At 70.5% G+C, this 56,598-nt stretch carries 49 protein-coding genes and 1 pseudogene (1 of these 50 running past the window's edge); 20 read left to right on the forward strand and 30 right to left on the reverse strand.

Translation table 11 applies throughout. The annotated features are described in order from the left end of the window. The first annotated feature begins 89 nt into the window (after positions 1 to 89). Complete coding sequence (locus tag ACLZOT_RS02550) at positions 90 to 3,080, forward strand: bifunctional [glutamine synthetase] adenylyltransferase/[glutamine synthetase]-adenylyl-L-tyrosine phosphorylase (RefSeq protein ID WP_416967018.1); 2,991 nt, start codon at positions 90 to 92, stop codon at positions 3,078 to 3,080. On the opposite strand, the pseudogene ACLZOT_RS02555 reads toward ACLZOT_RS02550, so the two are convergent. Continuing rightward, positions 2,962 to 3,888, reverse strand: a pseudogene (locus ACLZOT_RS02555) (DMT family transporter); the annotation flags it as partial. The gene ACLZOT_RS02550 and the pseudogene ACLZOT_RS02555 sit on opposite strands and share 119 nt — an antisense overlap. 87 nt (positions 3,889 to 3,975) lie before the next feature. Here ACLZOT_RS02555 and ACLZOT_RS02560 point away from each other — a divergent pair. Continuing rightward, complete coding sequence (locus ACLZOT_RS02560; protein WP_416967019.1) at positions 3,976 to 4,872, forward strand: LysR family transcriptional regulator; 897 nt, start codon at positions 3,976 to 3,978, stop codon at positions 4,870 to 4,872. 366 nt (positions 4,873 to 5,238) lie between these two features. Here ACLZOT_RS02560 and ACLZOT_RS02565 read toward each other — a convergent pair whose 3' ends face one another. Both ACLZOT_RS02565 and ACLZOT_RS02570 read right to left on the reverse strand, forming a co-directional pair. Next, positions 5,239 to 6,360, reverse strand: a complete 1,122-nt coding sequence (locus ACLZOT_RS02565) for a phosphatase PAP2 family protein (RefSeq protein WP_416967020.1) — start codon at positions 6,358 to 6,360, stop codon at positions 5,239 to 5,241. A 98-nt stretch (positions 6,361 to 6,458) separates the two neighbouring features. Continuing rightward, a complete protein-coding gene (locus ACLZOT_RS02570) occupies positions 6,459 to 7,496 on the reverse strand; it encodes a LacI family DNA-binding transcriptional regulator (RefSeq protein ID WP_416967021.1) in 1,038 nt (345 codons plus the stop codon). 322 nt (positions 7,497 to 7,818) lie between these two features. On the opposite strand from ACLZOT_RS02570, the gene ACLZOT_RS02575 reads away from it, so the two are divergent. From ACLZOT_RS02575 to ACLZOT_RS02590, 4 genes are all read left to right on the forward strand, one after another. Further along, positions 7,819 to 9,087, forward strand: coding sequence for an extracellular solute-binding protein (locus tag ACLZOT_RS02575; protein ID WP_416967022.1), 1,269 nt, complete (start codon positions 7,819 to 7,821; stop codon positions 9,085 to 9,087). 122 nt (positions 9,088 to 9,209) lie between these two features. Continuing rightward, on the forward strand, positions 9,210 to 10,217 hold the full coding sequence (locus ACLZOT_RS02580; protein WP_416967023.1) for a carbohydrate ABC transporter permease: 1,008 nt from the start codon (positions 9,210 to 9,212) through the stop codon (positions 10,215 to 10,217). A gap of 16 nt (positions 10,218 to 10,233) precedes the next feature. Then, positions 10,234 to 11,097, forward strand: coding sequence for a sugar ABC transporter permease (locus ACLZOT_RS02585; RefSeq protein ID WP_416967024.1), 864 nt, complete (start codon positions 10,234 to 10,236; stop codon positions 11,095 to 11,097). 172 nt (positions 11,098 to 11,269) lie between these two features. Continuing rightward, positions 11,270 to 12,925, forward strand: coding sequence for a glycoside hydrolase family 13 protein (locus tag ACLZOT_RS02590; protein ID WP_416967025.1), 1,656 nt, complete (start codon positions 11,270 to 11,272; stop codon positions 12,923 to 12,925). Positions 12,926 to 12,982: 57 nt separating this feature from the next. On the opposite strand, the gene ACLZOT_RS02595 is transcribed toward ACLZOT_RS02590, so the two are convergent. Next, positions 12,983 to 15,058: a carbohydrate-binding module family 20 domain-containing protein gene (locus ACLZOT_RS02595; protein WP_416967026.1), complete on the reverse strand. Its 2,076-nt coding sequence runs from the start codon at positions 15,056 to 15,058 to the stop codon at positions 12,983 to 12,985. 197 nt (positions 15,059 to 15,255) lie between these two features. Between ACLZOT_RS02595 and pulA the strand changes: the two genes are divergently transcribed. The 3 genes from pulA to ACLZOT_RS02610 all read left to right on the forward strand — a co-directional run bounded on the left by pulA (position 15,256) and on the right by ACLZOT_RS02610 (position 22,726). After that, positions 15,256 to 20,619 carry a pullulanase-type alpha-1,6-glucosidase gene (gene pulA, locus ACLZOT_RS02600; protein ID WP_416967027.1) on the forward strand — a complete coding sequence of 1,788 codons (5,364 nt, stop codon included), beginning with the start codon at positions 15,256 to 15,258 and terminating at the stop codon, positions 20,617 to 20,619. Positions 20,620 to 20,774: 155 nt separating this feature from the next. Beyond that, positions 20,775 to 22,319, forward strand: coding sequence for a SpoIIE family protein phosphatase (locus ACLZOT_RS02605; RefSeq protein ID WP_416967420.1), 1,545 nt, complete (start codon positions 20,775 to 20,777; stop codon positions 22,317 to 22,319). A gap of 56 nt (positions 22,320 to 22,375) precedes the next feature. Next, positions 22,376 to 22,726 (forward strand): 5-carboxymethyl-2-hydroxymuconate Delta-isomerase, encoded by a 351-nt coding sequence (locus ACLZOT_RS02610; RefSeq protein ID WP_416967028.1) that lies wholly within the window; start codon positions 22,376 to 22,378, stop codon positions 22,724 to 22,726. Positions 22,727 to 22,754: 28 nt separating this feature from the next. Here ACLZOT_RS02610 and ACLZOT_RS02615 read toward each other — a convergent pair whose 3' ends face one another. The 5 genes from ACLZOT_RS02615 to ACLZOT_RS02635 form a co-directional block, all read right to left on the reverse strand. Beyond that, positions 22,755 to 23,444, reverse strand: coding sequence for a TetR/AcrR family transcriptional regulator (locus ACLZOT_RS02615; RefSeq protein WP_416967029.1), 690 nt, complete (start codon positions 23,442 to 23,444; stop codon positions 22,755 to 22,757). A gap of 56 nt (positions 23,445 to 23,500) precedes the next feature. Beyond that, positions 23,501 to 24,535 carry a PDR/VanB family oxidoreductase gene (locus ACLZOT_RS02620; RefSeq protein ID WP_416967030.1) on the reverse strand — a complete coding sequence of 345 codons (1,035 nt, stop codon included), beginning with the start codon at positions 24,533 to 24,535 and terminating at the stop codon, positions 23,501 to 23,503. After that, entirely contained in the window at positions 24,535 to 25,434 is a 900-nt protein-coding gene (locus ACLZOT_RS02625; RefSeq protein ID WP_416967031.1) for a metal-dependent hydrolase, read from the reverse strand. Before ACLZOT_RS02625 ends, ACLZOT_RS02620 begins: the two co-directional genes overlap by 1 nt. Before the next feature lie 66 nt (positions 25,435 to 25,500). Then, positions 25,501 to 27,459, reverse strand: coding sequence for a hypothetical protein (locus tag ACLZOT_RS02630; protein ID WP_416967032.1), 1,959 nt, complete (start codon positions 27,457 to 27,459; stop codon positions 25,501 to 25,503). 110 nt (positions 27,460 to 27,569) lie between these two features. Beyond that, the gene (locus tag ACLZOT_RS02635) at positions 27,570 to 28,070 is read right to left on the reverse strand and encodes a tetratricopeptide repeat protein (protein WP_416967033.1); all 501 of its coding nucleotides are present in this window, start codon (positions 28,068 to 28,070) and stop codon (positions 27,570 to 27,572) included. A 116-nt stretch (positions 28,071 to 28,186) separates the two neighbouring features. On the opposite strand from ACLZOT_RS02635, the gene ACLZOT_RS02640 reads away from it, so the two are divergent. Further along, positions 28,187 to 28,627 (forward strand): hypothetical protein, encoded by a 441-nt coding sequence (locus ACLZOT_RS02640; protein WP_416967034.1) that lies wholly within the window; start codon positions 28,187 to 28,189, stop codon positions 28,625 to 28,627. A 66-nt stretch (positions 28,628 to 28,693) separates the two neighbouring features. On the opposite strand, the gene ACLZOT_RS02645 is transcribed toward ACLZOT_RS02640, so the two are convergent. The 7 genes from ACLZOT_RS02645 to ACLZOT_RS02675 form a co-directional block, all read right to left on the reverse strand. After that, the gene (locus ACLZOT_RS02645; RefSeq protein ID WP_416967035.1) at positions 28,694 to 30,337 is read right to left on the reverse strand and encodes a DUF1996 domain-containing protein; all 1,644 of its coding nucleotides are present in this window, start codon (positions 30,335 to 30,337) and stop codon (positions 28,694 to 28,696) included. Between the two features lie 179 nt (positions 30,338 to 30,516). Then, positions 30,517 to 31,167 (reverse strand): LuxR C-terminal-related transcriptional regulator, encoded by a 651-nt coding sequence (locus ACLZOT_RS02650; RefSeq protein WP_416967036.1) that lies wholly within the window; start codon positions 31,165 to 31,167, stop codon positions 30,517 to 30,519. Next, entirely contained in the window at positions 31,152 to 32,402 is a 1,251-nt protein-coding gene (locus tag ACLZOT_RS02655) for a sensor histidine kinase (protein ID WP_416967037.1), read from the reverse strand. The genes ACLZOT_RS02650 and ACLZOT_RS02655 overlap by 16 nt, the downstream gene beginning before the upstream one ends. A gap of 184 nt (positions 32,403 to 32,586) precedes the next feature. Next, positions 32,587 to 33,573 (reverse strand): NAD-dependent epimerase/dehydratase family protein, encoded by a 987-nt coding sequence (locus tag ACLZOT_RS02660; protein ID WP_416967038.1) that lies wholly within the window; start codon positions 33,571 to 33,573, stop codon positions 32,587 to 32,589. Positions 33,574 to 33,749: 176 nt separating this feature from the next. Next, positions 33,750 to 34,319, reverse strand: a complete 570-nt coding sequence (locus ACLZOT_RS02665) for a winged helix-turn-helix domain-containing protein (RefSeq protein WP_416967039.1) — start codon at positions 34,317 to 34,319, stop codon at positions 33,750 to 33,752. A 350-nt stretch (positions 34,320 to 34,669) separates the two neighbouring features. Next, complete coding sequence (glnII, locus tag ACLZOT_RS02670; protein WP_416967040.1) at positions 34,670 to 35,701, reverse strand: glutamine synthetase; 1,032 nt, start codon at positions 35,699 to 35,701, stop codon at positions 34,670 to 34,672. 193 nt (positions 35,702 to 35,894) lie between these two features. Further along, entirely contained in the window at positions 35,895 to 36,128 is a 234-nt protein-coding gene (locus ACLZOT_RS02675; protein ID WP_416967041.1) for a hypothetical protein, read from the reverse strand. A 60-nt stretch (positions 36,129 to 36,188) separates the two neighbouring features. On the opposite strand from ACLZOT_RS02675, the gene ACLZOT_RS02680 reads away from it, so the two are divergent. Beyond that, positions 36,189 to 37,799, forward strand: a complete 1,611-nt coding sequence (locus tag ACLZOT_RS02680; RefSeq protein WP_416967042.1) for a phosphotransferase — start codon at positions 36,189 to 36,191, stop codon at positions 37,797 to 37,799. A 41-nt stretch (positions 37,800 to 37,840) separates the two neighbouring features. On the opposite strand, the gene ACLZOT_RS02685 is transcribed toward ACLZOT_RS02680, so the two are convergent. Continuing rightward, entirely contained in the window at positions 37,841 to 38,104 is a 264-nt protein-coding gene (locus ACLZOT_RS02685) for a hypothetical protein (RefSeq protein ID WP_416967043.1), read from the reverse strand. Between the two features lie 163 nt (positions 38,105 to 38,267). On the opposite strand from ACLZOT_RS02685, the gene ACLZOT_RS02690 reads away from it, so the two are divergent. Then, on the forward strand, positions 38,268 to 38,627 hold the full coding sequence (locus tag ACLZOT_RS02690) for an arsenate reductase family protein (protein WP_416967044.1): 360 nt from the start codon (positions 38,268 to 38,270) through the stop codon (positions 38,625 to 38,627). Between the two features lie 109 nt (positions 38,628 to 38,736). Here the strand turns inward: ACLZOT_RS02690 and pspAB are convergent, their stop codons facing one another. From pspAB to glnA, 4 genes are all read right to left on the reverse strand, one after another. Next, positions 38,737 to 39,318, reverse strand: a complete 582-nt coding sequence (gene pspAB / locus ACLZOT_RS02695) for a PspA-associated protein PspAB (protein WP_416967045.1) — start codon at positions 39,316 to 39,318, stop codon at positions 38,737 to 38,739. Continuing rightward, positions 39,318 to 40,235 (reverse strand): zinc metalloprotease HtpX, encoded by a 918-nt coding sequence (gene htpX, locus ACLZOT_RS02700; RefSeq protein WP_416967046.1) that lies wholly within the window; start codon positions 40,233 to 40,235, stop codon positions 39,318 to 39,320. The genes pspAB and htpX overlap by 1 nt, the downstream gene beginning before the upstream one ends. A gap of 108 nt (positions 40,236 to 40,343) precedes the next feature. Further along, positions 40,344 to 40,610, reverse strand: coding sequence for a hypothetical protein (locus tag ACLZOT_RS02705; RefSeq protein WP_416967047.1), 267 nt, complete (start codon positions 40,608 to 40,610; stop codon positions 40,344 to 40,346). Between the two features lie 77 nt (positions 40,611 to 40,687). Beyond that, on the reverse strand, positions 40,688 to 42,097 hold the full coding sequence (gene glnA, locus ACLZOT_RS02710; protein ID WP_416967048.1) for a type I glutamate--ammonia ligase: 1,410 nt from the start codon (positions 42,095 to 42,097) through the stop codon (positions 40,688 to 40,690). Positions 42,098 to 42,347: 250 nt separating this feature from the next. Between glnA and ACLZOT_RS02715 the strand changes: the two genes are divergently transcribed. Further along, complete coding sequence (locus ACLZOT_RS02715) at positions 42,348 to 42,815, forward strand: RDD family protein (RefSeq protein WP_416967049.1); 468 nt, start codon at positions 42,348 to 42,350, stop codon at positions 42,813 to 42,815. An 84-nt stretch (positions 42,816 to 42,899) separates the two neighbouring features. Here the strand turns inward: ACLZOT_RS02715 and ACLZOT_RS02720 are convergent, their stop codons facing one another. The 4 genes from ACLZOT_RS02720 to lipB form a co-directional block, all read right to left on the reverse strand. Beyond that, positions 42,900 to 43,601: a DUF4191 domain-containing protein gene (locus ACLZOT_RS02720; RefSeq protein WP_416967050.1), complete on the reverse strand. Its 702-nt coding sequence runs from the start codon at positions 43,599 to 43,601 to the stop codon at positions 42,900 to 42,902. A 37-nt stretch (positions 43,602 to 43,638) separates the two neighbouring features. Further along, positions 43,639 to 43,839: a hypothetical protein gene (locus ACLZOT_RS02725; protein ID WP_416967051.1), complete on the reverse strand. Its 201-nt coding sequence runs from the start codon at positions 43,837 to 43,839 to the stop codon at positions 43,639 to 43,641. Positions 43,840 to 44,115: 276 nt separating this feature from the next. Then, the gene (gene lipA, locus ACLZOT_RS02730) at positions 44,116 to 45,081 is read right to left on the reverse strand and encodes a lipoyl synthase (RefSeq protein ID WP_416967052.1); all 966 of its coding nucleotides are present in this window, start codon (positions 45,079 to 45,081) and stop codon (positions 44,116 to 44,118) included. Between the two features lie 206 nt (positions 45,082 to 45,287). After that, the gene (gene lipB, locus ACLZOT_RS02735; RefSeq protein ID WP_416967053.1) at positions 45,288 to 46,085 is read right to left on the reverse strand and encodes a lipoyl(octanoyl) transferase LipB; all 798 of its coding nucleotides are present in this window, start codon (positions 46,083 to 46,085) and stop codon (positions 45,288 to 45,290) included. Positions 46,086 to 46,331: 246 nt separating this feature from the next. Here lipB and ACLZOT_RS02740 point away from each other — a divergent pair, with 246 nt between their 5' ends. Beyond that, positions 46,332 to 47,777 carry a regulator gene (locus ACLZOT_RS02740; protein ID WP_416967054.1) on the forward strand — a complete coding sequence of 482 codons (1,446 nt, stop codon included), beginning with the start codon at positions 46,332 to 46,334 and terminating at the stop codon, positions 47,775 to 47,777. A 43-nt stretch (positions 47,778 to 47,820) separates the two neighbouring features. On the opposite strand, the gene ACLZOT_RS02745 is transcribed toward ACLZOT_RS02740, so the two are convergent. Further along, positions 47,821 to 49,005 carry a hypothetical protein gene (locus tag ACLZOT_RS02745; protein ID WP_416967055.1) on the reverse strand — a complete coding sequence of 395 codons (1,185 nt, stop codon included), beginning with the start codon at positions 49,003 to 49,005 and terminating at the stop codon, positions 47,821 to 47,823. Between the two features lie 216 nt (positions 49,006 to 49,221). On the opposite strand from ACLZOT_RS02745, the gene ACLZOT_RS02750 reads away from it, so the two are divergent. Together ACLZOT_RS02750 and ACLZOT_RS02755 are read left to right on the forward strand one after the other, a co-directional pair. Then, positions 49,222 to 49,596, forward strand: coding sequence for a hypothetical protein (locus ACLZOT_RS02750; protein WP_416967056.1), 375 nt, complete (start codon positions 49,222 to 49,224; stop codon positions 49,594 to 49,596). Between the two features lie 3 nt (positions 49,597 to 49,599). Next, complete coding sequence (locus ACLZOT_RS02755) at positions 49,600 to 50,142, forward strand: hypothetical protein (RefSeq protein ID WP_416967057.1); 543 nt, start codon at positions 49,600 to 49,602, stop codon at positions 50,140 to 50,142. A 6-nt stretch (positions 50,143 to 50,148) separates the two neighbouring features. Here ACLZOT_RS02755 and ACLZOT_RS02760 read toward each other — a convergent pair whose 3' ends face one another. Next, entirely contained in the window at positions 50,149 to 51,759 is a 1,611-nt protein-coding gene (locus ACLZOT_RS02760; protein ID WP_416967058.1) for an NAD(P)/FAD-dependent oxidoreductase, read from the reverse strand. A 150-nt stretch (positions 51,760 to 51,909) separates the two neighbouring features. Further along, complete coding sequence (locus ACLZOT_RS02765; protein WP_416967059.1) at positions 51,910 to 52,803, reverse strand: TIGR01777 family oxidoreductase; 894 nt, start codon at positions 52,801 to 52,803, stop codon at positions 51,910 to 51,912. Positions 52,804 to 52,887: 84 nt separating this feature from the next. Here ACLZOT_RS02765 and ACLZOT_RS02770 point away from each other — a divergent pair, with 84 nt between their 5' ends. Next, positions 52,888 to 53,367, forward strand: a complete 480-nt coding sequence (locus ACLZOT_RS02770; protein WP_416967060.1) for a GNAT family N-acetyltransferase — start codon at positions 52,888 to 52,890, stop codon at positions 53,365 to 53,367. 7 nt (positions 53,368 to 53,374) lie between these two features. Here ACLZOT_RS02770 and ACLZOT_RS02775 read toward each other — a convergent pair whose 3' ends face one another. Further along, entirely contained in the window at positions 53,375 to 53,797 is a 423-nt protein-coding gene (locus ACLZOT_RS02775) for an ATP-binding protein (RefSeq protein WP_416967061.1), read from the reverse strand. A 170-nt stretch (positions 53,798 to 53,967) separates the two neighbouring features. Here ACLZOT_RS02775 and ACLZOT_RS02780 point away from each other — a divergent pair, with 170 nt between their 5' ends. Both ACLZOT_RS02780 and ACLZOT_RS02785 read left to right on the forward strand, forming a co-directional pair. After that, positions 53,968 to 54,834: a helix-turn-helix domain-containing protein gene (locus ACLZOT_RS02780; RefSeq protein ID WP_416967062.1), complete on the forward strand. Its 867-nt coding sequence runs from the start codon at positions 53,968 to 53,970 to the stop codon at positions 54,832 to 54,834. Positions 54,835 to 54,842: 8 nt separating this feature from the next. Then, positions 54,843 to 55,040 carry a DUF397 domain-containing protein gene (locus ACLZOT_RS02785; protein WP_416967063.1) on the forward strand — a complete coding sequence of 66 codons (198 nt, stop codon included), beginning with the start codon at positions 54,843 to 54,845 and terminating at the stop codon, positions 55,038 to 55,040. On the opposite strand, the gene ACLZOT_RS02790 is transcribed toward ACLZOT_RS02785, so the two are convergent. Beyond that, complete coding sequence (locus ACLZOT_RS02790) at positions 55,037 to 55,621, reverse strand: hypothetical protein (RefSeq protein WP_416967064.1); 585 nt, start codon at positions 55,619 to 55,621, stop codon at positions 55,037 to 55,039. The genes ACLZOT_RS02785 and ACLZOT_RS02790 overlap by 4 nt on opposite strands. A 43-nt stretch (positions 55,622 to 55,664) precedes the next feature. Between ACLZOT_RS02790 and ACLZOT_RS02795 the strand changes: the two genes are divergently transcribed. Further along, a protein-coding gene (locus ACLZOT_RS02795; protein ID WP_416967065.1) for a helix-turn-helix transcriptional regulator crosses the window boundary here: on the forward strand, positions 55,665 to 56,598 show its 5' portion. The gene runs 32 nt beyond the window's last position; the window shows 934 of its 966 coding nt (coding positions 1–934); it begins with the start codon at positions 55,665 to 55,667; the stop codon falls past the right edge of the window.

Here is a 56,598-nt window from a genome sequence, read left to right on the forward strand (position 1 = left end):
GACGCGGCCGCCGGACCGGGGCTTGTCTCCACCCCGGGAGTTAGTCTCGAAGTCTCGTACGACCTTGATCAGACCGAAGGAGGCCGGGGATGACGGCGCCGGGGCGCAGAAGCAGTACCTTCTCCCGTCTGCTGCGGCACGGGTTCACCGACCCCTCCGCCGCCGAACGCCTCCTGGACGGCGCCGAGCTGGCCGCCGTCCGCAACGACCCGGTCCTCCTCGAAGCCCTCGGCGCCACCGCCGACCCCGACCTCGCCCTGCACGGCCTCGTCCGCCTGCTGGAGGCGCAGCCCACCCCCACCGCCCGCCGGGAACTGCTGGACACGGTGATAGCGGCCAAGCCCCTGCGCGACCGCCTCCTCGGCGTGCTCGGCGCCTCCGAGGCCCTCGCCGACCACCTCGCCCGCCACCCCCGCGACTGGGAGGCCCTGGTCACGTACGAACCCCGGGATCTCCACCCCGGGGTGGAGGAGTTCGAGCGGGGTCTCGCGGAGGCCACCGACCCCGTCTCCCTGCGCGTCGCCTACCGCCGCTGCCTCCTGTCGATCGCCGCCCGCGACGTCTGCGGCACGACCGACATCACCGAGACCGCCGCCGAACTCGCCGACCTGGCGACAGCGACCCTGCGCGCGGCCCTCGCCCTCGCCTGCGCCGCCGCCCCCGGGGACGCCGCCGCCTGCCGGCTCGCGGTCATCGCGATGGGCAAGTGCGGTGGCCACGAGCTGAATTACGTCTCGGACGTCGACGTCATCTTCGTCGGCGAGGCCGCCGACGGGGCGGACGAGGGCAAGGCCCTCAGGTCCGCGACCAAGCTCGCCTCGCACATGATGCGGATCTGCTCCGAGACCACCGTCGAGGGCACGATCTGGCCGGTCGACGCCAACCTCCGCCCCGAGGGTCGCAACGGCCCCCTCGTCCGCACCCTCAGCAGCCACCTCGCCTACTACCAGCGCTGGGCGAAGACCTGGGAGTTCCAGGCCCTCCTGAAGGCCCGCCCGGTCGCCGGCGACCTCGACCTCGGCCGGAGTTACGTCGAGGCGCTCGCCCCGATGGTGTGGCAGGCGTCCGAGCGCGACAACTTCGTCACCGACGTCCAGAAGATGCGCCGCCGCGTCGTCGAGAACATCCCCGCCGCCGAGGTCGAACGCGAACTGAAACTCGGCCCCGGCGGCCTCCGGGACGTCGAATTCGCCGTCCAGATGCTCCAGTTGGTGCACGGCAGGGCGGACGCCTCCCTGCGCAGCGGCACCACCCTGGACGCGCTGCGGGCGCTCGCCGAGGGCGGCTACGTCGGCCGCGCGGACGCCGTACAGCTCGACGAGGCGTACCGCTTCCTGCGCTCCATGGAGCACCGCATCCAGCTCTACCGGCTGCGCCGCACCCACCTCGTCCCCGAAGGCGAGGAGGACCAGAGGCGGTTGGGGCGCTCGCTCGGGATGCGGTCCGAGCCGGTCACCGAGCTGAACCAGGAGTGGAAGCGCCACTCCGGGGTGGTCCGGCGGCTGCACGAGAAGCTGTTCTACCGGCCGTTGCTCGACGCGTACGCCGGGCTCGGCCCCGGCGAGTCCCGGTTGAGCCCCGAGGCGGCCCGCGAGCGGATGGTCGCCCTCGGCTACGCCGACCCGGCGGCGGCCCTGCGGCACCTGGAGGCGCTGGCGTCCGGCGTCTCCCGCAAGGCGTCCATCCAACGGACGCTGCTGCCCGTCCTGTTGGGCTGGTTCGCCGACTCCGCCGACCCGGACGCCGGCCTCCTCAACTTCCGCAAGGTCTCCGACGCGCTCGGCAAGACCCCTTGGTATCTACGCCTGTTGAGGGACGAGGGCGCCGCCGCCGAGAACCTGGCCCGCGTCCTGTCCGCCGGCCGCCTCGCCCCCGACCTCCTCATGCGGGCCCCCGAAGCGGTCGCCCTGCTCGGCGACGGCGACGACCTGGAACCGCGCGGGCGCGGCCAGTTGGAGCAGGAGGTGCTGGCCGCCGTCGGCCGCGCCGAGAGCGGCGAGGCCGGGGTGCGTGCCGCGCGCGGCGTCCGGCGCCGCGAACTCTTCCGGACGGCCGCCGCCGACATCGTCGACTCCTACGGCACCGAGACCAAGCCCGCCGAGGCCGACCAGGGCGCCCTGGTCGACCGGGTCGGCGCCGCCGTCTCCGACCTCACCGCCGCCACCCTCGCCGGCACCCTGCGCTCCGTCGTCCGGGACGGCTGGGGCGACACCCTGCCGACCAGGTTCGCCGTCATCGGCATGGGCCGGTTCGGCGGCCACGAGCTGAGCTACGGCTCCGACGCCGACGTCGTCTTCGTCCACGAAGCCCGCGAGGGCGTCGACGAGCGGGAAGCCTCCGAGGCCGCGAACCGGGTCGTCTCCGAGATGCGCCGCCTCCTCCAAGTGCCCAGCGCCGACCCGCCGTTGCTCATCGACGCCGACCTGCGCCCGGAGGGCAGGTCGGGGCCGCTGGTCCGTACGCTCAAGTCGTACGAGGCGTACTACCGGCGCTGGTCGCTGGTCTGGGAGTCGCAGGCCCTGCTGCGGGCCGAACCCGTCGCCGGGGACGAGGAGTTGGGGCGCAGGTTCATCGACCTCATCGACCCCCTGCGCTACCCCGCCGAGGGCCTCGGCGACGACGCCGTCCGCGAGATCCGGCGGCTCAAGGCACGTATGGAGTCCGAGCGGCTGCCGCGCGGCGCCGACCCCAAGCTGCACGCCAAGCTCGGGCCCGGTGGGCTGTCCGACGTCGAGTGGACCGTGCAGTTGCTCCAGATGCGGTACGGCTGGGCCGAGCCCGGCCTCAGGACGACCCGCACCCGCGAGGCCCTCGCCGCCGCCCGCTCCGCCGGGCTGCTCGGCACGGAGGAGGCCGAAATCCTGGACGAGGCATGGGTGTTGGCGTCCCGGGTGCGCAACGCGGTGATGCTGGTGCGGGGGCGGGCCGGGGACACGTTCCCCACGGAGGCTAGGGAACTCGCCGCTGTGGGGCGGTACTTGGGGTACGCGGCCGGTCATGTGGGGGACATGCTGGACGCCTACCGGCGAACCACGCGGCGGGCGAGGGGAGTTGTCGAGGAGCTGTTCTACGGCGGGTGAGGGCCACTCCGGCGAGGATGACGGCCATCCCCGCCAACACCCTTGGCGTCAGAGGCTCGTTCAGCAGCAGCGCGCCCAGCGTCACCGACACCACCGGAAGCAGATAGCCGACCGTCGCCGCGCTCGTCGGCCCCTCGTCGGCGATCATCCGGTAGTTGAGATAGAAGGTCACGCCCGTCGCCAGCACGCCCAGTGCCAGCAGCGCCAACAGCCCGGTCACGTCGGCCTTCACGGGCCCCGCGAAGGGCACGGCCAGCGAGCTCCAGGCGGTCGCCGTGAGGAGCTGGGCCGCCGAGACGGCGAGCGGGGCGTCGTTGGGGGTGAGCGTGCGGGCCATGTACGTGAACGCGGCCGCGTAACTCGCCCCCGCTCCCAGCAGGAACAGCGCGTTTCCGCTCAGCAGCGTTCCGCTCTGCCAGGGCGCGAAGACCAGCAGCACCCCGCCGAAGCCCAGCACCAGCCCCGACACGCGGCGGTTCTCCGCACTGCCAAGGAGCAGGCCGATCACCAGTGACCACAAGGGAGTTGTCGCGTTCAGCACCCCCGCCGTGCCCGAGTCCACCGTGCGCTGACCGAGGCTGAACAGGGCGAACGGCACCGCGTTGCACAGCAGCGCGGCGACCACGAGATGCCCCCACGTCCGGCGCGAGCGCGGCAGCCGCTGGCCCGCCCGCCACGCCAGCGCCAGCAGCACCGCCGCGCCCAGCGCGCAGCGGCCGATGGTGATCTGCGCCGGGGTGAGCCCGTGGTCCAGGGCGAGCTTGATCCAGAGGAAGGCCGAACCCCACAGCAGAGCCAGGGCCGCCATACGGAAAGTAGGCATGCCCTCAACGGTCGCCGCCCCGACCCGTCAGGACAAGTGAAAGATTACGGAGCTACCTTTAAGCTGGACTGCATGATGGATGTCCGGCGCCTCCAGGTCCTCCGAGCCGTCGTGCACAGCGGCTCCGTCACCGCCGCCGCGCGCGCCCTCGACTACACGCCCTCCGCCGTCAGCCAGCAGATCGCCGCGCTGGAGAAGGAGGCCGGTACGGCCCTGCTGGAGCGTGTCGGACGCGGTGTACGGCCCACCGCCGCAGGCGTGTTGCTCAGCGAGCACGCCGAACTCGTCGCCCGCCAGCTCGACTTGGCCGAGACAGCCCTCGCGGACCTCCTCGCCGGCCGCACGGGACGCCTCGCGGTGCACTACTTCGCGACCGCCGGCGCCTTCCTCGTCGCCCCCGCCGTCGCCCACGTCCGCCGTGAACACCCCGGCGTCCGCGTCGAGTTGAAGCTCGCCGACGACGCGCAGAACCTCGCGGCGGTCCGCGACGGCCACGCCGACGCCGTCCTCGTCGTGGGGGAGGAGCAGTGCGCGGGCGTACGGGTGACGCCCCTCCTGGACGACCCGTACACCGTCGTCCTCCACCCGGACCACCCGGCGGCCCGCCTGGACACCGTTGACCTGGCCTCCCTCGCCGACGAACCCTGGGTCGGCAGCGAATGGCCGGGCCCCTGCCTCGACGCCCAGCTGGCCGCCTTCACCAACGCCGGATTCCGGCCCCACTTCGTGGTGGACAGCGAGGACTACGTCACCGCCCAGGGCTTCGTCGCCGCCGGCCTGGGCGTCGCCCTGATCCCCCGCCTGGGCCTCGGCGGAGCCCGCGACGACATCGCCGTACGCCCCCTGGCAGCCCCCTCGTCCGCCCGCCGGATCTGCGTCGGCGTACGCGAGAACACGGAGCTGACGCCGGCACTGCGAACGTTCGTGGAGGCACTCGGGAGGGCCGCTGCCCCTCGACGGGAGCGGTAGGCGGCTGACCGTGGGCGATGCGGGGTTCTTGGCGGGCGTGGCGGCGGGACGCCGGCCCTGACCGGCCTGCTGAGCTGCGGCGGGAGCGGTAGGCACGCGCCCGGGGCAGCCGCGCGGGAGTTCTCGGCGGAGGCAGAGGCCGAGCGCCGCTCCCGGCCGGACGGCCACCGAGCCTCATCGAGGCCGGGGCGTCGCCGTGTCCTGGGCTCGGAGTCCCCGGCCCTGTCGCCTCGCGCCTCTCCTGGGCTTTCGGGCTGGGCTCTGCCGACGCTCCCGCTTCGCCCGGGACGCTGTGGAATCCGAGCCTGAGACCGGACCCGGACCCGGACCCGGACCCGGAGCCCGGGACTGGGGTGCCGTCGTCCCTCAGAGCCGGGCCGCCGCCGACCCCTCGCCCCGGGCCTCGGCCGAATCGGCGCCCTGCGTCTTGCTCCGGACCGCAGCCAAGCCGTTGCCCTGGGCTGCGGTGGATGGGCCGTCGCCCCCGCCTGCCGTGGGCGAGTCGCCGGTCCGGCCGCTGTCCCGGCCCCCGGCCCTGTCGAGCCCCGGCTCCTCGGCGGCCTCCGGTGGTACCCCTGGAGCGGTTCCCGTTGTTGTTCCGCCGGATGCCTTCCGGGTACCGCGCTTTCCCGGGATCCTCGCCAGCATCCCCCGCACCACCTCCAGCGCCGGAGCGCCCGCCGCGACCGTCTGGGGCAGGCGGTACGGGGACGTCCCGTACACCGCCCACGCCACGAAGAAGCCGAAGGTCAGACAGAGGATTCCGCCCACCGCGTCGAGCCAGAAGTGGTTGGCCGTGGAGACGATGACGATCAAGGTGGCCGTCGGGTAGAGGAGGCCCAGGACGCGGACCCAGGGCAGGCGGGCCAGGAAGAAGATCGTCAGACCGCACCAGAGGGACCAGCCGATGTGCATGGACGGCATCGCGGCGTACTGGTTGGACATGTTCTTGAGGTCGCCGGAGGCCATGGAGCCCCAGGTCTCGTGGACGACGACCGTGTCGATGAAGTCGCCGCCGGTCATGAGGCGGGGCGGGGCGAGGGGGTAGAAGTAGTACCCCACGAGAGCTACGGCGGTGGTGGCGAAGAGGACCAGCCGGGTGGCCGCGTACCGCCCGGGATGGCTGCGGTAGAGCCAGACCAGCACCCCGAGCGTGACGACGAAGTGCAGGGTCGCGTAGTAGTAGTTCATGCCGACGATGAGCCAAGTCACCGAGTTCACGGCGTGGTTGACGGACTCCTCGACCGCGATCCCGAGATGGTGCTCCATCCGCCAGATCCAGTCGGCGTTGCGCAGCGCCTGCGACTTCTGCTCCGGAACCGCGTTGCGGATCAGCGAGTACGTCCAGTAACTCACCGCGATCAGCAGGATCTCGAACCACAGACGCGGCCGCCGGGGCCTGCGCACGCGCCGTCGGGACTTGGCCGTGACGGAGGAGGGAACGGCCGTTTCCCGGCCTTCCGAAGATGTCACGGTTACGTCACCCATAGACATGAAGTCTGCCAGAAAAGCGCTGTCCCCCGATCATCCCCTGGGCCGGTTCGACCCGCACGTTCTACGGCGCGTGTACGGGTCCGGCCTCCACCTCAGGGACGAGCCGTACGGTCCCCTGGTACCGATGCGGTAGACCCGCGTACGACGAGCTCCGGCATGAACACGAACTCGCTGTGCGGCGCGGGCGTACCCCCGATCTCCTCCAGCAGCGTACGCACCGCGGCCTGCCCCATCGCCGGCACCGGCTTGCGGATCGTGGTGAGCGGCGGATCGGTGAACGCGATGAGCACGGAGTCGTCGAACCCGACCACGGACACGTCACCGGGGACGGTCAGCCCGAGCTGCCGGGCCGCGCGGATCGCACCGAGCGCCATCATGTCGCTGGCGCAGACCACGGCCGTACAGGACCGCTCGATGAGCGCGGTGGCCGCCGCCTGCCCGCCCTCCAGGGTGTACAGGGAGTGCTGGACGAGGTCGGCCTCGACGGTCTGCGCGGGTAGTCCCAAGGTCTCATGCATCGCCCGCACGAACCCCTCGATCTTCCGCTGCACCGGCACGAACCGCTTGGGCCCGAGCGCGAGCCCGATCCGGGTGTGCCCCAGCGAGGTGAGGTGGCTGACGGCGAGGCTCATCGCGGCCCGGTCGTCCGGCGAGATGAACGGCGCCTGCACCTTGGGCGAGAACCCGTCCACGAGCACGAACGGCACGCCCTGCGCCCGGAGTTGCTCGTAGCGCTGCATGTCGGCGGTGGTGTCCGCGTGCAGTCCGGAGACGTAGATGATGCCGGCCACGCCCCGGTCGACGAGCATCTCGGTGAGCTCGTCCTCGGTGGAGCCGCCCGGCGTCTGGGTCGCGAGGACGGGGGTGTACCCCTGGCGGGTGAGGGCCTGGCCGATGACCTGGGCCAGCGCCGGGAAGATCGGGTTCTCCAGCTCGGGAGTGATGAGGCCGACGAGGCCCGCGCTGCGCTGCCGCAGCCGTACCGGACGCTCGTACCCCAGGACGTCGAGCGCGGCGAGGACGGACTCGCGGGTGGTGGCGGCGACGCCCGGCTTTCCGTTGAGGACCCGGCTGACCGTCGCTTCGCTCACCCCCGCCTGCGCGGCGATGTCGGCCAGCCGTGTGGTCACAGGGGTGGACTGTACCGGCCAGGTGTCCCCTTGTGCACCGCTCGGACGACGGGGACGGCCTACGGGCCGCCCGCGTCCCGCTTGCTGTGTCATCGGGCCCCCTCGGGAAAGTGTCAGCAAGAGCTTGCAGAGTCTTTCATACCGCGGAAGAACCCGCTCGACCCCTGGAAACAAGGGTCTCACAGAGATCCTCCCCAGGTCACGCGCCGATAACATCGCGGGTTTCTTGCATTTTTTTGCTGCAAGGACTTTCGCAACGCTTGCGGCCTTGTTACGTTCCCTGACGCCCGGCAGGCACGGGCTTCGACCCAAGGAGAGACTCATGCGGCGTGGCATAGCGGCCACCGCGCTGGTGGCGTCCGTCGCCCTGACGGCGACGGCGTGCGGCGGGGACGACAGCGGCAGCGACAATTCCGGCCCGACCACCATCACCTGGTGGGACACCTCCAACGCCACCAACGAGGCGCCCACGTACCAGGCCCTCATCAAGGAGTTCGAGGCCGCCAACAAGGACGTCAAGGTCAAGTACGTCAACGTCCCCTTCGACCAGGCGCAGAACAAGTTCGACACCGCCGCCGGTGCCTCCGGCGCCCCGGACGTCCTGCGCTCCGAGGTCGGCTGGACCCCCGCGTTCGCCAAGAAGGGCTACTTCCTGCCGCTCGACGGCACCGAAGCCCTCGCGGACCAGGCCAAGTTCAAGCCCAACCTGCTCGAACAGGCCAAGTACGACGGCAAGACGTACGGCGTCCCCCTGGTCACCGACACCCTCGCCCTCGTCTACAACAAGGCCCTCTTCGCCAAGGCCGGCGTCGCCGCCCCGAAGACCTGGGACGAGCTGAAGACCGCCGCGTCAACCATCAAGGACAAGACGGGCGTCGACGGCTACTGGGGCTCCACCCAGGCGTACTACGCCCAGACCTTCCTGTACGGCGAGGGCACCGACACCGTCGACGCCACCGCCAAGAAGGTCACCGTCGACTCGGCGCCCGCGAAGAAGGCGTACGGCACCTGGCTCTCCCTCTTCGACGGCAAGGGCCTGCACAAGGCCGACACCACCGTCGACGCGTACGCCCACATCCAGGACGCCTTCGTCAACGGCAAGGTCGCCGCGATCATCCAGGGCCCGTGGGAGATCACCAACTTCTACAAGGGCAGCGCCTTCAAGGACAAGGCCAACCTCGGCATCGCCACCGTCCCGGCCGGCTCCACCGGCAAGGCGGGCGCCCCGACCGGCGGCCACAACCTCTCCGTGTACGCCGGCTCGGACAAGGCCCACCAGAGCGCCGCCCTGAAGTTCGTGAACTTCATGACCTCCGCCAAGTCCCAGTCCACCATCGCCCTGAAGAACTCGACGCTGCCCACGCGCGACGACGCGTACACCGCCGAGGTCAAGACCGACCCGGGCATCGCCGGCTACCAGACGGTCCTGGCCGCCGCCCAGCCCCGGCCCGCGCTCCCCGAGTACAGCTCCCTGTGGGGCCCCCTCGACACCGAACTGCCCAAGATCGCGGGCGGCAAGGAGTCCCTCGACAAGGGCCTGTCCACCGCCGAGACCGCCATCGCCAAGCTGGTCCCCGACTTCGGCAAGTGAGCTCCGCGTGGCCGCCGGATTCCCGTACCCCGGGGGAGGGATCCGGCGGTCACCGGTCTGCCGTAACGCTCCGGTCGTAACTCTTTGGTCGTAGTACCCCTGAACCGTCAGAAGGTGTCGCAATGACAGTCGCCATCGACCGAGCCACCGGCCGTAAGAGGCCCGGCGAACCGGCGCCACGGCCCGGCCTGGGCCGGCGTCTGAAACGGAGCTACGACCGGTACTGGTACGCGTACGCCATGATCGCCCCCGTCGCGATCGTCCTCGGCGTCCTCGTCGTCTACCCCCTGGTGTACGGCTTCTACCTCACCCTCACCGACGCCGACAGCCTCAACACCGCCCGCACCATCGGCGCCAACCACATCGACGCCACCTACAAGTTCATCGGCCTCGACAACTACGCCGACATCCTCTGGGGCGACACCGCCTACGACCGCTTCTGGTCCCACTTCATCTGGACGATCGTCTGGACGGCCCTCTGCGTCGCCCTCCACTACACGATCGGCCTCGGCCTCGCGCTCCTGCTCAACCAGAAGCGCCGCGGCCGCACCCTCTACCGGCTGCTGCTCGTCCTCCCGTGGGCCGTACCGACGTTCGTCACCGTCTTCGGCTGGCGCTTCATGCTCGCGGACGGCGGCATCATCAACTCCGCCCTGGACGCACTCCACCTGCCGCAGCCGCAGTGGCTGGAGGACACCTTCTGGCAGCGGTTCGCCGCCATCATGGTCAACACCTGGTGCGGCGTCCCCTTCATGATGATCTCGCTCCTCGGCGGCCTCCAGTCCATCGACAACTCCCTCTACGAGGCTGCCGAGATGGACGGCGCGAGCCCCTGGCAGCGCTTCCGGTACGTCACCCTGCCCGGCCTGCGCTCGGTCTCCTCCACCGTCGTCCTGCTCGGCGTCATCTGGACGTTCAACCAGTTCGCCGTGATCTTCCTGCTGTTCGGCAACACCGCGCCCGACGCGCAGATCCTCGTCACCTGGGCCTACTACCTCGGCTTCGGCCAACAGCCGCGCGACTTCGCCCAGTCGGCCGCGTACGGCATCCTCCTGCTCGGCATCCTCGTCGTGTTCACCTCGTTCTACCGGCGCTGGCTGAACCGCAACGACCCGCAAGTCGCGCTCTAGCGAAGGGAGTTACCCCGTGACCACCGCTGCAAGCACCCCCGTCCGGCAGCGCGGCCGAAGCGGCCCGCTGGCCTCCCTCGCCTCGCACTCCATCCTGGTCCTGGCGAGCGTGATCGCCCTCTTTCCGGTCGCCTGGCTGGTGTTCCTGTCGCTGGGCCCCGACAAGGACGACTACCTCCACCCCGGCCGCATCTGGTCGAAGATGACCTTCGACAACTACAGCTTCGTGCTCCAGCACACCAGTTTCTTCGACTGGCTGAAGAGCTCCCTCATCGTCTCCCTCGGCACCACCGTGCTGGGCGTCTTCGTCGCCGCCACCACCGGGTACGCCGTCTCCCGCATGCGCTTCCCCGGCTACCGCAAGTTCATGTGGCTGCTGCTGATCACCCAGATGTTCCCGGTCACCGTCCTCATGGTGCCGATGTACCAGATCCTCGCCGACCTCCAGCTCATCGACACCTACCTCGGCCTGATCCTGGTCTACTGCACGACCGCCGTCCCGTACTCGGCATGGCTGCTGAAGGGCTACTTCGACACCATCCCCTTCGAGATCGACGAGGCGGGACGCGTCGACGGCCTCAGCCCCTTCGGCACCTTCGCCCGGCTGATCCTCCCGCTCGCCCGGCCCGGTCTGGCGGTCGCCGCCTTCTACAGCTTCATCACCGCGTTCGGCGAGGTCGCCTTCGCGACGACGTTCATGCTCGACGACAAGAAGTACACCCTCGCCGTCGGCCTCCAGAGCTTCGTCAGCGAGCACGACGCCCAGCGCAACCTGATGGCCGCCACCGCCGTCCTCGTCGCGATCCCGGTCTCGGCGTTCTTCTACCTCGTCCAGAAGAACCTGGTCACCGGTCTGACAGCGGGCGGTACAAAGGGCTGATCGTCAGCGACACAACCCGCGCTTTTCCCGAAACTCCCGCTCGTGGCCTGCCGGTTGTTGATACCCATGGTCACGAGCGGGGCGGCGGCCGTAGGGGTCCATCCGACCCCGCTGACCCCTGCGGCCGCCCCATCGTCCGCACTTCCGCCCGATCGACCAGCACAAGGACGCCATGAGCCAGCAGCACTCCGCAGCCGACCAGGCCCAGGTCACCGCCACCGTCGAGGCGAGCCGCCCCGACTGGTGGCGGGAGGCCGTGATCTACCAGGTCTACCCGCGCAGCTTCGCCGACGGCAACGGCGACGGCATGGGCGACCTGGCCGGCGTACGCGCCCGCCTCCCCTACCTGCGCGACCTGGGCGTGGACGCCGTGTGGCTCAGCCCCTTCTACGCCTCCCCGCAGGCCGACGCCGGCTACGACGTCGCCGACTACCGTGCCGTCGACCCCATGTTCGGCACACTCCTCGACGCCGACGCGCTGATCCGCGACGCGCACGGACTCGGCCTCAGGGTCATCGTCGACCTCGTCCCCAACCACTCCTCCGACCAGCACGAGTGGTTCAAGCGGGCCGTCGAGGAGGGTCCGGGCTCGCCGCTGCGGGAGCGCTACCACTTCCGGCCCGGCAAGGGCGCCGACGGCGAACTCCCGCCCAACGACTGGGAGTCCATCTTCGGCGGGCCCGCCTGGACCCGGCTCCCGGACGGCGAGTGGTACCTCCACCTCTTCGCGCCCGAGCAGCCCGACCTCAACTGGGAACACCCCGCCGTCGGCGACGAGTTCCGCTCCATCCTGCGCTTCTGGCTCGACATGGGCGTCGACGGCTTCCGCATCGACGTCGCCCACGGCATGGTCAAGGCCGCCGGGCTCCCCGACATCGGGGGCAGCGATCAGGCCAAGCTCCTGGGCAACGATGTCATGCCGTTCTTCGACCAGGACGGCGTCCACGACATCTACCGGGCCTGGCGCAAGGTCCTCGACGAGTACGCCGGGGAGCGCATCTTCGTCGCCGAGGCGTGGACCCCGACCGTCGAGCGCACCGCCAACTACGTCCGCCCCGACGAACTCCACCAAGCCTTCAACTTCCAGTACCTGTCCACCGACTGGGACGCCGGGAAGCTCCGCGAGGTCATCGACCTCACCCTGGAGTCGATGCGTCCCGTGGGCGCCCCGGCAACCTGGGTCCTCTCCAACCACGACGTCACCCGCCACGCGACGCGCTTCGCCAACGAGCCCGGCCTCGGCACGCAGATCCGCCTCGCCGGGGACCGTGAACTCGGCCTGCGCCGCGCCCGCGCGGCCACGCTGCTGATGCTGGCCCTCCCCGGCTCCGCCTACGTCTACCAGGGCGAGGAGCTGGGCCTGCCCGACGTCGTCGACCTCCCCGACGAGGTCCGCCAGGACCCCGCCTACTTCCGGGGCGCCGGCCAGGACGGCTTCCGCGACGGCTGCCGGGTCCCCATCCCCTGGACGCGGGAGGGGAGTTCGTACGGCTTCGGCGCCGGCGGCAGCTGGCTCCCGCAGCCCGCGAGCTGGGGCGAGCTGAGCGTCGAGGCGCAGACCGGCGTGGCCGGGTCCACGCTGGAGCTGTACCGGTCCGCGCTGGCCGTCCGGCACGAGCACCCCGACCTCGGGGCGGGGGAGTCCGTCGAGTGGCTGCCCTCGCCCGAGGGCGTACTCGCCTTCCGGCGGGGGGAGTTCGTGGCGTTCGCCAACACCACGGGGGATGTGGTGAGCGTTCCCGAGTACGGGCGGGTCCTGCTCGCCAGCGGTGACTTCGACGGGGTGAGCGTCCCGGCGGACACGACCGTGTGGTTCACGGCGAGCTGACGGTACGACGACGGCCCGGCCCTCTGTTGTGAGAGGGCCGGGCCTTGTCGGTGCCCGTTACTTCCAGGTGTCACTGGTCGTGTAGCCGGCCGAACTCCCGGTCGTGTACGTCCGGTTGGTACCCGACTCCCAGGTCACCGTCCCCGACGCGTCCTTCTTCAGGTACTTGTACTCGAAGGCGGTGCTCTTCGGGACAATCACCCTCTTCGACCAGGTCGGGTAGGCGGCCGAGGAGAGCGGGATCGCGTCCGCCGTGTTCCAACTCCCCAGCGAGGCGAGGGAACCGACGACGTAGACGTTCGTACCGGAGGCCGTCGTCGCCGTCTCGTTGAACGTCACGTCCGTCGCGTTCGCGTCGGCGAGGTTCCACGAGTTGTTCAGGGTGAGCGCCGAAGTCCCGGCCGTGGCCGCCCGGTTGGCGTTGGACTCCCAGGTGACCGCGCCGGAGGAGTCCTTCTTGATGTACTTGTACTCGAAGGACGCGCCGGCCGGGACGGACACCGTGCCGGACCAGACCGGGTAGCCGCTGGAGGAGAGGGCGACCGCCTTGGACGGGTCCCAACTCCCCAGCGCCGCAATGGATCCGACCACGTAGACGTTGGTCCCGGAGGACGTCGGCGCGTACGCGTTGAAGGTCGCGCTCACGGTCGTCGAACCGCCGCCACCACCGCCTCCGCCCGTGCAGGAGGAGATCGGGCAGGTGTACGACGCGTTGTAGAAGGCGATGGCGTTCTTCGCCGGGATCGTCAGGCTCGCGTTGCCGCCCGAGACGGTCACCGTGCTGTTCCCGCCGTCGATGACGTTCTTGTACGTCCCGTCGGCCATCCCCGTCGCGAACGTGTAAGTCGCCGCCGAGGAACCGTTGTTGAGCGCGAAGAACCCGGCGCCGCTGCGGCCGAAGCCGATCACGGACGACGACTTGGTCTGCCAGTTGGAGACGGCGGCCGTGTTCGCGGCGTTGTGCCAGGACACCATGCCGACGACACCGGTGTCGCGGTTGAGGCAGTACCAGCCGTTGGCGCAGTCCGTGTTGGTCACGAACCCGCCCGAGTTCGGCGGCGCCTGGTCGCTCTGCGTGAACTGCCAGCCCGCGTACACCGTCGGCGTCGACCACTTGTAGGCGAGCTGGAAGAGGTTCGCGAGCCGGTAGGCGTCGCCGTCCTTGTACGACAGGTGCAGGCCGTTGCGCTCGGTGTCGTGGTTCGTGACGAACGACACGGAGTTGTCGGCGGGCAGGATGCCGGACGAGGGCAGGGACTCCAGGTCGGAGACGTTGCCCTGGAACGCCGACTTCAGCTTGCTCGCGTACGTGAAGTCGAGGACGTCACCGGAGGCGTAGTAGTCGGCCGGCTGGGGTGTCGAACCCGGGTACACCTCCTGGAAGACGTACGGGTCCGTGCCGGACGTCGTGTCGGTGAGCTTCGACTCGATCGCCGCGAGGTCGGCCTCGGGGATGTGCTTCGCCGCGTCCACCCGGAACCCGTCGACGCCGAGGGCGAGTTGGGAGTTCAGGAAGTTCGCGATGCCGGTGCGGACGTGGTCCGTGCCGGTCTTCAGGTCGGGCAGGCCCAGGAGTTCGCAGTTCTGGACCTGGGTGAGGTTGCCGTAGTCCTGGATGGTGAGGTCGGAGGTGGGGCAGCTCGACGCGTCGTGGTAGTCGGCGCGGTCCCACTCGGGGGTGTCGTACTTGTTGGTGAGGGTCGTGCCGTTGTACCCGGTACCGGTCTGCGCGCCCGTGTGGTTGATGACCGCGTCGGTGTAGACCTTTACCCCTGCGGTATGACAGGCGTTGATCATCGACTGGAACTTCGCGGCCGTACCGAACCTGCTGTTGAGGTTGTACGAGTACGGCTGGTAGACGTCCCACCAGTAGAAGGACGACTGCTTCAGCGACTCGGAGGGCGGCGCGACCTGCACGGCGCCGTACCCCGCCGGACCCAGTACGTTCGTGCACTCGGAGGCGACCGAGTCCCAGTTCCACTCCCACAGGTTGGCGATGACATCGCCCTTCCTGGTGGTGTCGGCGTGGGCGGAGGCGGTGGGGAGGGCGACGACGCCGGCGAGCGCGAGCGCGCCCGCCGCGGTGAGGTGCAGGGCGCGGGGGAGGACACCCGGGGGGTGGTGTCGGTTCATGTTGCGGCTCCGGAACATGAGGGATCACTGTTCAACAATTCGTGAGACTGGGGCAGTTGTGGCGGGCACGTCAAGGCGCGGGATGCAAATTCTTTCTGTCGGTTGCAAGCATCTTGCTGTAAACCTTGCGTGAGCGATACGGTCACGCGGGGTCGGACCCGCCGTAACCGCCAGGCAATCGCTAGGAGTTCCCGCCCGTGACACCGAGATGGTTCCGGACATCGAGACGGTCCCGGCGGATCGCTGCCGCCGCAGTCGTCGCCGTCACCGCCGCGCTCGTTCCACCCGTCGCCGCCCACGCGGCCACCCCGCCCCCGCCGCCGTCGGACGCGAAGCTCGCCGCCGAGCCCGCCCGGCACGACGCGACGCGGGAACAGTTCTACTTCGTCCTCCCGGACCGGTTCGCGAACGGCGACACCGCCAACGACCGTGGCGGGCTCACCGGTTCACGGCTCAGCACCGGCTACGACCCCACCGACAAGGGCTTCTACCAGGGCGGTGACCTCAAGGGCCTCACCCAACGCCTCGACTACATCAAGGGCTTGGGGACGACGGCGATCTGGCTCGCGCCGATCTTCAAGAACCAGCCCGTGCAGGGGACCGGCGCCAACGCCTCGGCGGGCTACCACGGTTACTGGATCACCGACTTCACGCAGGTCGACCCCCACTTCGGCACGAACCAGGACCTCACCACCCTCATCTCCAAGGCGCACGCCAAGGGCATGAAGGTGTTCTTCGACGTCATCACCAACCACACCGCCGACGTCGTCGACTACGACCCCCAGTCCTACAACTACCTTTCCAAGGGCGCCTTCCCGTACCTGACGAAGGACGGCCGTCCCTTCGACGACGCCCAATACGCCGACGGCAGCCGGAAGTTCCCGGAGGTCGACGCGGACTCCTTCCCGCGCGTCCCCAAAACCAAGAGCACCACCAAGGTCCCCTCCTGGCTCAACGACCCGACGATGTACCACAACCGCGGCGACTCCACCTACGCCGGCGAGTCCACCACCTACGGCGACTTCTCCGGCCTCGACGACCTGTGGACCGAGCGTCCCGAGGTCGTCAGCGGCATGGAGAAGATCTACGAGCGCTGGGTGAAGGACTTCGACATCGACGGCTTCCGGATCGACACCGTGAAGCACGTGAACATGGAGTTCTGGACGCAGTGGGCGACCGCCCTCGACGCGTACGCGGCCAAGCACGGCCGCGCCGACTTCTTCATGTTCGGCGAGGTCTACTCCGCCGACCCCGACATCACCTCCCCGTACGTCACCCAGGGCCGCCTGGACGCCACCCTCGACTTCCCCTTCCAGGAAGCGGCCCGCCAGTACGCCTCCCAGGGCGGCAGCGCGCAAGCTCTTGCACGGGTTTTCGGCGCCGATCACAAGTACACGACCGACAAGGCGAACGCCTACGAGCAGGTCACCTTCCTCGGCAACCACGACATGGGCCGGATCGGCACCTTCATCGAGCAGGACAACCCGAAGGCCACCGACGCCGAACTCCTCGCGAAGGACAGGTTCGCCAACGAGCTGATGTTCCTCAGCCGGGGCAACCCCGTGGTCTACTACGGCGACGAGCAGGGCTTCACCGGCGCGGGCGGAGACAAGGACGCCCGCCAGCCGATGTTCGCCTCCCGCACCCCCGACTACCTCGACGACGACCAGATCGGCACCACCCGCACCCACGCGAGCGCCGCCTACGACCCGACAGCCCCCCTCTACCGCCAGATCGCCGACCTCGCCCGCCTCCGCAAGGCCAACCCGGCCCTCACCGACGGAGTCCAGACCGAGCGGTACGCGGAGCGGGGCAGCGGCGTCTACGCGTTCACCCGGAGCGACCGGCACACCGAGTACGTCGTCGCCTTCAACAACGCGACCGAGCCGAGGACGGCGACCTTCACGACCTCGTCCTCAGGTATGAGCTACCGGGGTATCTACGGGACTACATCCACGGTCCGCTCCGACGAGGCCGCCCGCGTCACCCTCACCGTCCCGCCGGGCAGGGCGGTAGTACTCAAGGGGGGTCTCGCCCAGCCGACGACGACTCCGACGATCACCCTGACCGCACCGCTCGCCGGAGCCACCGGCACCGTCACCCTCACCGCCGACGTCACCGGCGGACAGCTCAACCGCGTGATCTTCGCCGCCCAGACCGGCAACGCCCCCTGGCAGACGCTCGGTTCGGCCGACCACGCCCCCTACCAGGTCACCCAGACCATCACGGCGAAGCCCGGAACCCCCGTCCGCTACAAGGCGGTCGTCGTCGACTCGGCCGGCCGCAGAGCCTCGGCGACAGCGTCCACGACCACCGGCACTCCGCCCACCGAGCAACCCCCGACGGCGAGTTCACGCGACTACGCGATCGTCCACTACAACCGCCCCGACGGCGACTACGCGAACTGGGGCCTGTACGCCTGGGGCGACCTGGCCGACGGCGAGGCCACGACCTGGCCCGCGAGCCACCCCTTCACCGGCCGCGACGCCTACGGCGCCTTCGCCTACGTCAAGCTGAAGCCCGGCGCCTCGAACGTCGGCTTCCTCGTCATCGACAAGGACGGCACCAAGGACGTCGCCACCGACCGCACGATCGACGTCACCAAGACCGGCGAGGTCTGGATCGAGCAGGGCAAGCCCGACGTCCGCACCGACCGCCCCGACTACCCCGCCCAGGACAAGTCCAAGGCGATCCTCCACTACCACCGCGCCGACAACGCCTACGACGGCTGGGGCCTGCACGTCTGGACAGGCGCCGCGAACCCCACCGAATGGTCGTCCCCGCTGAAGCCGGCCCGCGTCGACGCGTACGGCGCGGTCTACGAGGTCCCCCTCAACCCCGGCGCCACCAGCCTGAGTTACATCCTCCACAAGGGCGACGACAAGGACCTCCCCACGGACCAGTCCCTCGACCTCACCGCCAACGGACACGAGGTGTGGCTCTTGAACGGCCAGGAGAAGTACCTCCTCCCGCAGCCCGCCGGCCTTGCCGCCGCCCTCGACCTGACCACCTCCAAGGCGATCTGGATCGACCGGAACACCCTCGCCTGGAACGGCGGCGAGGCCGCCGCCTCCACCCAGCTCCTGTACTCCCACGACGGCTCGATCAAGGCCGACAACGGCACCCTGACCAGCGACGACGAACGCTGGCTCCGGCTCGCCAGGACCACCCTCACCGACGCCCAGAAGGCCAAGTACCCCCACCTCAAGGACTACACGGCCTGGACGATCGACCCCCGCGACCGTGACCGCGTCCGCGACGCCCTGCGCGGCCAGGTGGTCGCTTCCCAACGTGCTGCCAACGGCGCTGTCCTGGCCGCGACCGGCGTCCAGATCGCGGGCGCCCTCGACGACCTGTACGACGCCACCAAGGCCAAGCTCGGCCCGACGTTCACCAACAACCACCCCACGCTCGCCGTCTGGGCCCCCACCGCCCAGTCCGTTGCCCTCGACCTCGACGGCAAGACGGTCCCGATGAAACGGAACGACACCACCGGCGTCTGGTCCGTCACCGGCACAAAAGCCTGGAAGAACAAGCCCTACCGCTACATCGTGAAGGTCTGGGCCCCCACCGTCCGCCAGATCGTCACCAACCACGTCACCGACCCCTACTCCGTAGCCCTCACCGCCAACTCCGAGCGCAGCCTGATCGCCGACCTCGACGACAAGTCCCTGACCCCGCCCGGCTGGACGACCTACACCAAACCCAAGGCCGCCCCCCTCAACGCCGCCGAGATCCAGGAACTCCACATCCGGGACTTCTCGATCGCCGACCGCACATCCCAACACCCCGGCCAGTACCTGGCGTTCACCGACAGGAACAGCGACGGCTCCCAGCACCTCCGCGAGCTGGCGAAGTCCGGCGCCAACTACGTCCACCTGCTGCCCGCGTTCGACATCGCCACCATTCCCGAGAAGCACGCCGACCAGGCCACGACGGACTGCGACCTCGCCGCCCTGCCCGCCGACTCCGAGAAGCAGCAGGAGTGCGTGGCGAAGATCGCCGCGAAGGACGCCTACAACTGGGGCTACGACCCGTACCACTACACGGTCCCCGAGGGCTCGTACGCCTCGGACCCGGACGGCGTAACCCGTACGACCGAGTTCCGCCGCATGGTGAAGGCCCTCAACGACGACGGGCTGCGGGTCGTCATGGACGTCGTCTACAACCACACGGCCGCCGCCGGACAGGCCGACACCAGCGTGCTCGACAAGGTAGTACCCGGGTACTACCAGAGGCTGATGGCCGACGGCAGCGTCGCTAACTCCACCTGCTGCGCGGGCACCGCGACCGAGAACGCCATGATGGGCAAGCTGGTCGTCGACTCGGTCGTCACCTGGGCCAAGGAGTACAAGGTCGACGGCTTCCGCTTCGACCTGATGGGCCACCACCCCAAGGCCAACATCCTCGCTGTCCGCAAGGCGCTCGACGCCCTCACTCTCCGGAGGGACGGAGTGGACGGCAAGAAGGTCATCCTCTACGGCGAGGGCTGGAACTTCGGCGAGGTCGCCGACGACGCCCGCTTCGTCCAGGCCACGCAGAAGAACATGGCCGGCACCGGCATCGCCACCTTCTCCGACCGGGCCCGGGACGCCGTGCGCGGCGGCGGCCCCTTCGACGCCGATCCCGGCGTCCAGGGCTTCGCCTCCGGCCTCTACACCGACCCCAACTCCTCGACGGCGAACGGCACTCAGGCCGAGCAGAAGGCCCGCCTCCTGCACTACCAGGACCTCATCAAGGTCGGCCTGACCGGCAACCTCGCCGGCTACCGCTTCACCGACACCGACGGCCGCGAGGTCACCGGCGCCCAGGTCGACTACAACGGCCAGCCGGCCGGATACGCGGCCGACCCCGGCGACGCTCTCGCCTACGCCGACGCCCACGACAACGAGTCCCTCTTCGACGCCCTCGCCTACAAACTCCCCGCCCGCACCAGCCCCGACGACCGCGCCCGCATGCAGGTCCTCGCGCTGGCCACGGCCCTCCTCTCCCAGGGCCCGGCCCTCTCCCAGGCCGGCAGCGACCTCCTGCGCTCCAAGTCCCTGGACCGCAACTCCTACGACAGCGGCGACTGGTTCAACGCGATCCACTGGAACTGCGCCGACGGCAACGGCTTCGGCCGGGGCCTGCCACCGGCTGCCGACAACGCCGACAAGTGGCCGTACGCCAGACCCCTGTTGGCCACCGTCAAGGTCGACTGCCCGCAGATCCAGGGCACTTCGGCCGCCTACCGCGATCTGCTGAGGATCCGTACGACCGACGAGGCGTTCTCGCTCCGTACGACGGCCCAGGTGCAGTCGGCCCTGTCGTTCCCGCTGTCCGGCACCGCCGAGACCCCCGGAGTGATCACCATGCGCCTCGGTGACCTGGTCGTCGTCTTCAACGCGACCCCCACCGCCCAGGAGCAGAAAGTGAACGAACTCGCCGGTACGGGCTACCAGTTGCACCCTGTTCAGCGGGCGGGGGCGGACTCTACCGTGAAGAGGGCGCACTACGAGCGGAATTCGGGCACGTTCGCCGTTCCGGGGCGCACGGTAGCGGTTTTCTCCCGAACAGCCTGACGGCACAGTACCTTGTCGAGTGCAAGAGATCGGTAAGTGCGGCTCGCCTCGCGCATGCGCAAGGAGAGGAGACGGCCGTCGACACGCAGCAGACCACCGAGAACGGCGCCGCGACCGTCCTGGTCGTCGACGACGTGGCGGCCAGCCGCTACGCCATGGGCGCCGTCCTGCGCCGCGCCGGTCATCAAGTCGTCGACGCGGCAAGCGGATACGAGGCGCTGCGCGAGGTCTCCGTACGGCTGGGCGCGGGGACGCCGTTCGACGTGGCGCTCGTGGACGTCGGGCTGCCGGACATGAGCGGCTTCGAACTGTGCCGGCGGCTCAAGGCCACCCCGGGGACCGCCGGGCTGCCGGTCGTGCACTTCTCGGCGGCGGCGGTCGCGCCCAGCGACCGGTGCCGGGGGCTCGACGTCGGCGGGGAGGCGTATCTCACCGTCCCCGCCGACCCGCTGGAGATCCAGGCCGTCGTCAGGGCGGCCCTGCGCGGGGCGCGCACACGCGGCGAGGCAGAGGAGACGGCCCGCCGCCTCGCGATCCTCGCGGAGTCCATCGTCACCGTCCAAGGCGCCCGCGACGCACAGGAGTTGGCGGACGCGGCGGCCGAGGGCGCGGCCCGGCTGACCGGCACCCCGGCCGTCGTCCTCGTCGTCGGCGCACGCGGCGAGGTGTACCGGGGGCTGCCGCACGGCCGGTCCCTGGTCGTGGCGCCCGGCACGGACGCCGACGAGACCGTCGTCCGGCTCGTCACCCGGCTCGCCGAGGGGCGGGGCGGGACACGCACCGTGGTCGTACCCGGCGCGCTGTGGCCGCCCGGCTACTTCCGGAAGGGGGCGCGCGACGACGCCCGGCTGATCCTCGCGCCCGCGCCCGAGGGCCGTACGCCGGTGTGCGTGGCGACGCCCGCGCCCCCGGCGCACGCCCCCGACCCCGGGGACGACGGACTGCTCGCCCGGCTCGCCCAGGCCACCGCGCTGGCCGCCGAACCGCTGCTGATGTACCAGGTCGAGCGACATGTCGCGCTCACCCTCCAGCACAGCTTCCTGCCCCGCCCCGCCTCCCTGCCCAAACTCCCCGGCGTCGACGTCGAGGTGCGGTACGTCCCCGCCTCCCTGGAGGCCGAGATCGGCGGCGACTTCTACGCGGCGCTGCCCACCGACCACGGGGTCCTCACCGCCGTCGGCGACGTCGTCGGCCACTCCCTGCACGCGGCGACGGTGATGGTCGAGATACGGCACGCCCTGCGCGCGTACTGCATCGAGGACGACGACCCCGGAGTCCTCGCCGCCCGCCTCGACCGCGTGCTCCAGCGCTACCACCCCGACTTCACGGCGACCGTCTGCCTCGCCCTGGTCGACCCCGACACCGGCCGGGTCCGCATCGCGAACGCCGGACACCTCCCCCCGCTGGTGATCGCCGACTCCGCCGCCGAGTACGTCGACGCGGCGGGCCCCCTGCTCGGCCTCGGCCTGCCCAGACCCACCCCGACAGAGATCAAACTCCAGCGCGGACAGCGCCTGTTGATGGTCACCGACGGACTCATCGAGACCCGCGGCACCGACCTCGCGACCTCCCTCACCCGCCTGCGGACGGTCGCCGCCGGCGCCCCCGAAGGGCTCGGCACCCTCTGTGACCTGCTCCTCGGCTGCTTCGCCGACGGCCGCGAGGACGACATCGCGATGCTGGCCCTGCGCCTGAGGTGACCGTCGCGCACCCGGTTAAGGTGACCGGAGCCGAGTCGCCCACCGAGGAGCCCCGCATGCCCCAGATCACCGTCGACCACTCCGCCGAGCTCACTTTCGACCACCCCGCCTTCGCCCGCGCCCTGCACACCGCGGTCGTCGAGATCGCCGCCGCCAAGCCCGAGGCGTGCAAGACCCAGTTCCGCGCCGCCGGACACACGGCGTTCGGCTACGAGGAGGAGGGCCACGCCGTCGTCCACGTCACCCTCGGCCTCCTGGCCGGCCGCACCACCGAGGTCAAGGCCGAACTGACCGCCGCCGTACTGGAGTTGCTCAAGGAACACCTCCCCGCCGAGGGCTGGGGCACGGTGCACGCCTCCGCCGAGGTCCGCGAACTGGACCCGTCCTACACGAAGGCCCAGTGGTAGCCCCTGGGCCCCGACTCCCTTACGGCGCTCACGACACCAGCTCGATCAGCCGCGTCGCCAGCAGGCCGAACGGCCCGTCCGCCGGCTCGCCCGTCAGCATCGGGCGCAGCAGCTCCTTCAGCTCGTCGTCGTACGCGGCCGTCACCGCCGTCAACGCGGCGAAGTCCTGGACGAGCTGGAGCTGGAGCTCCTCGCGCGGGATACGCCGGCCGTCCAGCCAGATCAGGGCCGTCGACTCGGCGAGGGAGATCCAGGAGCGGACGAGGAGCTCCAGCCGGGCCGGCGGGTCGGTGACCCCGAGGTGGGAGAGGATCTGCTCGTACGCCTCCTGGCGCACGGAGTTGATGAGCGCGTTGGTCGTCGAGGAGCCCACCGCCGGGCCGCCGCGCAGGAGCGCCGCGAACCCGGGGCCGTGGTCGTCGACGAAGTCGAAGTACCGCCGCATCACCCTCAGCAGCCGGGTGCCCAGGGGGCCTTCGTGCGGCTCCACGAACCGGCTCGCCAAGTCCTCCGACGCCCGCTTCAACGCGGCCTCGTACAGGCTGACCTTGCCGGGGAAGTAGTGGTAGACGAGCGGCCGTGAGATCCCCGCGGCCGCCGCTATCTCGTCGATCGACACCTCGTCCGGGGACCGCTGGGCGAACAGTTCGAGCGCGACGCCGATCAGCTGCTGCCGTCGCTCCTCGACACCCATCCTTCGACGCACCCCGGTTGTCATGACGCCAACTTTACCGAGCGACACCCCTCTCCAACCGCCCGGACCGGCAAGGCCGTTCACATATCGAGCACGAGACGCCCACCGCGCGCCCGCGACACGCAGACCAGCATCGAGTCGGCGCGCTCCCGGTCGGTGAGGAGTTCGTCCCGGTGATCGACCTCCCCCTCCAGGACCCGCTGCCGGCACGTCCCGCAGAAACCCTGCTCGCAGGAGTAGAGCGTGTCCGGCAGCTCCGCGCGCACGGCGGCCAGCACGGACGTGTCGGCGCCGACCGTCAACACCCGTTCGCTGCGCCGGAGTTCGACCTCGAAAGCCACGTCCCCCGCCAGCGCCCCGGCCGCCCCGAACCGTTCGAGGCGCACCCCGGGCACCCGCTCCTCGACCGCCGCCGCCAGTCCCTCGGGCCCGCAGCAGTAGACAGCCGTACCCTCCGCCAACTCGCCGAGGAACGCGTCGAGTTCGCCCCGCCCCTCGACCACTGTCGCGCGGCCTGCACCGAGCTTCTCGACCTCCTCCAGGAACGGCATCGACGCCCGCGACCGCCCGCAGTACAGCAACCGCCACTCCACGTCTTCCGGCAGCGCCCGCAGCATCGGCAGGATCGGCGTGATCCCGATCCCGCCCGCCACGAACGCGTACGCGGGCGCCCCGGCGACGAGCGGGAACCGGTTGCGCGGCCCGCGCACCTCGACCTCCACCCCTTCCCGCAGCTCCTCGTGCACCTCCCGCGACCCGCCCCGCCCGCCCTCGACGAGCCGCGCGGCGACGGTGTACGACGAGGTGTCGTCGGGGTCCCCGCACAGCGAGTACTGCCGCACGAGCCCCGAGGGCAGCACGAGGTCGAGATGCGCACCGGGCTCCCAGCGCGGCAACTCACTGCCTGCCAACCTGAGTTGGACGACCCCCTCGGCAACCGCCTCCCGAGAGGCGACCCGCAGCCGCACCCCCCGAGTCCGAGGCCGCCCCGACACCGGCTCCTCCAGCGCCGGCATCGGCCACAGCGGCGACGCCTGGATCCGCCGCCGCAGCGAACGCCTCACCAGCAGCGCGACCCCCGCGACGGCGACGGCCGTCAGCGGCCGGGGCGCCATCAGGACGCCCTCTTCGCGGCGGCGAGCGCGGCCGGGGAGGTCGCGAGATACGCGACGGCCTGCGCGGTCGACCCCTCCTGCGAGGGGTGGTACGAGCGGCCGAGGTAGGTCGGGATCGACCTGAGGATGTCGCCGGTAGCGGGCAACGTCCCCTGCCTGCCGCTCAGATAGAACGCCTTCACCGACGCCCTCCCGTCCACCAGCGTCGGATCGTTCTCCATGAAGAACCGCACCCCGCGCTGCCACAGGAACACCAGCGCCCCGAACGCCGTCGCCCAAGTCCGCGCCCGCCGCCGGTAGTTGCCGTCGACGTGCATGAACAGGTCGAAGGCGACCGACCGGTGCTCGACCTCCTCCGCACCGTGCCAGCGCAGCAGGTCCAGCATCATCGGGTCCGCGCCCCGCCGGTCCAGCTCGTCCGCGTTGAGCACCCAGTCCCCGAGGAACGCCGTGTAGTGCTCGATGGCGGCGATGAACGCGACTCGCTCCAGGAGCCACCACTTCCGCGCCCGCCCCGGCGGCAGCGTCCGGTCGCCGAGCAGCTTCTCGAACATCCAGTCCACCTGCGCGGTGTACGGCGTCGGGTCGAGCCCCTGGTCCCGCAGGTGGGGGAGGACCTCGTCGTGCGCCTGCGAGTGCATCGCCTCCTGCCCGATGAACCCGACGACGTCCGCGCGCAGTTGCTCGTCCCGGATGTACGGCAGCACCTGCCGGTACACGTGCACGAACCACCGCTCGCCCGCCGGCAGCAGCAGGTGCAGCACGTTGATCGTGTGCGTGGTGAAGGGATCCCCCGGCACCCAGTGCAGCGGGGTCCCCTCCCAGGAGAACGACACCTTCCGCGCCTTGAGACCGACCCGCTCGCCCTCGACCGGCCGGGGCCCGTGCTTGTTAGACATGATGTCAATGTACTGACGGGTAGAGCCGGGGTGAACCCCCGTGCACACCCGAATATCGGCGACGGCCTACCGCAGCACCTTGACCGCCTTCCCGCCCTTCAGCGTCCCCTCCAGCCCCGCCTGCACCCCTTGCCCGGTCCGTACGGCGAGGAGGTTCCCCTCCGCCTTCACGTTCACCCCGCCCGTCGTCCGCAGCGACGCCGTGTCCTTGTCCCCGGCGGCCAGCAGGTACCAGTGCCCGCCCTTCGACTTCCACAGCGCCCCCGCCAGCACATGCGGATCGCGCGGCCCGCACGCCGGAACGTCCGACGCCTTCGCCACGACCGCCCCGAACAGCCCGCCCGGCGTGTGGAACTGGGCCAGCGCCCGTGTCCCGTCACCCCGCCAGGTCTCGGCGCGCGTGCACACCCAGTCCGCCGACCCGCTCCCGTCCGGCAGCCCCTGCCGCGCGAACTGCCAGGCGTTCACGGCCCGTACGCCGAGCGCCCGCGCCTCCCCGAGCGAACACGCGTACGGCGCCCACGTCTTGAGCGCCTCCGCGCCGGTCGCGTCCTTCACCGCGCCGGGCCGCCCCGAGGTGAGCCGCGCCGGAACCAACTCGCCGAGGTCGCTGAGGAGTTGACGGCCCTGCCCGCCGGTCAGCTCCAGGACGTTCCAGCCCGTGCAGGCCCCGGTCCTCGTCGCCGGGCTGACCATCGGGGACGTCACACCCTTCGTCAGCGTCAGGTCCATCACCCCGGCGCCGGGCTTCGACAGATCCCGCTCACCGGCCTTCGTGACCCAAGGGGCGGTCAGATAGCGGACGTTGCCGTCGGCACGGCTCAGCACCACCGCACCCGCCTCCGCGCCGGACGCCCCGTCCACCCGCGCGAAGTCCAGCGCGGCACCGGCCGTACCGTCCTTCGGCTCGGCGTAACGGGCGATGCGCAGCCCGTCGTACAGGATCACCAGGCGTACGTTGTCGACGGCGCCCGCGTACAGGAGCTGGGGCGGGCCCGCGGGGCCGCCGGTCGGGGTGTCCGGGGTCGCGGAGACGTGGACCTGCTCGCCGGGGCGGGCCCAGACGGCCAGCGCGCGGCGCAACAGGGCCTGGTCTCCGGTGAGTTCACCGCGCGCGGGCCACGCGGAGAAGTCGGCGCGCGCCGACGTCCGCCATGCGACGGGGGAGACCTTCAGGAGGCGTCCGGGGTCCAGCGCGGCCTCCGCCGCCGGGTTCTGGGCGTACGCCGGGGCCGCCGCGCCGTCCGGACCCCAGCCGCCGCCCGGCAGCACCACCAGCACCCCGCACACCGCGAGCGCGGCCCCCGCGGCGAGCGCCGCCCGGCCGTGCTGGCGGCGCCGCATCAGGTCCGTCGGCCGGGCCTGGAGCACACAGGGGTCGAAGCCGGGGGAGTCGAGGAGCGTGAACTCCCCTTCCACCTCGCCCGATTCACGCAGCGCCGCATCGACCGCGGCCACCCCGCACTCCCCGAGCACCTTCCGTACGTCAGCCTCCGGCAGCTTCTCCAGACCGCGCAGCGCGTACGCCGCGCGCGCCGGGCCGTCCAGCTCCGACAGCCGCTGCTCCAGGGCGAGTTCGTCGGCGCCGCCCGAGCGAGGGAACAGCCGCAGCCCCCACACCTGGGGCAGCAGCGGCGGGAACTGCGCCCGCTTGGGCCACGCCCGGCGCCTGAGCGGCAACCCGGCCTGGAGGGCCGTACGCACCACCTGGAGGCGGACGTACGCGTACCCGGGGTCGCCGTCCCGGCCCTCCCCCACGCTCGACTGCGCTCGCGCGGGGGGACCCCCACTCTGGACCGGGATCACCGGGGCCGAAACCGTGCGGCGGGGCAGGGCGCGCTGGACGAGGGCGTGGGCGGTCAGGACACGGCGCCCGCGCGCGAGCGTCGGAGGCAGCACGACGTAGGCGAGCCGGACGAGGCGCGGGTAGTGCTCGACGAGCGCGGCCTCGGCCTGCTCCACGTCGAGCGCGGGACCGGAGCGGGGGGAGCGGGCGGGGCGCTGGGCGACATCCTGTGACTGCACGTCCCCAAGAACGAGCGTCCCGGCGGGAGGTCACCGCCGGTCGGGTGAATCCCCCCTACGGGGACGCCCGTTCGAGGAACGTTTCAGCACGGCCGACACACCCCGCCGCCTCAGCTCCCCGGTTCCACCAGCGCCCGCGCATAGTTCGCCATCGACCTCTGATAGCGCGGCAGATGACCCGCCAGCGCCCCCAGCACCAGCGCCAGCCCCTCCCGGTCCCGGCCCAGGCTCGACAGGCACAGCGCGAGGCAGGCCCGCACCGCGTCGTCCAACTCGTCCGACGGCGCGTCCAGTTCGGGCGTCAGCAGCTTGACCCCCTCCTCGGCCCGGCCGACGTTGCGCAGCGAACTCGCCAGCTGGACCTTCGTACGACGTTTCCGGTAGCCGTCGAGACCGAGCGCGAGCGCCTCCTCGTACAGCGGAACCGCCTTGTCGGAACGGCCCGTCGAGTCCCAGGCGCATGCCTGCTCGAAGGGGGCGACGGGGTCGCCCGGCGGCAACTCGGCGGTGAGGGCGTCGATCACGGCACGGAAGTCGGCGCCCTGCTCCTCCGTGTACTCGTCGTACGTCCCCCACGCGGCGGCGACGCGGTCTTCCCAGTCCTGGTTCATGGAGGTCACTGTGGCACGCGAGGGTGAAGAACCGTGTGTGAATAAATGACCGGTTGAGTGGTTCGCGCACCCCGGGCCGTATCCAGGGGGAGGTCTCTCAGGGAGGAACTGGACAGATGAAGCTGACCCGACCGACGCTCGCGGCCCTGGCCGCCGCAGCGGCGCTGACGCTGGCGGGCTGCGGATCCGGCGGGGACGACAAGGCGGACGCCGTACCCGTCGCGGCGACCGGCAGCCTGGAGCAGCTCGCCGCGAAGGTGGACTGCAAGCCGAACATGCAGACCGACGCCGACGAACTGCGCCAGGCCATCTGCAAGACCACCGACGGCAAGTTCATCCTCCTCACCTTCGCTACCGACCGGGGCCAGCGCGAGTGGATCAACGGCGCGAAGGACTACGGCGGTCACTACCTCGTCGGCCGCAAGTGGATCGCCGTCGGCGACGAGACGAAGACGGTCGACACCCTGCGCAAGACGCTCGGCGGCGACATCGAGGAGGGCACCGACCACTCGGCGCACGTGGAGGGCTCCGCGAGCCCCACGCACTCAAGTCACTGAAAGCACGAGAGAGCCGGCGGTGGGGATTCCCACCGCCGGCTCTCTCATGTACCTGGGCTCAGGCGACTACTGGCACTTGCGCCCGGTGTTGATGCAGTTGACCATCTGGTTCATCGTGTTCTGCGAGAAGAAGTTGATGAAGTCGTTGTGGTCGGTGATCGGCTTGTGCAGGTTCTCCGGGAAGGAGTCCACCGCGTAGGCGTTCTTCACCTGGCCGTTCTGGATCTGCGGACGCGGGACGTTGTAGACCAGTCGGACCTGGAGCTGGGGGATCGCCTTGAAGCCGTTGGCGCACTGGCCGTTGCCCTGGACGAAGGCCACGTGCGTACGGTGGTTGGCGGAGTCGATGTTCTGACCGTCCCAGCAGCTCTGGAAGAAGGTCGTACGGACCACCTGGCTGCCCTGCGGGCAGATCGGGTACTTGTCCTTCAGCTGCACCTTGTTCTCGAAGCCGGTGCAGGACCAGTTGGCGTTGGCGTTGCCGTTGCCGTTCACGAACGCCTTGGCGTCACCGGTGATGATGCGCAGCGCGGACGGCATCGCGACGACGTTGCCGCGCTTGTTGCCGACGAACTTCAGCTGGGCCTGGACGGGCTGGAGGATCTTGCCGACGTTGCCCTCCTTGCCACCACCGTCGTTGTTCTGGTCGAAGTCCTGCGAACCGTCCTGGACGCGCAGCACCGGCCAGAAGTACGAGGACTTGTCGCCCTGGTTCTGGCAGCTCGTCTGCGCGTTCGCCAGCTCCTGGTCGGACGCGAAGGCGTCGTTCGACTGGTTGCCGACGTAGTCGTGCAGGTGGTGGGCGCCGTTGGCGACACCGGGGGCCACGATCACGTTGTCCGTGTTGTGGTTGTCGTTGCCGTTGGTGCCGCACTTGGTGGTGAAGGAACCGCGCGAACCGCCGCCGCCGTTCGCGGCGAGGCCGTTCTGGCCGACACCGATCTGGGCGTTGTTGCCGGCCTTCGTGATGTCCACGAAGTCCGCGGCCACCGGGCCGTTGCCGCCCTGACCGCCACCGGCCTGCTGGCCGCCGTTGTTCTGGCCGCCGTTGTTCTGACCGTTGCCGTTCTGGCCGTTCTGACCATTCTGGCCGTTCTGACCGTTGTTGTTCTGGCCGTTGCCGTTCTGGCCGTTGTTGTTGCCGTTGTTGTTCTGGCCCCCGTTGTTCTGGTTGCCGTTGTTGTTACCGCCGTTGTTCTGACCGTTGTTGCCGTTGTTCCCACCGGCATTGGTGTTGGCAACCTGCGGCGTGCACGCGGCGAGCTGGCTGATCGAGTTGTCGAACTGCCCGCCCACACGCTGGATGTTGATCCGGATGCGGTCGATCGTCGCGGCCCGCTTCTCCTTCAGCGGCCCGGTGATCGCGTTCTGCACGAACCCCGAGTCCTGCGCCTGCGCCTGCCGGGTGGAGGCGAGACGGGCGTAAGCCTCGGTGATCTGCTTGTCCAGCAGCGCCAACTCCCTGTCGACGCCCTGACGCGCGTTCTGCGGCACGTTCGTCAGCCGCTGGCCGACGTCGGGGCAGGCGATCGTCGCGACCTGGGCACCAGCGGCCTTGACCTCGTTCTGGCCCGAGCCGTTGGACGATTCGTGCGCCGAAGCGTAGAAGTTTGCCCAGATCAGCCCGCCCCCACCGAGCGCTAGGGCCGCCGACGCGGCTATGGCCTTGTTGGCCATCGACGAACGGCGTTTACGTGTGTTGCGTCCCATGGAACTCCTCTGACTTCCTTGCGGGGCAGCGAGGCGCCCGACAGGAGTGAAGCGGCGTCGTTCAGTACGCACGCCGGCTCAGAGGTGTTCAGCCGTCTCAGAAATTCCTGAGAGATTCGTGGGAGCACGGAAGGGTGTTATTCCCCCAACACCCGCACAAGTAACCCGAGTTGCCATGATCAACGATCTCGGTCCAGGAACGCCAGCACCGCCAGTACCCTGCGGTTGTCGTCGTCCGAGACCTCCAGACCCAGTTTTGTGAAGATGTTCGCTGTGTGCTTCGCCACAGCCCGCTCGGTCACCACGAGCTTCCCCGCGATGGCCGCGTTCGACCGGCCCTGCGCCATCAGCTCCAGCACCTCCAGCTCCCTCGGCGTCAGCCGCGCCGGGAGCCTGTCCTCCCCACGCCGCGCCAGGAGTTGCCGGATCACCTGAGGGTCCATCGCCGTGCCTCCCGCCGCGACCCGCCGTACCGCGTCCACGAACTGCTCCGCGTCGAACACCCGGTCCTTCAGCAGATACCCCACCCCGCCCGTGCCGTCCGCCAGCAACTCCCGCGCGTAGAGCTGCTCCACGTGCTGCGACAGCACCAGCACCGGGAACCCCGGCCGCTCCCGCCGGGCCCGCAGCGCGCACTGCAGGCCCTCGTCCGTCAGCGTCGGCGGCAGCCGGACGTCCACCACCGCCACGTCCGGCTTCAACTCCCGCAGGGCCCGCTCCAGTTCCGGACCCGTCTCCACCGCCGCCGCGATCTCGAAGCCGAACGCCTCCAGCAGTCGTACGAGGCCGTCCCGCAGCAGGAACAGGTCTTCGGCTAGGACAACACGCACGGAATCTCCATCGTGGCCATCGTGGGGCCGCCCAGCGGGGAGCTGACGGCCAGGACGCCGTCGAATGTACCCAGCCTGCGTTCCACTCCGGCGAGCCCGGAACCGGCGCCGACGGCCGCGCCGCCCCGGCCGTTGTCCGTGACGGACACCCGCAACAGGCCCTCGCCGTGGTGCACATCGACCCAGATCCGGTCCGCGCCCGCGTGCTTGACCGCGTTCGTCAGCAGCTCGCTCACCGCGAAGTACGCCGCCGACTCGACGGGGGCGTCCGCGCGGCCGTCCAGCTCCACCGTCACCTCCACCGGCACCGGCAGCCTCAGCGCCAACGCCCGTACGGCGTCCCCGAGTCCGCGCTCCGCCAGCACCGGGGGATGGATGCCCCGGACCAGGTCCCGCAACTCCTCCAGCGTCTCCACCGAGTTGCGCCGCGCCTGCGCGAGCAGCTCCTTCGCCCGCGCCGGATCCCGCTCCACCAGCGCCTCGATCGTCCCCAGGTCCATGCCCATCGCGACGATCCGGGCCTGCGCGCCGTCGTGCAAGTCCCGCTCGATACGCCGGAGTTCGGCGGCGGAGGTGTCCACCGCGTCCCGCCGGGTGTCGGTCAGGACCCGGACACGCTCGGTGAGTTCGGTGTGGTCGGCGCCCAACACGGCCCGGGTGAACCGGAAATGGGCGGCCAGGAGGGCCGGGTTGTTACGGAGCACCACGTGCAGCAGGATCACCCCGAGTACGGCCGCCGCCAGCGACGTCGGCAGGTTCGACACCGGGACGAACGCGTACCAGTACGGGTCGTCGCCGTACACCTTCCACAGCCCGAACGGCATCGCGAGCCCCTCGACGGCGTAGAAGGCGAGCAGGGCCGGCAGCAGGGCCGTCACGAACCCCGGGACGAGATCCGCCGCCAGCCACCGCACGTCCCGCCACGTCTGCGGATCCCCGAGCACACCCGTCAGCCGCCCCCAGATCCCGCCCCGCGCCTCCCGGTAAACGGCCGGGATCCGCACCCCGCCCCACTCCCGCGCGATCTCCCGCCGCTTGCCCGCGTACTCCCGCACGGCGTGCAGCACCGCCGGCGTGGTCACGATCCCCACCCCGACCGGTATCAGGGCCAGCGAGACCAACGTGACGACCAGCAGGAAAACGCTCACCGGCAGCATCGACGCAGCGATAGCCAGCCCCTGCACAGCCGCGAGCAGCGCGCCCCGCACCCGTCCCCGGGTTGTTGTGATGTCCATGCGCCCAGTCTTCAGGCCGGGGGAGCGCAGGTCACTGGGGTAAGGGCCCGGGGCGGGGGGTGGTGGTAGGTACACCGTGGGGGAGAGGGGGGTACGACCGGCCGCCCGCGCCTTCGCCGTTCGGCTGGACCGAGCGCCCGCGCCCTCGCCGTTCTGCGGACCGAGCCCCCCTCTCCCCGCCCCCTCACCCCGCCAGCACCCGCGCCTCCACCTCCTCCGTCACCCCGATCGTCAGATCCGGCCGCCGGGGCACCTCGCCCCCGAGGGTCTCCAGCCACGCCCACGTGTCCGCGACCGTCTCCTCCACCGGCCGGCACACCAGGCCCGTCCCCACCGCCCGTGACACATCGGCGGCGTGCAGCGCGTCGTGCATGTCCGTGCCCGGCGGCACCCACACCGGCAGCTCCGTCCACGGCTTGATGCCGGCCGCGACGATCCTCTCCGGGTCGGTCCAGCGCAGCTCCGCGGAGGAACCTGTCACGGAGACGCAGGCGTCGAGGAGTCGCCCCATGGTCGCGTGCCCCTGGGGACTGACGAGGTTGGCCGGACCGCTCACCCCACCCTCCACCGCGCCCAGCACCCACGCGGCGAGATCGCGCGCGTCGATGTACTGCAACGCCAACTCCCGTGGCCCGGGCGCGAGTACGGCCCCGCCCCGCGCGATCCTGGCCAGCCACCAGGGAAGCCGCCCGATGTTCTCGTACGGCCCGAGAATCAGCCCGGCGCGCGCGAACACCGACGCCTCGGCCCCGAAGGACTCCAGCACGGCCAGCTCACCGCCCCGCTTGTCCCGCGCGTAGTCCGTGAGCCCGGCGCCGGGATCCCCCTCGACGACCCGGGCGCCCTCGTCGTACCCGGCGGGCGGCGCCCATGCGTAGACGGACAGAGTGGACACGTACGCGTACCGCCCGGCCCGCCCCCGCAGCAGCCGGGCCGTGTCCTGTACGGCCCTCGGCTCCCGGGCCCACGTGTCGACGACGGCGTCCCACGTCCCCGTCGCCAGCGCGGACAGCCCGCCGGCGACGGTCCGGTCCCCGGCGAGCGCCCGCACTCCGTCGGGGACCCCGGCGGACCCCCGGTTGAAGACATCGACCTCCCACCCCCGGGCGAGAGCCGCCTCGACGACGGCCCGTCCCACGAACTGCGTACCACCCAGCACGAGAAGTTTCATGGGACGGACTCTGCCCGCGATCACTCCCGAACGGAACAGAACTCTGCCGACAGCAGAGACGCCCTAAGGGGCGCGGGGCCGTGTGTGATGTGCGGCTACCGCCGCGCGGGCGCGACCAGCCACAACTGAGCCGCACTCGCCCGGCAACAGTCCCCGTCACCCCACTGGGCGGCCCCTCAACCCCCGGTGGGCGGCGTGTACTTGTACCCGACCCGCCGGACCGTCTGGATGGCCTGCCGGTGCCGCCCCAACTTCCGCCGCAGCCGGGCCACATGGACATCGACGGTCCGCCCGTCCCCGACATGCCCGTACCCCCACACCGTGGTGACGAGCTGATCCCGGGTGTGTACCCGGTGGGGGTACGCCACGAGATGCGCGAGCAACTCGAACTCCAGGTACGTCAGGTCGAGTTCGGCCCCGTCGACGGAGGCGGTCCGCTGGACGGAGTCGATCCGCACCAGCGCGTCCGCCTGCTCCGCCCCGGGCTTCGCCTCCCGCACGGCCACCGGCAGGAACGGCGGCTGCTGATCGGCGGGAACCAGCACCAGGTACCCGACCATGGGCGGCTGGCCGGGCAGCGAGGGAAGCGTGTGCTGCGGCGCCGGCAGCCAAGTGGCCCCCGGCGGAAGGAAGTCGGCGATCTCCACGACCTCGTTCGGATCGACGGCACGCAGCCGATGCCGGGCCGAGGACGCCGCGACCGGCGAGGGCAGGGAACTCAGGGGACGAGTGGGGGCAGTAGCCATGAGACGTCAGCTCTTTCGCGCGAGAAGTTCGTCAGGAGGACGTACCTGTTCGCGTCGGCCGAAGACCGGGTTGTACGGCTTTAGAGGGCCGGCGCGTTCACCGCGCGACAACACACCCGATCGAAGTCGTGATGCTGACGGGAGGGCCAGAACGGCTCAAGGTCATGGCGACCCGTCGCATCGCACTTCTGGAAGCTGGCCATGCCCTTATTGAAGCAGACCCCGGCCCGTTGCAGGAGCCCGCTCTCACAGGTTGGACGCTCCCTTGACCAAAACCGGCACGTGACCAGAACCGGCACGCGAAAAGGGCGCCCCTGCGGCAGGGGCGCCCTTCACGAGTTCAGCAGGGGTCAGACCTGGCCGGCCTTCTCCAGCGCGGAGCAGCACGTGTCGACGAGGAGACGCGTCACCACGTACGGGTCGACGTTCGCGTTCGGGCGGCGGTCCTCGATGTAGCCCTTGCCGTCCTTCTCGACCTGCCACGGGATACGGACGGAGGCGCCGCGGTCGGAGACACCGTAGGAGTACTCGTTCCACGGGGCCGTCTCGTGCAGACCCGTGAGGCGGTCGTCGATGCCCGCGCCGTAGTTCTTGACGTGGTCGAGCGGCTTGGAGCCCTCGCCGAGGGACTCGGCGGCGGTGATGATCGCCTCGTACGTCTCGCGCATCGCCTTCGTGGAGAAGTTCGTGTGCGCGCCGGCGCCGTTCCAGTCGCCCTTCACCGGCTTGGGGTCCAGCGTCGCGGAGACGCCGAAGTCCTCGGCCGTACGGTAGAGCAGCCACCGCGCGATCCACAGCTGGTCGGCGACGACGGTCGGGGCGAGCGGGCCGACCTGGAACTCCCACTGGCCGGGCATCACTTCGGCGTTGATGCCGGAGATGCCGAGGCCGGCCTTGAGGCAGTTCTCCAGGTGCGCCTCGACGACGTCACGGCCGAAGATCTCGTCCGCGCCGACACCGCAGTAGTAGCCGCCCTGGGGCGCCGGGAAGCCGCCCTTGGGGAAGCCGAGGGGGTAGCCGTCCTTGAAGAACGTGTACTCCTGCTCGATGCCGAAGATCGGCTCCTGCGCGGCGAACCGCGTCTCGACCTCGACCAGCGCGGCACGCGTGTTGGACGCGTGCGGGGTCATGTCGATGTCCAGGACCTCGCACAGGACGAGGATGTCGTCGCCGCCGCGGATCGGGTCCGGACAGGTGAAGACCGGCTTCAGCACACGGTCCGAGGAGTGCCCCTCGGCCTGGTTCGTGGAGGACCCGTCGAAGCCCCAGATCGGCAGCGTGCCGAGCCCGCCGAACGCGTCCGTGACGATCTTCGTCTTGGAACGCAGCTTGGCCGTCGGCTCGGTGCCGTCGATCCAGATGTACTCAGCCTTGAAGGTCACGGGCCACATCCTTCGGGGGTATGTCTTGGCGCACTTGCGGGTGCTGCGGCGCTACGGCACTGGGGCACCGCGTCGAATACCGGCACCCTGTCAACAGGCGGTTTCCCGCCCATTGCCCGAGTGTGAACCCCGTGTTACCTGGGTGTTCTGTGACGGGATTCACGGAGGTGAGGCCCGTGTTCCGGGGCAGCGCTCAGATCCACCGCCACCTCCGCTCCCGCCGGTACCTCCGCTCCCACCTCGCCTGCCGGTCCCGCCGCGCGCGGTACCCCTGGTACGTCGTCGGCCGGGCGGTCCTCGCCTCCTCGTCGGAGTCCGACCGCTTGCTCAGGAACAGGTAGAGGCCCCCCGCGACCAGCCACCACAGATGGTTTCCGAAACCGAGCACGACCAGCACACCGACCGCGCCCACACCGATGATTCCCATGACGGATCTCCTCCCTCACCCCTCCGGGTTCCCCCGCACGGCGTATGTATCAATGGGCCCATGCCAGAGCTGACTTCTTTCGCGTACGACCACGGCGACGACGTCCTCAGCGGAGTGCACGGCGGCCCGCTCACCGCCCCCGCCGCAGCCGTCCTCCTGCACGGCGCCGGACGCGGCAGCAAGGCCCGACTCCTCCCACTGGCCGGGGAGTTCACGGCACACGGAGTCCAGGCCCTCGCCCTCGACTTCACCGGCCACGGCGAAAGCACCGGACAGCTCAGGGAGTTGAGCCTGAGACGCCGCTTCGAGCAGGCGGTCGCGGTCATCGACGCGTACGTACCCACCCAAACCCCCCTGATCCTCGCCGGGTTCAGCATGAGCGGCCAGACCGTGGCCGACCTCCTAGCCCACTACGGCGAACGCGTCACGGCGATCGCCCTCGGCGCCCCAGCCGTATACGCCCCCGAAGCCTGGACCGAACCTTTCGGCGAGGGCACCGGCCGCTTCACCGAGATCATCCGTACGCCGGACGCCTGGCGGCGTTCGTCCGCACTGGAGACGCTGCGCGGCTTCACCGGCCGCGCCCTGCTCCTCGTACCGGAGGCCGATGAGGTGATCCCGCCGGAGGTGACGGAGGCGATCGAGGACGCGCTGACCGCCCGCGCCCAGTACAGCAGGGTCGAACTGACCGGCGCGGACCATCAGTTGGGCATCTGGTACCGGGATCACGCCGAGGCGAGGAGGGAGTTGGTGACCGGCCTCCTCACCGGCCTCGCCGACCGGGGCTGGACGGCGACCTGGGAGTGGCTGGCGAAGCGGACGGGCAAGACCCGGGTCGCCGACAAGCCCCTGAAGGGCGGCTGGAGTTCACAGATGCGCCGCGTGACGCTCACGGACGACGTCGTCGTCCTGCGCAGCTTCGTGAAGCCCTTCTTCCGCGAGCACGCCCCCGGCCTCCTCCAGCGCGAGGCGGACATCCTCACGCTGCTCGCGGAGGAGGACGGCATTCCGGCGGCGACCCTTATCGGCGTGGATCCCGACGCCACCCACTGCGACCACCCCTCCCTCGCGATGACCGCCCTCCCCGGCCAAGTGCGTTTCGACGAGGACGACTTGGAGCCCCGCCTCGACGCGCTCGCGGCACTCCTCGTACGCATCCACGCGGTCGACCCCGCCGAACGCCCCCGCCCCTACCAGGCATGGACGTCCGCCGAGCGCGTCCGGGTCCCCGAGGGCGAGCCGTGGGCCCGTGCGGTGGACCTCATCCGCCGCGAACCCCCGGCGTACGAAGGGTGTTTCCTGCACCGGGACTTCCACCCCGGCAACGTCCTCTTCCACGGCGGCAAGGTCAGCGGTGTCGTCGACTGGGTCGAGACCTCCTGGGGCCCGGCCGACCTGGACGTCGCCCACTGCTCCACCGCCCTCGCGCTGCTGCACGGCGCCGAGACGGGCCTCGGCTTCCGCGCCCGATACGAGGCCCACGGCGGACGTCGGCTGGCCCCCGGCGCCGACCATCTCTACTGGCGGCTCCTGGACTGCCTCCACTACGCCGGCGACGCGGCCAAACTCGCCGGTCCCTGGCGGGAGTCGGGCCGCACCGACCTGACCCCCGAGGTGCTGGGGGAGCGGATGGAGGCGTACGTCCGCGGCCTGATGGCAGCGTACGCATGAGAAGGCCGGGCGCCCCGAACTCGTGGCGCCCGGCGGTCAGTTCACCGCGAGTACCGCATCAGCGCCCGCACCATGTGGCACGTCGTGTCCGACGGCGGGTGGATGCCGATCCGCTCGGCCGTGGAGCGGATCCTCTCGTTGCGGGCCTGGTTCGGGACGAACACGCCCGAGTCGAGCAGGGCGATGGCGAGGCGCATGGCCTTGAGGCGGCGGTTGTGCGAGATGTACCACTCACGCGGGCGGCCCGCGGGCAGCGGGTGCTTCTCGACGGGGGCGTACGGCAGATCGAACAGGACAGCGGACACAGGCGGACCTCCCGTTGTCAGGACGCCGCCGGGGATGTGTCGAAACCCCCCGGCGACACCCTCGAACACTGCTTCTATTCTACTACCCGCCACTGACAAAAGCCCCTGATCAAAGGCCATTTGAGGGGCCTCCCGGCGCTTCTGCGGGGGTACCGTGGGGCGCATGGAGATCTGGATCAACCCCGCCTGTTCCAAGTGCCGCAGCGCCCTCACGATCCTCGACGCGGAGGGCGCCGACTACACCGTCCGCCGCTACCTGGAGGACGTCCCGAGCGAGGCCGAGATCACCGAGGTGCTCGGGCGGCTCGGCCTGGAGCCCTGGGACATCGTCCGCACCCAGGAGGCCGCCGCGAAGGAACTGGGCCTCAAGGAGTGGCCGCGCGACGAGGCGTCCCGGGGCCGGTGGACCGCCGCCCTCGCCGCCCACCCCAAGCTCATCCAGCGGCCCATCATCACGGCCGACGACGGTACGGCGGTGGTGGCGCGGACGGAGGAGGCGGTACGGGGGACGCTGGCGAAGTGAACTGAGTGACGGGGCGGGGGAGTTACGTACTGAGGGGCGACACAACTTCATAGGTCCCGTCGCTCGCGGCCACGAGCGGCGGGACCGTCTCCGTGCGGAGCCCGGCCGGCTACACCCCCGGCGCACCCCACACCGGGAACCACCGGCTGAGGTCCTGCTCGACCCTCAGGTCGTTCACGAGAGCCGCCTTGACCCGCAACTCCAGCGCGTTGTCCCTGCGTTGGGCGTCCCCCAGCGGGGCGAACGGGTAGAACGTGCCCCGCTTGTAGAGGTACACCAGCGCGAGTCTTCGCCCGTCGGCGTCCGTGAACCCCGCGAGCGAGCACAGGAGTTGCGGCCCGAACCCGTTGACCTCCATCGAACTGTTCACCGCGTGCAGGTCGTTGACGAGCGCGGCGAGGTCGTCGGGGGAGCGCCGCGAGACGAGCCAGGAGTAGCCGTACGTGTCCCGGGTCAGCTCGACCGGCGGCCCCGTACGGTCCGTGTCCGCGTCCAGGAGCGCCTGCACCTCCCGGTGCGTCTGGTCGAACGCCGCGCCCTCGACCGTCGCGAAGCACACCGCCCCGACGCCGGTCGGCATGAGCCCGGCCGCCGCCTCCAGGGTGACCGCCGCCGAGGGCAGCGCGAAGAGCTGGTCCAGGTCGGGTACGACCGGCTTGGTCCGGCCCAGCAGGATGTCCAGCAGCCCCATCAGTCCGTCTTTCCCAGTGGTTCACCCAACTCGGTGGAGATCCTGCCCAGTTGCTCCAGCCGCTGGTCCAGGCTCGGGTGGGTCGAGAAGTACTTGGCGAATCCCGGCTCCGAGCCCAGCGCCGGGGTGAAGTAGAACGCGCTGAACGCCTGCGCCGTCCGCAGGTCCTTCGAGGGGATGCGCGCCATGTCGCCGTCCACCTTCGTGAGCGCCGACGCCAGCGCCGAGGGGCGGCCGGTCAGCAGGGCCGCGGCGCGGTCGGCGGCGAGTTCCCGGTACCGGGACAGAGCGCGGATCAGCAGGAAGCTCAGCGCGTACACGGCCATCGAGACACCCAGCACGGCGGCGAAGACGGCGATGGTGTTCTGGTCCTTGCGGTCCCGCCCGCCGAACATCTGCGAGTACAGCGCGAACCGCACGATCAGCCCCGCCATCACCCCGAGGAACGAGGCGATCGTGATCACCGCGACGTCCTTGTGCGCCACGTGCGACAGCTCGTGCGCGAGCACACCCTCCAACTCCGCCGGCTCCAGCCGCCGCAGCAGCCCCGTCGTCACACACACCACCGCGTTGTCGGGGTTGCGCCCCGTCGCGAACGCGTTCGGCATGTCCATATCGGATACGGCGACGACGGGCTTCGGCATGTCCGCGAGCGCGCACAGCCGGTCCACGACGGCGTGCAGCTCGGGATACTCCTCCCGCTCCACGACCCGCCCGCGCATCGCGAACAGCGCGATCCGGTCCGAGAACCAGAACTGGGCGCCCAGCAGCGCGGCCACGACCACCACGACCAGCACCCACGACTTCAGCAGCACGATCAGGGCAGCGACGAACCCCACATACAGCAGCCCCAGCAGGAACATCGTGACCGTCATCCGCACGGTCAACTGCCGGTCGCTCCGAAAACGGCTCCGCATCTGCATCACCCCGCAGTCAGGCACTCGCCCCACTGCCCAGTGTGCTCGTGACCACCCCATGAACGGTCCCTGAACAGCCCCACTCCAGGCAAAGGCTCCCGCGGGCCTCTAGAACCCCTGGAACCCGCTGTACCCCAGAGCCAGGATCGCGACGGCGATACTCCCGAACACCACCACCACGGACACCCAAGGCCCCCGCCGCACGACAGGCACCCGCAACCGCCTACGCCGCCTGGCGGGCTCCCCCCGGAACGGCACGGCCTCCGGCGGCTGGTCCTTCCACTTCGCCGCCAGCATCCGCGCCCGCGCCGACGGCTCCTTGTGCTCGGCCCCGTCGGCCCACCGAAGATCGAACTCCCGTTCCTCGTCAGCCATACGGAAACGATACGACGGCACCCCCGCCCTGAGGAACTGCTGTCAGGGCGGGGGTGCCGTCGTGAAGAACGGTCCGGTCACACGTCGTAGTACAGCTCGAACTCGTGCGGGTGCGGACGCAGCTGCAGCGGCGCGATCTCGTTCGTGCGCTTGAAGTCGATCCACGTCTCGATCAGGTCGGACGTGAAGACGTCGCCGGCGAGGAGGAACTCGTGGTCCGACTCCAGCGCGTCGAGGACGGCGTTCAGGGAGGTCGGGACCTGGGCGACGCCCGCGTGCTCCTCGGGGGCCAGCTCGTAGAGGTCCTTGTCGATCGGCTCGGCCGGCTCGATCTTGTTCTTGATGCCGTCGAGGCCCGCGAGCAGCAGGGCGGAGAAGGCGAGGTACGGGTTGCCGGAGGAGTCGGGCGCGCGGAACTCGACGCGCTTGGCCTTCGGGTTGGAGCCCGTGATCGGGATACGCATCGCGGCGGAGCGGTTGCGCTGCGAGTACACCAGGTTGATCGGGGCCTCGAAGCCCGGGACCAGGCGGTGGTAGGAGTTCACCGTCGGGTTGGTGAACGCCAGCAGCGACGGCGCGTGCTTGAGGATGCCGCCGATGTAGTAACGGGCGGTGTCCGAGAGGCCCGCGTACCCGGCCTCGTCGTAGAACAGCGGGTCGCCGTTGGCCCACAGCGACTGGTGGACGTGCATGCCCGAGCCGTTGTCGCCGAAGATCGGCTTCGGCATGAAGGTCGCGGTCTTGCCGTTGCGCCAGGCGACGTTCTTCACGATGTACTTGAAGAGCTGGAGGTCGTCGGCCGCGGCGAGCAGCGTGTTGAACTTGTAGTTGATCTCCGCCTGGCCGGCCGTGCCGACCTCGTGGTGCTGGCGCTCGACCTTGAGGCCGGACTTCTCCAGCTCCAGGGAGATCTCCGCGCGCAGGTCGGCGAAGTGGTCCACCGGGGCGACCGGGAAGTACCCGCCCTTGTAGCGGACCTTGTAGCCGCGGTTGTTCTCGACCGCACCGGTGTTCCAGGCGCCGGCCTCGGAGTCGATGTGGTAGAAGCTCTCGTTCGCGGCGGTGGAGAAGCGCACCGAGTCGAAGACGTAGAACTCGGCCTCGGGACCGAAGTACGCGGTGTCCGCGATACCGGTCGACGCGAGGTACGCCTCGGCCTTCTTCGCCACGTTGCGCGGGTCACGGGAGTACTGCTCGCCCGTGATCGGGTCGTGGATGAAGAAGTTGATGTTCAGCGTGGTGTCACGGCGGAACGGGTCGATCTTCGCGGTGTCGAGGTCCGCGCGCAGTGCCATGTCCGACTCGTGGATGGCCTGGAAACCGCGGATCGACGAGCCGTCGAACGCCAGCTCCTCGTCCGGGTCGAACGCGTCGACGGGCACGGTGAAGTGCTGCATCACGCCCGGCAGGTCGCAGAAGCGGACGTCGACGAACTTGACTTCCTTGTCCGCGATCAGCTTCTTGATGTCGTCGGCGTTCTGGGACATCCAGCTCCTCCTACTCCCGGCCGTTTCCCGGGCCGGGGTGGTAGTTCGTTCGTGCGGCCAGTGCGGTGGCACACGCTCGTCCCGACCCTAGGGACGGGTGATTTCTCGGGCGTGACCCATTTGTTTCACCGAAGTTAACCGGACCCCGCCGCCCTGACCACACCGCCCTGACCACACCGCCCGCCCCACCCGGCCGCCCGGTTCCACCCCACCTGTCGGCTTCCCCGGACCCGCCCAGTACCGTGGACGGGTGGACAAACGGCAAGCACTCGGATCCTGGCTCTCCGGACCCCGCGCGGCCCTGGAGGAAGCCGGTGTCGACTTCGGCTACCGGGGCAAGGACCTCGGCCTCCCGGAGGACGGCCCCGGTTCGCTGGCCCGCCCCGGCCGCCGGCTCGGCGCGCTCGCCGTCGACTGGGGCCTGAGCGTCTTGATCGCATACGGCCTCATCACGGACGGCTACTCGCCGGCCACCAGCAACTGGGCCCTGCTGGTCTTCTTCCTCCTCGGCGCCCTCACGGTCACGACGATCGGCTTCACCCCCGGCAAACGCCTCTTCGGCATCCGCGTCCTCCACCTGCCCACGGGCACGGTCAACCCGCTACGGGCCCTGATCCGCACGGTCCTGCTGTGCCTGGCGATCCCGGCGCTGGTCTGGGACAAGGACGGCAGGGGGCTGCACGACAAGCTGGCGAGAACCGTCGAGGTACGGATCTGAGCCACCCCGAGATACGAAGAACCCCGGAGGGAGTCTCCGGGGTTCTTTCGTGCCAGAAGCGTGCCAGAAGCGGTCCTAGCGGTCCTAGCGGCCCTTGGGCCCACCCTTCGGCAGCTTCATGCCCTTCGGCATCGGCCCCTTGGGAAGCGGCATGTTGGACATCAGGTCCCCCATCGCCTTCAGCCGGTCGTTCGTCGCCGTGACCTGCGGCCCGGTCAGGACCCGCGGGTACTTCAGGAGCGTCGTCCGCAGCTTCTTCAGCGCGATCTGCCCCTCCTCGACCCCCACGATCACGTCGTGCACCGGAACATCCGCCACGATCCGGTTCATCTTCTTCTTCTCGGCGGCCAGCAGAGTCTTGACCCGGTTCGGGTTGCCCTCGGCGATGAGGACGATCCCGGCCTTGCCGACAGCCCGGTGGACGACGTCCTGGCTGCGGTTCATCGCGACGGCCGGCGTAGTCGTCCAGCCCCGCCCGATGTTGTCGAGGACGGCGGCGGCGGCCCCCGGCTGCCCCTCCATCTGCCCGAACGCGGCCCGCTCGGCCCGCCGCCCGAAGACGATCGCCGTACCCAGGAACGCCAGCAGGAAACCGAGGATCCCGAGGTAGATCGGGTGATCGATCCAGAAGCCGATCGCGAGAAAGACACCGAAGATGAGGAGGAAGACGCCCGCGAGCACCAGGCCGATCGTCTTGTCGGCCTTACGGGTCATCTTGTACGTCAGGGCGATCTGCTTCAGTCGCCCGGGGTTCGCGGATGCTGCCGCGCTGTCACTTCTCGCCATGCCAGAAGTCTACGTGCCCCCTGCGGGGCCCTCGCGCTCAGGGACGGACGGAGCTGACCGCTTCGAGGACGCGCTCGGCCTCGACCCGGTCCTTGGCGCGGCGGCGGTCCTCCAGCACGGAGGTCCACGCGTTACGGCGGGCGGTGCGCTGTCCGCTGCTCAGCAGCAGCGACTCGACGGCGCGCAGGGCGTCGGTGAAGGTCGGGATGGCGGTGGCACGGACGGGTGCGGCCTGCATGGTGAGGTCCCCCCTCGGAGCGGCTTTGGGTATGGGCCTACGTGATGTGACATCAGCGTCACTGATTGGTGTTACCAGGGCGTGACCGACCGGTCAAACACCGATGAAACGTTGATACGACCCCGAAAACTTTCAACGCGGCCCCGGCAACGCCCTCAACTGCGAGGACGTCCGGGGCCGCGTCGTCTCGGCCATTACCGGCGAGTAGGTTCTTGTGCGGGAATTCACACGGCTGGAGTTACGAAAGGGGAGTCGGCCAATCCGATGGTCGGAGCGTCACACGGCCTGCGAGGCGATGTACGCACCCCGCTTCTCGACGGCCATCTGGTAGAGCCGCCCGGCGCGGTACGACGACCGCACCAGCGGCCCCGACATGACCCCGGAGAACCCGATCTGCTCGGCTTCCTCCTTCAGCTCCACGAACTCGTGCGGCTTCACCCACCGCTCGACGGGGTGGTGCCGTACGGAGGGCCGCAGGTACTGCGTGATGGTGACCAGCTCGCACCCGGCGTCGTGCATCTGCTTCAGCGCGTCGGTGATCTCCTCGCGGGTCTCACCCATGCCGAGGATCAGGTTCGACTTGGTCACCAGGCCGTAGTCGCGGGCGGCGGTGATGACCTTCAGCGAACGCTCGTACCGGAACCCGGGCCGGATCCGCTTGAAGATCCGCGGCACGGTCTCGACGTTGTGCGCGAAGACCTCCGGCCGCGACGCGAAGACCTCTTCGAGCAGCTCCGGTACGGCGTTGAAGTCGGGCGCGAGCAGCTCGACCTTCGTACGCCCGTCCGCGCGGCCCGCCGTCTGCTCGTGGATCTGCCGCACGGTCTCGGCGTACAGCCACGCCCCGCCGTCCTCCAGGTCGTCGCGCGCGACGCCGGTGATGGTGGCGTAGTTCAGGTCCATCGTGACGACGGACTCTCCGACCCGGCGCGGCTCGTCCCGGTCCAGCGCCTCGGGCTTGCCGGTGTCGATCTGGCAGAAGTCGCATCGCCGGGTGCACTGGTCGCCACCGATGAGGAACGTCGCCTCCCGGTCCTCCCAGCACTCGTAGATGTTGGGACAGCCGGCCTCCTGGCACACCGTGTGCAGCCCCTCGCTCTTCACGAGGCCCTGCATCTTCGTGTACTCGGGACCCATTTTCGCCCGGGTCTTGATCCACTCGGGCTTGCGCTCGATGGGGGTCTGAGCGTTACGGACCTCCAGGCGCAGCATCTTGCGTCCGTCGGGTGCAACTGCGGACACGACCGGCTCCCTGTGCTTCGATTCTTCGGCGTACACCAGGGTACGCCCGTGCTTATCGGGCCCTGCTGAGAGCCCCAACCTCAGGTCGCGAGGGTTTGATTCCCGCCGAAGGCGGAGCTTTGTCTTTTAGGGGCGCGGGGAACTGCGCGAGCAACCACGACGGCGCCGCACCCGCCAGACGGCATCAGGCACCACCCCCTACGGCGTCAAACCGCGGCCCGCTCCACCTCACGCGGCTTCAGCTCCGCCTGCTCCAGCACATCCCTGAGATGCCGCTCAACCACCGGCAGCACCTCGGCGATCGTCACATCCCGCCCCAGCTCCTCCGCGAGCGACGCCACCCCCGCGTCCCGGATCCCGCACGGGATGATCCGGTCGTACCACTTGTTGTCGGGGTTCACGTTGAACGAGAAGCCGTGCATCGTGACCCCCTTCGCGACCCGGATCCCGATCGCCGCGATCTTCCGGTCCTCCCGCCGCTGCCCCGCGTTGGAGGGCGCGTACTCGGGCCCGTTCATCCGGGGGTCGAACTCCTCGTCGGTGAGCCGGGGGTCGAAGTCGAGGGACAGCCCGCCGAGGGACGGCCGCTGCTCGACGGGGTCGCCGAGTATCCACACCCCGCTGCGCCCCTCGACCCGGGACGTCTCGATGCCGAACTCCGCGCAGACCCGGATCAGCGCGTCCTCAAGCCGCCGCACATGCGCCACGACATCCACCGGCCGGGGCAGCTTCTGGATCGGATACCCGACGAGCTGCCCGGGCCCGTGCCACGTGATCTTCCCGCCGCGGTCCACATCGATCACCGGCGTCCCGTCGAGCGGCCGCTCACTGTCGACCGTCCGCCGCCCGGCCGTGTACACGGGGGGATGTTCAAGGAGCAGCACGGTATCCGGTACCTCGTCGAGGAACCGCGCCGCGTGCACCCGCCGCTGCTCGTCCCAGGCGACCTGGTAGTCGACCGCCCCGTCCCCGAACCCCATGCGGACGAACCGCAGCTCACTCACGGCAAACGCCTCCTCGACCTGGTAAGGCACGAAACGCCTCCACGCCACTGTACGACTGCCCCGCCCGCGTCAGCCCGACGGCCAATCCTCACACGATCGGATGAATGCCCCCCGGATAGTGCGACCGCTTGCTCACGCTCCGCTACATTCGCGCCGTTCACGAGGCCAACTGGGCTGCTCACAGGCAATCCGGGCACTTTCATCCGGGCACGTCACATGCCCGGAAGGCAGGAGACCGCACCGCAGATGACGGACCGACCCGCGCCGCGCACCCCCAACCGCCAGCTCGCCGCGCTCATCGCAGAAGCGGGGTTCTCCAACGCAGGACTGGCCCGCCGGGTCGATCAGCTCGGGCTCGAACACGGCCTGGACCTCAGATACGACAAGACGTCGGTGACCCGCTGGCTGCGCGGCCAGCAGCCGAGGGGTACGACGCCGGCGCTGATCGCCGAGGTCTTCACGAGGCGCCTCGGCCGCCGCCTGACCGCCCAGGACCTCGGCCTCGACGCCTGCGCCCCCGTGTACGCGGGCCTGGAGTTCGCCGGCACCCCCGAGGAGGCCGTCGACATCATCAGCGGCCTGTGGCGCAAGGACTCCGGCAGCCACGCCGAACTCCGCAAGATCGCCTTCACCCCGGCCGGCCTGGTCGTCCCCAGCCGCGACTGGCTGATCGGCCGCCCCGACGACAAGGTCGCCCGCGCCGAACCCCACCCCCGCATCCCCCCGCAGGGCCGCCCGGCCGTACCCCGCCAGCGCGAGCGGGGGGACCGGGGTGAACGGGGCGTCCGCGTCACCGGCGGCGACATCTCCGCCCTGCGCTCGGTCGGCGAACTTTTCCGCGCCCTCGACAGCCGCTACGGCGGCGGCCACGCCCGCCAGGCCCTGGTCCGCTACCTGGAGCACGAGTGCGAGCCCATGCTGCGGGGCGTGTACGGCGAGCAGACGGGCCGCCGCCTGTTCGCCGCCGCCGCCGACCTCACGCGCCTGGCGGGCTGGACGTCGTACGACATCGCCGCGCACGGCCTCGCCCAGCGCTACTTCGTCCAGGCCCTGCGCCTCTCCCAGGCGGCGGGCGACCGGGCGTACGGCGCGTACGTCCTCGTCACGATGAGCCGCCAGGCCGTCTACCTCGGACACGGCCGCGAGGCCGTCCAGTTGGCCCGCGTGGCCCAGCAGGGCGTGGGGGCGGCGGCCGCGCCCACCGTCCAGGCCCTGCTGCACGCGGTGGAGGCGCGCGGCCACGGCGTCCTCGGCGAAGTCCGGGCCTGCACCACGTCGTTGGTGCGCGCGGAACGCGCCCTGGAGGCGTCGAAGCACACCGGCGCGGAGGAAGTCCCGTACTGGGCCCGCTTCTTCGACGAGGCGCAGCTCGCCGACGAGTTCGCGCACTGCCACCGCGACCTCCACCAGTTCCGCGCGGCGGCCCAACACGCGGAACGCTCCCTGCACTTGAGGCCCGCGACCCAGGCCCGCAGCCGCCTCTTCTGCCGTGTGGTCCTCGCCACCGCCCGCCTCTCCCTCGGCGAACTCGACCAGGCGTGCCGCCACGCGGCGGAAGCGGCGGGCCAGGCCGCCGAGATGCGCTCCGCGCGGGCCGTGGAGTACGTCCGCGACTTCGAACGGAGGCTGGAGCCGTACAAGGACGCGGCGGCGGTGCGGGGTTACCGGGAGAAGGTGGCGGCGCTGGGGTGAAGTCGGCGTGCCGGGCGGCCCGTACGGACCGCCCGGCCGGGCCTCACCGGAACAGGCCCATCGCCTCCCGGAACTGCGCGTACGCCTCCCGGTACCGCTTGACCGCGACCAGGAACGTCGCCCGGTCGGTCAGCGCCCGCGCGAGCCACGCCGGATCGCCCAACTCCCGCGCCAGCTCCACGGACCGGTCGAACAACGGGGCGAGACGCTGCTCGACCCGGACCCTCGGACCGCCGTGGCACAGCGCCGACCGGATCGCCAACCGGTGCTGTACGACGGCGAGTTCGGCGAGCGGCGTGTCCGGTTCGGCGGCCGCGCGCGCCAACTCGTCGAGCCCGGCGGCGTACGTGTCGCGGACGTCGGGGGACCAGTCGGAGACGTGAGAGCCGAACGCCGGTGCGGGCGAGTCGACGGGCTCCAGGGAACGGGACGACAGGGCGAGGAGCGTCGTCCAGAACGACAGCAGGTCGCTCCAGCCGCGGCGCTCACCCGACTCGCCCAACTCCCGCAGCAGGCCCAGCGCTTCGGCCCGCACGGCGTCCGCGCCGACCGTCCCGGCCATCCGGGAGTGCCGCACCAGCGCCCACACGGTGACCGCCGCCGACCCCTCGCCCTTGGCGAGCTTCCCGCGCTGGACGTCGACGAGCCGCCCGAACGCCTCCGACGCCGCGCCGTGCTCGCCCGCCGCGTCGAGTTCGGCCGCCCACCGGGTCAACGCCCAGAAGGAGTCGTCCACTTCACGCCCGGCCACCTCCGCCGCCGCCGCGTGCCGCCCCTCCTCGGCGAGCACCACGGCCAGCCGTCCGCTCCCGTACGCGCGACTGTCCACCTGCCCCCGCTCGCACCCCTCCCGTCCGACGTCCGCCGCCTCCCGGCACACGGCGAGCCCTTCCTCCCGCCGCCCCGCCGCGAACAGCTCCCTCTCGTACGCCCCCAGCGCCCGCACCAGCACCTCGGTCCGCCGAGGCTCGGCCACGCCGATCTTCCGGGCCGCCTCGACGGCCTCCCCGCACAGCGCGAACACGATCTCCGGCCGCCCCTGGAATTCCCGCGCGTACGCGTACGACACCAACGCCGTGGCCAGCTTTCCCAGATAAGCCCGCGGGCTCACCTGCGCCAGTACCCGGTACGCCTGTACTTCCTCCCGCAGACTCCGCCTCCCTGATCCGAGCAACAACGTCCGAGCCCTCAACACCGCGTCCTGATCAACCGACTTGGAGTTCGCCATGCGGAAGATTCTGAATGCGGGAAATGCCTCGAACAAGGCCGGACAACTGTGCTGTCCGTCCTACGAAATCCTCGGCTGACCTGTCATGATGGGGACGGTTCACTTCTCGCGCCCCATTCACCGGCGCCACCCTGGAACATTAGAGGTTCCCGGCCCCCAGCACTTCCCGGACAGTTGCCCTCACAAGCAGGACGACCGAAAGGAAGCGTGGGGGAAATGGCAGGGAAATTCGGCTGGCCGGCGCGCAGGACCGCCGCGGCGGCGGCCCTGACGGCGGCGGTGGCCCTCGCCCCGATGATCGCCGTCTCCGAGGCCCAGGCCCTGGGCAACAACCGCGAGGTCCCCCGGAGTTGCGGCACCAACCGCGTCTCCAGCGGCTTCACGGGCTCCTACAGCTGGGCCCAGACCACCAAGGCGTCGGGGAGCTGCGCCGGCCGCCTCAGCGCGGCGCTGGAGCGCAACAACGGCGTGTGGACGACACGGGTGTACGGGAGCAGCAGCAGCGCGTACGCCACCGACACCAACAACGGCATCGCCGTCCGCTACGGCCTGCACTGGGGCTGCGACAACTGCAACGTGACCCGGTCCTGACCCGTGCGCGCGACGACGATCCTCGTCGCGGGAATCCTGTCCGCCGTCGTGGGCTGCGCACCGGCCCCCGACGGCGGGCGGGACACCGCGCTCCCCGGACAGCAATGGGCCCTCCAGGACGGAAAGGTCACCGCGGCGGAATACCGCACGGCGATGAACCGCTTCGTCACCTGCGTACGGGACGCCGGATATCCCGTGACCGACCCCGTGATCAGCCCCACGGACAATCTGACGCTGATCTACGACATCACGCCGAACGGCGACGCGGACACCTACAACAAGGCCGTCCAGACCTGCAATCTCGACCACCTTTCCCTCGTCGAACCGACCTACGTCGAGGCACAACCCCAGCTGATGGCAGCCCCTTTGAGAGCGGCCGTCGCCAACTGCCTGGCACGGCAGGGCGTCCGGGTGACGTCCAAGGAGCGCAACCTCGCCGACTTCGCCGCCTCCGCCCACAGCGAGACGAAGGTCGTCGACTGCGTGACGAGCCAACGCGCCCGCGTCTACCCGGCGTTGCCCGCCGCCGTCCCCCTGCGCTTCTGACGGCCGCTACGCCGCCTCGCGCACCGTCGCCGGCGGATCCGCAGGCTGCGAGGCCCCGGCGGCTCCCAGCTCGGCGATCAGCGCCGTCGCCGCCCGGTGCGCCGAGTGCAGCGCGCCCTGCACGGTGCTGGTGTCCCGGTGGTCCCCGCAGACGTACAGGCCCGCCAGCAGCCGGACGGCCCGGCGCAGGTCGTGCGGCGGGCGCATCGCCGGGACCGCCTCGGCGGTGTGGTGGACGGCGAGGGTCTCCCAGCGGGACGTGGACGTGCCGTACAGGCGCGCGAGGTGCGCGCGGACCGCGGTGTCCAGGTCGTCCGGGGGAGTGCCGAGGACCGTCGAGGAGATCAACGCCCGCCCGGCGGGCGCCCTGTTGGGGTCGACCTCGCTCATCACCGCCGTATGGGCGACCGGCCCGCCGCGCTCCGCGTCCAGCAGCAACGAGGTGCCGGTGTCGGGGAGTTCGTCGGTCGTGTGGTGGACGACGGTCACCGGGTGGAACTCCGGCACCCGCAGCCCCGGCAGCAGCTCGGCCGCCGTCCGCGCGTCCGTCGCGAGCAGCACGGCCCGGCACCTGAACTCGCCGTGCTCGGCGGTGGCGACGGTGGTGGTGGAGACGGACGTGACGCGAACTCCCGTACGCACGAACCCCGTTGGCAGCGTGGAGGCGAGCAGTTCGGGCAGCGCGTCGGCGCCGCCCTCCGGCACGCACAGCCGCCCCGCGACGAACGACCGCAGCGCGAGGTCCGCGCACCGGCTGGACGTCGTCAGCTCCGGGTCGCAGAGCAGGGCGGCGAGCAGCGGCCGCAGGAACGCGTCCACCGTACGGCCGGGCAGCCCCCGCGCCGTGAGCGCCTCCCCGGCGGGGGACTCGGCGCGGGCGAGGAGCCGCTCCACGGGGACGGACGCGAGCCGGGAGAGCGCGCCGCGCAGCCGCGCCTGGTCCATGGCCGACCCGAGGGGCCCGCCGTACCGCACCTCGGCGCCGCCCACCCCGGTCCGAGGGGCGCTCGCCAGGGCGCGTACGACATCGAATGCGCCCCTCGCGCCCCCTACTACGGAGCCACCGGCGCCCACCAGCGCACCCCCCACGACCGCCGCCCGCGAGCCGCCCTCGGTCTCGGATCCCCACGACGAGTCCTGCGCGCGGCCGAACCCGCGGACTCCTCGCCCGCCTCCGAGATCGAGCCCCCGAACTCCCCGCACGCCGCCCTGACTCAGCCCCAGCCCGCCCCGGACTCCCCCCGCACCCCGCGACCCGCCGGCCCCCCTCCGGCCGCCCGGCTCCGCCCCCCGAACCCCTCGCGCGCCGACCGGAGTCGTCACCCGCACCCGCCGCCCCTCCCCGTGCACCAGCACCCCCGGTGCGAACGGCCGCAGCACCAGACCGCCCAGACCCGGCGTCATCGCCAGCTCCGGATACGCCGTCGACAGCAACTGCCCGATCCGGTCCAGCCGGAACCCGTCGACCTTCTCGGTCGCCATCCGCCCCCCGACCCCGGGGGCGGCCTCCAGTACGCACACCGACAGTCCTGCGCTGGTCAGCCGCTGCGCCGCGGACAGCCCGGACACCCCGGCCCCCACGATGACGACATCGACCTTGTACGCGGGCTCAAGCACGTGCCCCTCCTCGCGGATTGCGCCGAGTCGAAGACGTCATGCCCTCAACTGGCCGTAGGGATACCCGAGTTCCGCTTGAGGGTAGGTCCATGCCCGGGGCGGGTCAGCTCGCGCACACACCGGGCACGGGCGCACGCAGGTCGCATGGCCCTAGCGCAGGGCGGCCCGTACGGCGTCGTCGATCCCCGGGAACGCGAACCGGAACCCGGACTCCAGGAGCCTGCCGGGTACGACCCGCGCGCTGCCCAGCACGTCCCCGGCCATCTCGCCGAGCACCACCTTCAGCACGGGGGCGGGGACGGCGAACACCTTCGGCCGGTGCAGCACGCGGGCCATCGCGTCGGTGATCTGACGGTTCGTCAGCGGCTCGGGTGCGGTGAGGTTGAACGGCCCCTCCAGGTCGCCTCGTTCGAGCAGGTGCCGGATCGCCGCGACCTCGTCGTGCAGCGCGATGTACGACCAGTACTGCCGCCCGTCGCCCATCCGCCCGCCAAGTCCCGCCTTGAACAAGGGGAACAGCTTCCCCCAGGCACCTCCACCCCGCGCCACGACCAGCCCCGTCCGCGCGAACACCGTCCGCACGCCGGCCTGTTGAGCCGCCTCGGTCGCCCCCTCCCACTCCACGCACAGCTCCGGCAGGAACCCCGAAGCGGCCGGCGCGCTCTCGTCGACGGCCCGGTCCCCGGTCTCCCCGTAGATCCCGATCGCGCTCCCGTTCACGAACACGCGCGGTGGCTCGTCCATCCCGGCCACGGCCTCCGCGAGCGCCCGCGTCCCGTTGACCCTGCCGTCGCGGATGGTCTTCTTGTACGCCTCGGTCCACCGCCGGTCCCCGACCCCGGCCCCGGCGAGATTCACGACGGCGTCGACGCCGGCCAGCCCGGCGGCATCGACCCGCCCCGCCTCCGGCTCCCACGCCACCTCGCCCGGCCCGGCGGCGGCCCGCCGCACCAGCCGCAGCACCTCGACCCCGTCGGCCTCCAGGGACCGCACCAGCGCACTTCCGATCAGACCGGACGCGCCGGCCACAGCAACTCGTCGCATACGCCCATCCTGCCCCCGACCCCCATAAAATCTCCGTTTGAACCTTCAAGCACCAGCTTTTGGCCGGGCCCCTACAGTGACCCCATGCCCTTGCGCATCCGCCCCGCCGCCCCCACCGACGCGCCACTCCTGGCCCACCTGGACCACCACGCCTGGTCCCGCCTCCACGCCGTCATGCCGAAGCCCGCCGTGGGCGCCCCCTTCTTCGACGACCGCCACCACCCTGACGACTACCTCGTCGCCACCCTCGCCGACCACCTCGTCGGCTTCATCCGCCTCGCCCCCGCGTTCATCGAAGCCAGCGCCCACGTCCGCCAGATCCAGGGCCTCGCGGTCTCGGAGTCGGCGCGGGGGAACGGCGTAGGCCGCGCACTGGTCCGGGCGGCGATCGAAAAGGCCCGCACGGAGGGGGCCCGCCGGATCACCCTCCGCGTCCTGAGCCACAACACCCCTGCCCGGAGGCTGTACGAGGGGGAGGGCTTCGCGGTGGAAGGGGTACTGCCGGGAGAGTTCCTGCTGGACGGCGAGTACGTGGACGACGTCCTGATGGGCCGGGCACTCTGACGGAACCTCAACTCCCTTCCTGACCCGGCAACTTGAGCACAGCCCACACCACCTTCCCGACCCCCTCCCTGGACCCCACCCCCCACTCCTCGGCCAACGCCTCCACCAGCACCAGCCCCCGCCCGCCCTCGTCCCACTCCCCGGCATGCCTCAACACGGGCTGCTCGTCACTGGCGTCGGCGACCTCGATCCGCAACTCGCCCTCGGCGAGGGTGACTTCGACCAGGATCTCGCGCCCCGGCAACGTCCTCGCGTTCACGGCGTTGGTCGCCAGCTCCGAGAGCAACACCTCCGCGTCGTAGGCGAGTTCCCCACCGATCCGCCACTGGACGAGCTGCCGCCGGAGGTCGTCGCGGGCGCGGGCGACGCTGCGGCGGTGGCCGGGGTACTGGTGGGTGGCGGTTCGCGTGGACATCGCGTTCGCGGGCATGGCTCATCCCCTTTGTTCCGGGTGGCTTGCGCTACGCAATGAAGCTAGCCGTGTTCGAAACGTGTTCACAACCTGCTTGGCTCGCAAATTTGCATTAGATCAGGTGTTCCATCTGTACCCAGGTGCATCAACGCGGCAGACTCTCCAGCACAGTTGAAGGGAGACGGGACATGCCCGTTGGGGGAAAGCCGACCGTGCGCAGCCGCAGGCTCGGCGTAGCACTCCGCCGCCACCGCGAGGCAGCCGGCCTCGACCAGGCGGCTGCCGCCGAGGCCATCATCAAGTCGGTCAGCAAGGTCAGCCGGGCGGAAAGCGGCCACGTGTCCGTGTCGGCGCTGGAGGTGCGCACGCTGCTGGACCGGTACGGGGTGACGGACGAGAACGAGCGCGACCGGTTGGTGGGTTGGGCGCGGACCAGTAATGAGCGGGGCTGGTGGGTCGACTATCAGGACACGCTGCGTCCGGACTACGCGGACCACATCACGCTGGAGAGCGATGCGACGTACATCCTCGACTGGGACCCGGTTCTGATCCCGGGCCTGTTGCAGACGGCGCAGTACGCGGACAAGGTCATCACCATCGGCCCGAAGTTCCTCCCGGAGGACAGGGTGGCCGAGTTGGTCGAGGTCCGGATGCAACGGCAACGTCGGCTCGACGAAGGGGAGGTGCAGTACACGGCGATCCTCTGGGAGCCCGCGATCACCGCGTTGGCCGACGGCTCCGAGGTGTACGTGGACCAGTTGCAGCATCTGCTGAAGGTCGGGCGCCGCCAGAACGTAACGCTCCAGATCCTCCCGTCGTCGGCGTTCCTGACCGCGACGATGTCCGGGGCGTTCACCGCCTTCTCGTACGGAGTGGAGCCCTACGCGGAGGCCGTGGCTGTCCAAACTTCCTCGAACACGGCCGTAGTTGAGGCTCCGGACGACCTGGCCCGCTACGCCAACGTTTTCGATCGGCTACGCTCGGCAGCACTGTCGCCTACGCAGTCCGCCCGCCGGATCCGCCAGGCGCTGGACAACAAGGACCAGCAGACGTAAGAGGTGCCGTGACCCCCGAGATCGAGTTCGTCAGCGAGTTCCGCAAGTCGTCGTACTCGGCCCAGGAGAACGCCTGCGTCGAACTCGCTCTCACCTCCCTCGGGGGCCACGCCGTCCGCGACAGCAAGCACCCCTCCGGACCAGTCCAGTTCTTCGGCTCCGAAGCCTGGACGACTTTCTTCGAGTCGATCCGATCGCCCCGCTAGCGGCCCCGAACTCGCCTGATCTCAGTGAGTGTTCGGCGTGCTTCCTCTCGGGTGTCCGGGCGTGGTGCCGGTACGGTCGGGCCGGCCAAGTCGTACCCGGTGAGTGACCGTGGTGGGACCGTGGACCAGTCGTCCCGCCGTACCGCCGCGATGTTCCCCTCCACGTGCGCTCGTTCGTTCTGCCAGTCGTCGGGCGGGGCCATCAGAATCCGTAGAGCGTGTTCGTCGTCCCATACCAGCTCCAGTATCTGCCTTCCGAGTTCGTGCTCGATGAGCGACCGGGTCTCGCCGGTCCCGAAGTGCAGAAGCAGTAGCTGCCCGTCGAAGAAATAGCCGCCGTCGTACCGGCCGGTGCCGATGGCGAGCGGCGGGAGCCGGGGGTGGAGGGCCAGCGCCCGCACGGGGAAGCGTGAGTGTGTGAGGGCCCGGCAGCTCAGGTCGGACGTGGCGAAGACCGCGACCGGCGCCGGGATGTCGTACTCGCTTATACCCGCTACGGCCAGCAGGCCACGGCGCTCGTCCAACTCGGCCACGGCGGGATCACCGACTGGGGAGAAAGGTTCGGTGCTGGGTGCGGTCATCTCTTGATCCTCCGTTGTCAGTGCCCCCCTGCATCATGGCCGTATGCGTGCGGCTCGGTTGATCAAGATGGTTCTGTTGCTTCAGGGGCGGCCCTATATGAGTGGGGCTGAGCTGGCTCGGGAGCTGGAGGTGTCCGAGCGGACTGTGAGCCGGGATGCGGAGGCGTTGTCAGAGGCGGGGGTGCCTGTGTATGCGGAGCGGGGGAGGGGTGGCGGGTATCGGCTGATCGGGGGGTATCGGACTCGGCTGACAGGGCTCGGGAGGAGTGAGGCCGAGGCGTTGTTCCTGAGCGGGGTACCGGAGGCGCTGCGGGGGATGGGGCTGGAGGATGCCGCGTCGGCGGCGCGGATGAAGGTCGCCGCCGCGCTGGTGCCGTCGCTGCGGGACGCGCCGGGGAACGCGGCGCAGCGGTTCCATCTGGACGCGCCCGCGTGGTTCCGGGAGCCGGCGGTCCCGGAGGGGCTCGCGGCGGTGGCGCAGGGGGTGTGGGGCGACTGGCGGATCAAGGGGGTGTACCGGAGGAAGGACAGGCTCGTCGAGCGGGAGCTGGAACCGTACGGGCTCGTGCTGAAGGCCGGCGTCTGGTACCTGTGCGCGCGGGCCGACGGCACGTTCCGCATCTACCGGGTCGAGCGTTTCGAGTCCGTGGACGTGCTGGAGGACCGGTTCGAACGGGACGCCGGTTTCGAGCTGGCCGCGTTCTGGGAGGCGCAGGGCGAGTCGTTCGCGAGGTCGCTGTGGCGGGAGGAGGTCGTCGTACGGCTGTCTCCGGAGGGCGTGCGCAGGCTGCCGTACGTGGTCGATCCGTTGACGGCGCGGGAGGCGCTCGCGGGGGTGGCGGCGGGCGGCGAGTGGGTGACGGTCACGCTGGGCGTGGAGTCGCAGGACGTGGCGTTCACGCAGTTGCTGGGGCTGGGCGCGGAGGCGGAGGTCGTGGCGCCCGGGGAGTTGCGGGAGCGGTTCGTGGGGGTGGCGG

The organism is Streptomyces sp. 4F14, assembly GCF_048159485.1.
Taxonomy (GTDB): Bacteria; Actinomycetota; Actinomycetes; order Streptomycetales; family Streptomycetaceae; genus Streptomyces.

Bases quoted from the DNA above. Each gene is read 5' to 3' on its own strand.
- ACLZOT_RS02565 (WP_416967020.1), bottom strand. From the start codon at position 6,360: ATGGGTGACGTAACCGTGACATCTTCGGAAGGCCGGGAAACGGCCGTT.
- glnA (WP_416967048.1), bottom strand. From the start codon at position 42,097: ATGTCCCAGAACGCCGACGACATCAAGAAGCTGATCGCGGACAAGGAA.
- ACLZOT_RS02790 (WP_416967064.1), bottom strand. From the start codon at position 55,621: ATGACCGCACCCAGCACCGAACCTTTCTCCCCAGTCGGTGATCCCGCC.
- ACLZOT_RS02615 (WP_416967029.1), bottom strand. From the start codon at position 23,444: ATGACAACCGGGGTGCGTCGAAGGATGGGTGTCGAGGAGCGACGGCAG.
- ACLZOT_RS02780 (WP_416967062.1), top strand. From the start codon at position 53,968: ATGCCCGTTGGGGGAAAGCCGACCGTGCGCAGCCGCAGGCTCGGCGTA.
- ACLZOT_RS02635 (WP_416967033.1), bottom strand. From the start codon at position 28,070: ATGAACCAGGACTGGGAAGACCGCGTCGCCGCCGCGTGGGGGACGTAC.
- ACLZOT_RS02595 (WP_416967026.1), bottom strand. From the start codon at position 15,058: ATGAACCGACACCACCCCCCGGGTGTCCTCCCCCGCGCCCTGCACCTC.
- ACLZOT_RS02660 (WP_416967038.1), bottom strand. From the start codon at position 33,573: ATGAAACTTCTCGTGCTGGGTGGTACGCAGTTCGTGGGACGGGCCGTC.
- ACLZOT_RS02590 (WP_416967025.1), top strand. From the start codon at position 11,270: ATGAGCCAGCAGCACTCCGCAGCCGACCAGGCCCAGGTCACCGCCACC.
- ACLZOT_RS02680 (WP_416967042.1), top strand. From the start codon at position 36,189: ATGCCAGAGCTGACTTCTTTCGCGTACGACCACGGCGACGACGTCCTC.
- ACLZOT_RS02645 (WP_416967035.1), bottom strand. From the start codon at position 30,337: ATGGGACGCAACACACGTAAACGCCGTTCGTCGATGGCCAACAAGGCC.
- ACLZOT_RS02720 (WP_416967050.1), bottom strand. From the start codon at position 43,601: ATGGCGAGAAGTGACAGCGCGGCAGCATCCGCGAACCCCGGGCGACTG.
- ACLZOT_RS02560 (WP_416967019.1), top strand. From the start codon at position 3,976: ATGATGGATGTCCGGCGCCTCCAGGTCCTCCGAGCCGTCGTGCACAGC.
- htpX (WP_416967046.1), bottom strand. From the start codon at position 40,235: ATGCGGAGCCGTTTTCGGAGCGACCGGCAGTTGACCGTGCGGATGACG.
- ACLZOT_RS02770 (WP_416967060.1), top strand. From the start codon at position 52,888: ATGCCCTTGCGCATCCGCCCCGCCGCCCCCACCGACGCGCCACTCCTG.
- ACLZOT_RS02575 (WP_416967022.1), top strand. From the start codon at position 7,819: ATGCGGCGTGGCATAGCGGCCACCGCGCTGGTGGCGTCCGTCGCCCTG.
- ACLZOT_RS02745 (WP_416967055.1), bottom strand. From the start codon at position 49,005: ATGGCGAACTCCAAGTCGGTTGATCAGGACGCGGTGTTGAGGGCTCGG.
- ACLZOT_RS02665 (WP_416967039.1), bottom strand. From the start codon at position 34,319: ATGGCTACTGCCCCCACTCGTCCCCTGAGTTCCCTGCCCTCGCCGGTC.
- ACLZOT_RS02675 (WP_416967041.1), bottom strand. From the start codon at position 36,128: ATGGGAATCATCGGTGTGGGCGCGGTCGGTGTGCTGGTCGTGCTCGGT.
- ACLZOT_RS02625 (WP_416967031.1), bottom strand. From the start codon at position 25,434: ATGTCTAACAAGCACGGGCCCCGGCCGGTCGAGGGCGAGCGGGTCGGT.
- ACLZOT_RS02725 (WP_416967051.1), bottom strand. From the start codon at position 43,839: ATGCAGGCCGCACCCGTCCGTGCCACCGCCATCCCGACCTTCACCGAC.
- ACLZOT_RS02740 (WP_416967054.1), top strand. From the start codon at position 46,332: ATGACGGACCGACCCGCGCCGCGCACCCCCAACCGCCAGCTCGCCGCG.
- ACLZOT_RS02690 (WP_416967044.1), top strand. From the start codon at position 38,268: ATGGAGATCTGGATCAACCCCGCCTGTTCCAAGTGCCGCAGCGCCCTC.
- ACLZOT_RS02605 (WP_416967420.1), top strand. From the start codon at position 20,775: ATGGGCGCCGTCCTGCGCCGCGCCGGTCATCAAGTCGTCGACGCGGCA.
- ACLZOT_RS02775 (WP_416967061.1), bottom strand. From the start codon at position 53,797: ATGCCCGCGAACGCGATGTCCACGCGAACCGCCACCCACCAGTACCCC.
- ACLZOT_RS02750 (WP_416967056.1), top strand. From the start codon at position 49,222: ATGGCAGGGAAATTCGGCTGGCCGGCGCGCAGGACCGCCGCGGCGGCG.
- ACLZOT_RS02640 (WP_416967034.1), top strand. From the start codon at position 28,187: ATGAAGCTGACCCGACCGACGCTCGCGGCCCTGGCCGCCGCAGCGGCG.
- ACLZOT_RS02765 (WP_416967059.1), bottom strand. From the start codon at position 52,803: ATGCGACGAGTTGCTGTGGCCGGCGCGTCCGGTCTGATCGGAAGTGCG.
- ACLZOT_RS02655 (WP_416967037.1), bottom strand. From the start codon at position 32,402: ATGGACATCACAACAACCCGGGGACGGGTGCGGGGCGCGCTGCTCGCG.
- ACLZOT_RS02550 (WP_416967018.1), top strand. From the start codon at position 90: ATGACGGCGCCGGGGCGCAGAAGCAGTACCTTCTCCCGTCTGCTGCGG.
- ACLZOT_RS02620 (WP_416967030.1), bottom strand. From the start codon at position 24,535: ATGGCGCCCCGGCCGCTGACGGCCGTCGCCGTCGCGGGGGTCGCGCTG.
- ACLZOT_RS02580 (WP_416967023.1), top strand. From the start codon at position 9,210: ATGACAGTCGCCATCGACCGAGCCACCGGCCGTAAGAGGCCCGGCGAA.
- ACLZOT_RS02610 (WP_416967028.1), top strand. From the start codon at position 22,376: ATGCCCCAGATCACCGTCGACCACTCCGCCGAGCTCACTTTCGACCAC.
- ACLZOT_RS02705 (WP_416967047.1), bottom strand. From the start codon at position 40,610: ATGGCTGACGAGGAACGGGAGTTCGATCTTCGGTGGGCCGACGGGGCC.
- pspAB (WP_416967045.1), bottom strand. From the start codon at position 39,318: ATGGGGCTGCTGGACATCCTGCTGGGCCGGACCAAGCCGGTCGTACCC.